General features: G+C 70.2%; 26 protein-coding genes (2 of these 26 cut by a window edge). 9 read left to right on the top strand and 17 right to left on the bottom strand.

Annotated elements, in window-relative coordinates; translation table 11 throughout:
* On the bottom strand, positions 1–58 hold the 5' end (the start) of the coding sequence (locus BM417_RS03475) for a tetratricopeptide repeat protein (protein WP_093588231.1). 1,016 nt of this gene lie to the left of the window's left edge; only the first 58 of its 1,074 coding nucleotides appear in the window; the start codon lies at positions 56–58; its stop codon lies off the left edge, out of view.
* Between the two features lie 157 nt (positions 59–215).
* Here BM417_RS03475 and BM417_RS03480 point away from each other — a divergent pair, with 157 nt between their 5' ends.
* The gene (locus BM417_RS03480; RefSeq protein ID WP_093588232.1) at positions 216–671 is read left to right on the top strand and encodes a glycine-rich domain-containing protein; all 456 of its coding nucleotides are present in this window, start codon (positions 216–218) and stop codon (positions 669–671) included.
* Positions 672–678: 7 nt separating this feature from the next.
* On the top strand, positions 679–1,500 hold the full coding sequence (locus BM417_RS03485) for a phosphotransferase family protein (protein WP_093588233.1): 822 nt from the start codon (positions 679–681) through the stop codon (positions 1,498–1,500).
* Positions 1,501–1,526: 26 nt separating this feature from the next.
* Here the strand turns inward: BM417_RS03485 and BM417_RS03490 are convergent, their stop codons facing one another.
* Complete coding sequence (locus BM417_RS03490; RefSeq protein WP_093588234.1) at positions 1,527–3,173, bottom strand: glutamate--tRNA ligase; 1,647 nt, start codon at positions 3,171–3,173, stop codon at positions 1,527–1,529.
* Between the two features lie 100 nt (positions 3,174–3,273).
* Between BM417_RS03490 and BM417_RS03495 the strand changes: the two genes are divergently transcribed.
* Complete coding sequence (locus BM417_RS03495) at positions 3,274–3,894, top strand: L-threonylcarbamoyladenylate synthase (protein ID WP_093588235.1); 621 nt, start codon at positions 3,274–3,276, stop codon at positions 3,892–3,894.
* On the opposite strand, the gene BM417_RS03500 is transcribed toward BM417_RS03495, so the two are convergent.
* Positions 3,895–5,718, bottom strand: a complete 1,824-nt coding sequence (locus BM417_RS03500; RefSeq protein ID WP_245821660.1) for a S8 family serine peptidase — start codon at positions 5,716–5,718, stop codon at positions 3,895–3,897.
* Positions 5,719–5,956: 238 nt separating this feature from the next.
* Between BM417_RS03500 and BM417_RS03505 the strand changes: the two genes are divergently transcribed.
* Together BM417_RS03505 and BM417_RS47525 are read left to right on the top strand one after the other, a co-directional pair.
* Positions 5,957–6,913 carry a hypothetical protein gene (locus BM417_RS03505; RefSeq protein WP_143138483.1) on the top strand — a complete coding sequence of 319 codons (957 nt, stop codon included), beginning with the start codon at positions 5,957–5,959 and terminating at the stop codon, positions 6,911–6,913.
* Between the two features lie 64 nt (positions 6,914–6,977).
* Positions 6,978–7,136 (top strand): hypothetical protein, encoded by a 159-nt coding sequence (locus BM417_RS47525; RefSeq protein WP_177320255.1) that lies wholly within the window; start codon positions 6,978–6,980, stop codon positions 7,134–7,136.
* A 107-nt stretch (positions 7,137–7,243) separates the two neighbouring features.
* On the opposite strand, the gene BM417_RS03510 is transcribed toward BM417_RS47525, so the two are convergent.
* Positions 7,244–7,825, bottom strand: a complete 582-nt coding sequence (locus BM417_RS03510; protein WP_245821661.1) for an NUDIX domain-containing protein — start codon at positions 7,823–7,825, stop codon at positions 7,244–7,246.
* 122 nt (positions 7,826–7,947) lie between these two features.
* Here BM417_RS03510 and BM417_RS03515 point away from each other — a divergent pair, with 122 nt between their 5' ends.
* Positions 7,948–9,054: a helix-turn-helix domain-containing protein gene (locus BM417_RS03515; protein WP_143138484.1), complete on the top strand. Its 1,107-nt coding sequence runs from the start codon at positions 7,948–7,950 to the stop codon at positions 9,052–9,054.
* On the opposite strand, the gene BM417_RS03520 is transcribed toward BM417_RS03515, so the two are convergent.
* Positions 9,051–9,929: a ParB/RepB/Spo0J family partition protein gene (locus BM417_RS03520; protein WP_093588238.1), complete on the bottom strand. Its 879-nt coding sequence runs from the start codon at positions 9,927–9,929 to the stop codon at positions 9,051–9,053. The two genes, BM417_RS03515 and BM417_RS03520, sit on opposite strands and share 4 nt — an antisense overlap.
* 77 nt (positions 9,930–10,006) lie before the next feature.
* Entirely contained in the window at positions 10,007–10,399 is a 393-nt protein-coding gene (locus tag BM417_RS03525; protein ID WP_093588239.1) for a CoA-binding protein, read from the bottom strand.
* A gap of 117 nt (positions 10,400–10,516) precedes the next feature.
* On the opposite strand from BM417_RS03525, the gene BM417_RS03530 reads away from it, so the two are divergent.
* The gene (locus tag BM417_RS03530) at positions 10,517–10,939 is read left to right on the top strand and encodes a YciI family protein (RefSeq protein ID WP_093588240.1); all 423 of its coding nucleotides are present in this window, start codon (positions 10,517–10,519) and stop codon (positions 10,937–10,939) included.
* A 10-nt stretch (positions 10,940–10,949) separates the two neighbouring features.
* Here the strand turns inward: BM417_RS03530 and BM417_RS03535 are convergent, their stop codons facing one another.
* On the bottom strand, positions 10,950–11,714 hold the full coding sequence (locus tag BM417_RS03535) for a PucR family transcriptional regulator (RefSeq protein ID WP_093588241.1): 765 nt from the start codon (positions 11,712–11,714) through the stop codon (positions 10,950–10,952).
* A gap of 112 nt (positions 11,715–11,826) precedes the next feature.
* Positions 11,827–12,747, bottom strand: coding sequence for a PucR family transcriptional regulator (locus tag BM417_RS03540; protein ID WP_093588242.1), 921 nt, complete (start codon positions 12,745–12,747; stop codon positions 11,827–11,829).
* Between the two features lie 108 nt (positions 12,748–12,855).
* On the opposite strand from BM417_RS03540, the gene BM417_RS03545 reads away from it, so the two are divergent.
* On the top strand, positions 12,856–13,566 hold the full coding sequence (locus tag BM417_RS03545) for a Crp/Fnr family transcriptional regulator (protein WP_093588243.1): 711 nt from the start codon (positions 12,856–12,858) through the stop codon (positions 13,564–13,566).
* A gap of 27 nt (positions 13,567–13,593) precedes the next feature.
* On the top strand, positions 13,594–13,998 hold the full coding sequence (locus BM417_RS03550; protein WP_093588244.1) for a DUF6069 family protein: 405 nt from the start codon (positions 13,594–13,596) through the stop codon (positions 13,996–13,998).
* A 49-nt stretch (positions 13,999–14,047) separates the two neighbouring features.
* On the opposite strand, the gene BM417_RS03555 is transcribed toward BM417_RS03550, so the two are convergent.
* From BM417_RS03555 to BM417_RS48980, 9 genes are all read right to left on the bottom strand, one after another.
* Entirely contained in the window at positions 14,048–15,049 is a 1,002-nt protein-coding gene (locus BM417_RS03555; protein WP_093588245.1) for a beta-ketoacyl-ACP synthase III, read from the bottom strand.
* Between the two features lie 13 nt (positions 15,050–15,062).
* Positions 15,063–16,418 carry an aldehyde dehydrogenase family protein gene (locus tag BM417_RS03560; protein ID WP_177320256.1) on the bottom strand — a complete coding sequence of 452 codons (1,356 nt, stop codon included), beginning with the start codon at positions 16,416–16,418 and terminating at the stop codon, positions 15,063–15,065.
* Positions 16,419–16,424: 6 nt separating this feature from the next.
* Positions 16,425–17,096 carry a PAS domain-containing protein gene (locus BM417_RS47530; RefSeq protein WP_177320257.1) on the bottom strand — a complete coding sequence of 224 codons (672 nt, stop codon included), beginning with the start codon at positions 17,094–17,096 and terminating at the stop codon, positions 16,425–16,427.
* Positions 17,097–17,448: 352 nt separating this feature from the next.
* Positions 17,449–20,121 (bottom strand): ATP-binding protein, encoded by a 2,673-nt coding sequence (locus tag BM417_RS03565; RefSeq protein ID WP_245821713.1) that lies wholly within the window; start codon positions 20,119–20,121, stop codon positions 17,449–17,451.
* On the bottom strand, positions 20,121–22,718 hold the full coding sequence (locus tag BM417_RS03570) for a LuxR C-terminal-related transcriptional regulator (protein WP_093588247.1): 2,598 nt from the start codon (positions 22,716–22,718) through the stop codon (positions 20,121–20,123). The genes BM417_RS03565 and BM417_RS03570 overlap by 1 nt, the downstream gene beginning before the upstream one ends.
* 153 nt (positions 22,719–22,871) lie before the next feature.
* Positions 22,872–23,318 (bottom strand): glycosyltransferase, encoded by a 447-nt coding sequence (locus tag BM417_RS03575; RefSeq protein WP_093588248.1) that lies wholly within the window; start codon positions 23,316–23,318, stop codon positions 22,872–22,874.
* A 73-nt stretch (positions 23,319–23,391) separates the two neighbouring features.
* Positions 23,392–25,089: a 3-hydroxyacyl-CoA dehydrogenase family protein gene (locus BM417_RS03580; protein WP_093588249.1), complete on the bottom strand. Its 1,698-nt coding sequence runs from the start codon at positions 25,087–25,089 to the stop codon at positions 23,392–23,394.
* A 14-nt stretch (positions 25,090–25,103) separates the two neighbouring features.
* The gene (locus BM417_RS03585) at positions 25,104–54,695 is read right to left on the bottom strand and encodes a type I polyketide synthase (protein ID WP_093588250.1); all 29,592 of its coding nucleotides are present in this window, start codon (positions 54,693–54,695) and stop codon (positions 25,104–25,106) included.
* Between the two features lie 24 nt (positions 54,696–54,719).
* Positions 54,720–57,671, bottom strand: the 3' portion of a protein-coding gene (locus tag BM417_RS48980; RefSeq protein ID WP_245821662.1) for a type I polyketide synthase. 24,288 nt of this gene lie beyond the right edge of the window; 2,952 of the gene's 27,240 nt are visible here — the last part of the coding sequence; the start codon falls outside the window, past its right edge; its stop codon occupies positions 54,720–54,722.

Genomic DNA, 57,671 nt, shown 5'->3' on the forward strand with positions numbered 1-57,671 from the left:
GCAGCGCGCGGCGGAGCGCACGTGCTTCACAGCCCGTCCAGTGAGCCAGCGACCCCATGTCGGCGACCTCCTCCTGACCTCATGGAACCAGGTGAGCACGAGTAGGTGCGCCGCAAGTGCCACGGAAGTGCCACACGGGTGCGTTCCCCGCGGAAAGGGGCACGAGCAGGCTGTTCAGCAGGCGGCCACACACTCTCGAAGATCAGGAGAAGCCCATGTCAGCGATCGCCTGCACTCCGTCTGCCATCCCGACCGAGGTCCGGCACCGGCTGCGACTCCAACTGACCACCGAGCACTCGATCACCGTCACGGAAGCTGATCGGATCGTCACCGACACGATCAGCTTTCTCATGGTGTGCGCGGCCAACCCGCACGAGCAGTTCAGGCCGAGCAGGCAGGTAGACCTCGGCTGGCATCAGTTCATCCTCAACACCCACGACTACGCCGACTTCTGCGATCGAACGGCAGGGAGGTTCATCCACCACGTGCCGGAGGAGTTCGCCGCGCCGGTGCGTCGCGCGACAGCGGACGCCCTCGGCCCTACCGTGGAGGCGATCAAGACCGCCGGGCTGCCCTTCCACGCCGAGTTGTGGCTGACCGGCGATGGACGTTGTTCGCAGTGCCACGCCGGCTGCACCAACTGCGGTCAGGGCGGCGGAGACCCGAGCTGAGGAACAGATGAGCGGCCGCCTCGAGTGGCAGGAGCTACCGGCTGGAGTGCGTGTGGCCGTCCAGGACCACACCGGCCTGGTCGTGAAGGCGGAAAGCGCATCCGTGGGACGCAACTCCGCGTTCGCCGCATCGCTGGCCACAGCGGATGGACTGGTGTTCTGCAAGGGAGGCAGAGCAGACAGTCCACAGGCGGTCATGCATCGCAACGAAGCGGCGGTGAACCCGTTCCTGCCGGAGGAACTGGCCCCGCGACTGCTGTGGCACGTCGAACGGGACGGCTGGTTGCTGCTCGGATTCGACCACGTCTCCGGGCAGCACGCCGATCTCTCCCCCGGTTCCCCTGATCTCCCGCTCGTGGCGGACGCCGTCAAGGAGATCGGCAAGATCGAGCCGCTGCGAGCACCGCGGCGAATGATCGCCGATCACTGGGAGGCGGCACTCGCGGACGAGCCTGCCGACGGGTGGGCGGCACACGCGCCACGACACATGCGCGGCTCGACGCTGGTCCATTCCGACCTCAACCCGTTGAACATCCTCGTCGCCGATACCGCTCGCATCGTCGACTGGGCGTGGTGGCGGACCGGCGCGGCCTGGATCGACCCGGCGTTCGCGGTTGTGCGGCTCGTGGCGGAAGGTCATCGGCCCGCGCAGGCCGAGGAATGGGCGGCACAGTTCGACGGGTTCCGGGAAGCGCCTGCCGAGGCGATCACCGCGTTCGCCGCATCGCTGGTGTGTCTGTGGGAACGGAGGTTCGCGGGCACCGCGACCACTGAAGCGGCGCGGTCGTGGGCGGAGTACCGGACAGCGAACGGCCCCCGATTCCCGTAGGAACCAGGGGCCGTCGAGCACCTGTGTCAGCCCGCGAGCGCGCGCACCCGGCGCAGCACCTCGTCCGCACCCAGCGTGCGGGCCACGGCGTGCAGGTCCGGGCTCGCCTTCGACCCCGTCAGCGCCACGCGGATCAGCTGCGCGGCCTCACGGATGGAGCCGGGGTAGGCGTCCGGGTTCTTCTTGAGCTCCTTGGGGTTCGGCGCGAACCCGTGCTTCGACGCGAGCTCGCGGATCTGCCCGAACCACTCCTGGCCGTCCTCCAGGTCCGCGTAGCCGTCGGCGAAGTCCGCGGCGAACGCGGAGATCAGCTCGGGCGACAGGCCGCCGAGGCGCTCGTCGGTCCGGTCGGACACGAGCGGGAACAGCGACGGGAAGAAGAAGCCGTAGGCCGTGCGGAAGTCCGCCCACTTGCGGAGGTCCTTGCGCGGGTTCGCGACCTCCGGGCCGCGCTCGACGCGCAGCGCCGCCAGAGCCGCGTCACGCTCCGAGGCCAGCGCCGTGACCAGCTCGGGGTCGTGGGTCGCCGCCCACTCCGACACGAGCGAGATGATCTCCTCGCCGGACAGCGTGGCCACGTAGTCGGCGCAGATGTCGTCGAGCTTCACCAGGTCGACCAGCGGGCCCGCGACGCCGCACTCGGCCAGCGAGATCGGCGTCTCCAGGGCCTCGGCCAGCGGCAGCTCGGCCAGGCGGGCGTTGACCAGGCCGCGCAGGTAGTACCGGACGGCCGGGGCCGGGAAGCCCGCCTCGATGAAGAACTCGACGGACGCCTCGGGGTCCTTGCGCTTCGAGAGCTTGCGCCGGGAGCCGCCCTGCTGCTTCATCAGCGGCGCGATGTGGGCGTACTCGACGCGCTCGAAGCCCAGGGCGTCGAACAGCTGCAGGTGCGTCGGGACCGAGGAGATCCACTCCTCGCCGCGGATCACCAGGTTCACGCGCATCAGGTGGTCGTCGACCGCGTGCGCGAAGTGGTACGTGGGCAGGCGCGGCGACTGGTCGGACGCCTTGAGGATCACCACGTCGTTGCGGTTCGCGTCGTGCTCCAGCGGACCCCGGATCGCGTCGACGAACGACGTCCGCTCCCCCGCCTTGCCCGGCGAACGGAAGCGCACGACGTACGGGCGGCCGGCCTCCAACGCCTCGGCAACGTCCTCGGCGGTCTTGTCGCGCCAGATCGCCCAGCGGCCGTAGTAGCCGGTCGGCAGCTTGGTGGCCTGCTGGCGGGCGGTGATGTCCGCGAGCTCTTCCTTCGTCGCGAAGCACAGGTACGCGTGGCCGGAACGCACCAGCTCACGCACGTACGTCAGGTAGACCTGCTCGCGCTGCGACTGGTGGTACGGGCCGTACGCGCCCACGGAGTCGGCCTCGTCGGGCTCGATGCCGAAGTAGGCGAACGCCTTGTTGAACTGCTCGACGGCGCCGGAAACCTCACGCGCCTGGTCGGTGTCCTCGACGCGCACGATGTACGAGCCACCGGAGTGGAACGCGACGTCGCGGTCGATCATGCCGACGTACAGGCCGCCGATGTGCAGGAACCCGGTCGGCGACGGGCCCAGGCGGGTGACCTTCGCGCCTTCGGCCAGCCCGCGAGGCGGGTACTGCTCCTCCCAGAAGGCCGGTTCAGGCAGGTCCGAGGGGAACAGGGCGTCGACGACGGCACGGTCGAGCATCGCTAGGGGTCTCCAAACCAGGGAAAGAAGTAGCCCCAGGTTATCAACGTGCGCGAGCCGAAATGCTGGCCCCTCGGTGATCGGCCTAAGCTGCTGCGCCATGGCCAAGTACCTCGACGTCCACCCGGTCAACCCGCAGAAGCGCGCCATCGACCAGGCCGTGAAGATCCTGCGGGAGGACGGCCTGATCGCCTACCCGACCGACTCCTGCTACGCGCTGGGCTGCCGGCTGGGCAACAAGGACGGCATCGACCGCATCCGGGAGATCCGCAAGCTCGACGACAAGCACCACTTCACGCTGATGTGCGAGAACTTCGCCCAGCTCGGCCAGTTCGTCGTCGTGGACAACGCGGTGTTCCGCGCGATCAAGTCCTCCACGCCGGGCAACTACACGTTCATCCTGCCCGCGACGAAGGAGGTGCCGCGCCGCATGATGCACGCGAAGAAGAAAACCGTCGGCGCGCGCATCCCCGACCACGTCGTGACGCAGGCGCTGCTGGAGGCGATGGGCGAGCCGCTGCTCACCAGCACCCTGCTGCTGCCGGACGAGGCCGAGCCGCTCGTGCAGGGCTGGGAGATCAAGGAACGCCTCGACCACGTGGTGGACGCGGTGATCGACTCCGGGGAGTGCGGCACCACGCCCACCACGGTGGTGGACTTCTCGAGCGGCGAGGCCGAGATCATCCGCTACGGCGCGGGCGACCCGGCCAGGTTCGAATAGCTAGGACACGACCAGCGCGTAGTCGGCGTCGGTCGCGGCCGTCTCGACGTGACCGTCGACGTTGACCGAGGTCGCGACCACCTCGACCGTCCAGTTGCCCGCGGCGGGCGTCTGGACGAGGACGTTCTCCACGGTGTCGACGGTGTTCGCGACGCCGCCGGACGTGGACCAGTTGCCGGCCAGCAGGCCGTTGTTGCCCCAGTAGACGGTGCCGTTGGGGGCGGTGACCTTCAGCGTCAGGTCGTTGACGGTCGCCTTGGCCGCGGTCGGCGAACCGGCCGGGTCGGTGTAGGCCAGCGTCGCGCGCAGCGGCGTCTGGCCGTTGGACGCCACGGTGTACTTGCGCGACTGACCGGTGGCCAGGAGGTCCGTCTCGTTCACCAGCACCGGCAGCTTCCACCCGCCCGCGCGAGCGCGGTCGTAGAGGTTGCGGACGGACGCCGTGCCCCAGCCCTGGTGCGTGCGGGTCTGGTCGTGCGTGGTGCCGGAGAACGTGAACTGGTTCGCGGTGTTGATCAGCAACGCCTTCGCGGTGGCCGCGTGCGGGCGCGAGGCGAACACGTCACGGCCCTTGCCGGGACCGCCGTCGAAGACGCCGTCCGCCCACATCTGGAACATGAGCCCCGCGTTGCCGCAGGTGATCGGCGTGGCACCGGACGTGCCGCCGAACGACGTCGTGTACGCGGTGTCGTTCGTGGACGTGGTGGTGTCGATGCGGTCGTAGTAGTTGGAGATCTCCGGCTTGATGCGGCCGTCCGCGGCGGGGCCGATCGACGCGCCGCCGTTCCACTTGTCGTCCGCGCGGTCGAGGGTGTTGTAGTGGTACTGGCCGCCGACCGAGAGCACGTTCTTCGACCACGCCTGCGGACGCGAGCTTCTGGTGCCCGCGTTGCTCTGCGACTGGCAGATCAGCAGGTCGTGGTCGAACACGATCCGGTCCATCTGCTGCGAGATCGAGTTGTACGCGGTGGTGAGCGAGTCGCCCCAGCTGTTGGACTGGAACACGGCCTTGTACTGGCCGGCCGGGTCGACGAGCTGCTTGGTGTGGGCGTAGCGGTCGCCGGTGTTGTAGACGGCCGTGATGCCCTGGCCCTCGGGCAGCAGGCCGCGGTGCGCGGACGAGACGCCGGACGCGAAGATCTGCCCGTACGTCGAGGTGCCGTGCGAGGTGTTCGTCGTGTTGGCGGTGTGCTGCAACGGCGGCCGGGCGCGGAACTCCTGGTGCGTCAGGCGGAACCCGCCGTCCATCACCTCGCCGCGCACGCCCTGGCCCTTGTAGCCGCCGACGCTCTCGATGTGGTTGGCACCGGACGACTCGCGCGAGATCGCCATGTCGGTCTCCGGCGCGGACACCGGGTCGATCGCGATCACGGCGGGCAGCTTCGCGAGCTGCGCCGCTTGCCCGGCGTCCAAGGTGGCCATGATGTGCTCGCGGCTCGCGGAGATGACGTTCACCTTGCCGCCCAAGGACTTCACCTTGGCGGCGACGGCCTTCTGGTCGCGCTCGTCCTGCTCGACCAGCGTGATCAGGTAGTCGGAAGCGCCGCCCAGCGCCATGATCTGCGGCTGGGCCTGGAACGGCCGCACCTCGCGCACGTAGCTCAGCCGCGAGACGCGCGCGGTGCTCGTCATGCGGGCGAGGTAGGTGCCGTCCTGGACGAACGCGCCGAGCCGCACGCCGAGGCCCTGGAGCTGGTGGCGCTGGCCGTCGTTCAGGGTGGTGCGGAACTGCAGCAGGTAGGCGCTCTCCGCCGGTGCGGCGACGGCAGGAACGCCGCTGACCAGCGAGAACACCGCGGCGACAGACAATATTGTGCGCAGCACGAAGAAAACCTCCATCGGCAGGGGTGGCGGCGACCGGAGGGAGTCACCGCCCGTGACCAGCACGTTACCGTCAAACACCAGGTCAGGACATCAGTCGTTCGGCGGTGATCATCTAGCGGGATGATGTAGAAGAATCCGTTCGGCCGCCGATATGCGTTCACCCGGATGGTTCATCCGGAGTAACGTCCGATCGGGTAAGCCCGACATGCCCGGCAAAGCATTTCCGCGCGGAGGACGGATGCCAGTCTCACCTGAGCAGCTGATGGAAGAACTGCGCACCTTGTGCCGTGGGCGCGGTGTGCAGACTCCCGGTATCGACTTGCACGTCGGACCGGCGTTGCGCCAGGTGTGCGGCATCGTCGAGACGGACGGCGCCGAAGCCGTGCGCACGAAACTGCGCGACTGGGTCCTGAACGCGACGCGCGGTTTCCCGGTCGAGGTCCGCAACGCCGTTCTGGCGCCGCTCGGACTGCACGACGAAGCGCAGTTCCGGTTCCTCAACGAACGCATCGAGTGGCTCGCGAAGCAGCAGGACCGCGGGGCGCGCACGGTGCGCAGGAGGATGGACGCCGGACTGCAGCGCCTGGTGGAGGTGGCGCTGCAGCCGGCTCCTTCGACGACGCACGTGGCGCCGTCGGAACTGTGGCACGTCAAGGAGTTCGACGCGCTGCTGAAGCTGGACGGTCCGACGCCCGCGTGCACGGAACGCCGGACCGTTGTGGCCGACACCGACGGTGTCAACGAGATCGCGTGGTCGATCACGATCCCCTCACCCACGCCCGACGGTGCTCCAGGCGACCTGGACGTGGAGGTGTTGCACGGGGTCGAGCTCATCGGCCACGAACGTCCGTCCCCGCGACGCTTCCTGATGAAGCTGCGGTTGCCCCGACCCCTCAACGCGGGACAAACACATCAGTTCGCGCTCGAAGTACGCGTGCCGCGGGGACAATCGATGCGTCCGACCTACGTGTTCTGGCCGGAGCGGATGTGCGAGTCGTTCCGGTTGCGGGTGCGGTTCGACCGGGACGACCTGCCGGAGTCGGTGTGGCGCGTCGAAGAGGCTCTGGCACGCGACACCGACGACCTGACGCCTTGGCCGCAGACGCTGCCGCTGGACGAGATCGGGGAGATCGACGTGCAGTTCCCCCATCCCCGCCAGGGCCGCGGCTACGGCGTGCAGTGGACGCCACGCTAGAAGCCGTGCGGGTTCAGATCATCTCGATGCAGAAGTGCGGTTCCACGGCTGACACCTCCCTTTGATGGCCAGGGAGAACCGCAGTCCGAAGCGAAGTCAGATCACCGTTGCAATGAAGACGCTGCCGGCCATGAATCCCAGAAAAAGGCAGATGGCGGCGACCTTCATAACGGTGGCGAGTGAGCAGATCATTCTCATCGAAGAATTCACCTTCTCATTCTGACTGGCTTTCGGGCTGATGTTCTCGCCGATGCACCAAGAGTGGCTTTCCGCCAGTCGAATGAGAACGGGTTTCCTGTTTCCAGCGAAATGAGGAAACCCTGGGAATCGCTATTTCTGGGTCGTGCGCCGCAGCGCCATCACGAGCAGCGCGTGCGAACTGCCGGCGTGCGGGAGCATGCCCTGCCGGACGAGGTCGAGCGCGTGGCAGAACGGCATGGTCCGCACGCGCAGGTCCGCCTCACCGGGCTCGAGCGCCGCCTCGCCCTGGGTGAGGTCGGTGGCGAGGAAGATGTGGTCGACGTGGTTGCTCAGGCTGTCCGCGCCGTGGATCTGGCCGAGCCGCTCCCACTTCGCCGCCCGCAGCCCGGTCTCCTCCGCGAGCTCACGACGTGCCGCGGCCAGCGGATCAGCGTCCCTGTCGTCGACGGCGCCGCCGGGCAGCCGCCATTCGGTGCCGCCGTGCGTGTAGATCCACTGGCGGGTCAGCACGACCTCGTCGTCGTCCTGGATCGCGAGGATCGTGACCGATCCCGGCGCCACGACGTGCGTGTAGGTGCCATGCCCGCCGTCGGGTCTGACGACGCTGTCGGAGCGCACCTCGAACCACTCCGACCGGTGGACCACGTTGGTCGCCAAGCGCTGCCAGACCATCACCACACCAGCCGCCTCGTCGAGCCGCGTCATCACCATGACTCACATGGAACCATCGCCGACCGTTCCAGATAGCCCCAGTTGATCGTCAATCAACGGCCAATAAGTGGACATTCCGCATTCGGGTGTTTGACGACCTACACACTGCCGGGGGGAGGGGGGTGAAGCCGTTGTCGCCCACGTTCGCCCAGGAGGTTCGCCGCCTGCGCAACGAGCGCGGGCTCTCGCTCAGTCAGATGACCGGCCTCGTACCGTACAGCAAGGGACACCTCAGCAAGATCGAGAACGGCCAGGTTCACCCGAACCCCGAAATGGCCAGGCTCTTCGACAACGTCCTTCAGGCTGACGGTCACCTGATCGAACTAGCCGACGCGCCGGCCCGTCCGATCCCCAGTGACCACACCACTCTTCTCACGTTCGACTCGATGTTCGACCACCACCGCGCGCTGGGCCACCGCCTGAGCCCCGAGGTGGTGCTGTCGAGCCTCCGCCCCCAGGTGGACGCGCTGAGTTCGATGGCCCGGTCGGCCGACGACCCCGGCCTGGGGCGCGGACTCTGGCTCCTGGCCGCCCGGTACGCGGAGTACGCGGGCTGGATGGAACAGGAACGAGGCGACGACGCCTCCGCGGCCGAGCTCACCAGACGCGCCGTGCAGTACGCCGCGCGAGGCGGCGACCCGGACCTGGAGGCCTACGCCTACGTCCGGGCCTCGGAGTTCGCCCTGTACCGGGGCGACGCGCACGCCACCGTCAGCTTCGCCCGCAAGGCGGCCAAGTCCCGTTCCACCGCGGTGAAAGCCGTTGCCGCCCAACGCGAAGCCCAGGGATACGCACTGGCCGGTGCCGCCGACCGCTGCCAGGCCGCCCTGGACCGCGCCGCCGAACTCCAGGGAGCCCTCGGCGAAAAGCGTTACGGCACAACGAGCCTCGTGGACCAGGTGGCCATCGCCCGCGCCTGGTCGTTCCACGACCTGGGCCGCCACGCCGAGGCCGCCGCGATCCTCGACGACCAGATGCCGCTGATCTCCCCCACCGCCCTGCGCGCCCGCACCCGCTTCGGCCTGCGCAGGGCCCTCGCCCACGCCGAGGCGGGCGACGTCGACCACGCCTGCGAACTGGTCGCCGACCTGCTGGACGACATCCGGCAGGTGCAGTCCGCGACCGTCCACATAGACCTGACGGCGTTCAGCAAGCTGTTGTCGCGTCTGCGTCCCGCGGCGGGGCGTGAGGTGGCGGGAGAGATCGGCGAGATCCTGTTCGCGCCCTAGACCCGTTCCAGCGCCTCGGCCATCTCCACCCACGCCTCCGCGACCCCGCGAGCCATGTCCGCCACCAGTTCCCGGCAGTGCGACGGCACCCCGGACACCACGGTGGCCCACTCCCCGGACGACACCGCGTGCGCCTCCAGCCACCGCAGCACCAGCCGCCCGTGCTCGTTGAACCGCAACGACGGATCGCGGCGCAGAATCGGCAGCGTGGCGTCGGGATCACGGATGTCGGTCCGCCCGGCGGGCAGCACCGCGTCGGCCCGCTCGGCGGCCCGCATCCGCTCCGGCACCGGATCCAGCCCGGCACTGAGCCTGCGCCGCACGTCCCGGACGGTCCCCGGCGACACCCCGGAGGCACGGGCGATGTCGCGCAACGAGGCGTCGGGCCGTTCCTCCACCATGCGCCCGGCGAGCCTGCGCCCGGCGGCGGAGTTGACCGGGCGGACCTTGCCGTCGCGGCCCACTCGCACCGGGGCCTGCCCGCCCACGGCGCGCCGCAGCACGCCGACGGACTTGGCCGCGAGGCCGGTGGAGGCCGCGATCGCGCGGTCCGACCACTGCGCGTGCGAGCGCAGCAGGCGCCGGGCCGCGGCCTCGCGATCCGCGGTCGACAGCGTCGACAGGTTCAGCGACACCGACAACCCGAACAGGTCCTCGACGGGTCCGTCGACGTACTCGACCTCGACGGAACGGCAGCCGCGCAGCACCGCGGCCTTCAGGCGGTGGGTGCCGTCGACGACCTTCATCGTCGGGCGGTGCACCACGATCGGTGGCAGTTGGGCGCCGGACGACGCCAGTGAACGAACGAAGTCGTCGCTGCAGCCGCGAAGCCGCGGCGACTCCGCGGACCGCAGCGCGGTGATGTTGACGAGCATGCGAAACCAAGCCCCCCAGGCTGATTGTCTCCAGAACCCCCAGGTGTCCGGACGACCGAACCAGGTTAGCTAGTTGTTCAACGGGAGCGCCACTCGATCGCGGGACACACGTCCATCACCATGTGCAGACCGGCCTCGCGAGCGCGCGCGTACGCGGCGTCGTCCACCACGCCGAGCTGGAACCACACCGCCTTGGCGCCGATCTCCACGGCCTCGTCCACGAACTGGCCGGCGTCCTCCGAGCGGCGGAACACGTCCACGACGTCGACCGCGAACGGGATGTCCGCCAGGGTCGCGTACCCCTGCTCACCGTGCACGGTCTCGGCGGACGGGTGCACCGGCACGATCTTCTTGCCGCGCTGCTGGAGGAACCGGGCGACGCCGTGGGCCGCGCGGGACGGGTTGTCCGAGAGCCCGACGATGGCCCAGACCTGGCAGTTCTCGAGGATCCAGTCGACGTCTTCGCGCATGCCCTCAACACTAACCTTGTGACCCCGGTCACAATTGCCGGAAGCCGGTCGAAACGCCGGGGTCCCCGATCGACGCCTGGGTAGAAACGCACCGGACACCAGGCAGAGGAGATCGAGATGCGGTTCATGGTCATCGTCAAGTCCACCCCGGAGACCGAGCAGGGCGTGATGCCGACGACCGAGGAGCTCACCGCCATGGGCAACTACAACGAGGAGCTCGTCAAGGCCGGCGTGATGCTCGCGGGCGACGGCCTCTACTCGAGCGACAAGGGCGCGCGCGTCCGATTCGACGGCACGGGCGCCACGACGGTCATCGACGGTCCGTTCACCGAGTCCAAGGAGCTGATCGCGGGCTTCTGGATCTGGGAGCTGCCGAGCCTTCAGGACGCCGTGGAGTGGCTGAAGAGGGCGCCGTTCCAGGAGGGCGAGGTCGAGATCCGCCAGGTCCACGGCGACGAGGCGTTCGGTGACGCGCTGACGCCCGAGCTCAAGGCGCAGGAGGACCGGCTGCGCGAGCAGATCACCTCCCAGAGTCAGTGAGTGAGCAGACTCAGTGAGTGCGCGGCAACGGCACGTCGGGCGCTGAGTGCGCGGTCAGCGCGACGCTCAGGGTCAGCAACGCACGCGGCGAGGTCGGACGGCAGCCCGTCAGCCGTTCGATCAGCCGCAGGCGGTGGTCGAGCGTGCTGCGGTGGATGTCCAGCCGCCGCGCCGCCGCCGCACGGTTGCCGTCCTCGGCGATGAACGCCCGCAGCGCGTCCAGCAACGGCTGTTGCGCCACCACGGGTTCGATCACCCGGACCAGTCGTTCGGCGACGTGCGGCCGGCGCAGCACCGCGAAGTCCGCCAGGACGTTGCGCAGCTCGTAGACGCCCGGCGCGCGGCAGGAGGCGACGCGCAGAACGTCCTCCGCCGTCGCGCGGGCGGCCGCGAGATCGCGCCGGGAAGCCCAGACGACGCCCATCCACACGTCCAGGCCGAGCCGCGCGTGCAGGTCACGGGCCAGCGCGAGCTGGCCGTCCTGGGCACAGGGCAGCAGCACGTAGCCGCCACGAACGCCGTCGAGCACCAGGGCGTCGGCGTTGTCCCGCAACGCTTCCAGCACGCGAGCCGCGTCGTCCTCAGTGGACGCGCAGAACGCGATCACCGCGTACGCGAGGGCCAGTCCGTCGAAGGAACCGTTGTCCCGGCCGGAGAGCAGGGTTCTGGCGAGCCGGCGGCGGGTCGCCACGTCCTCGACCGGGGGAAGGTCGAACGGACGGAGGATGTCACGCAGCACGTCTCCCAGCAGCCTGCTGTCCAGCACGGTGGTCACGCGTCGCCTCCTTGAGGTCCTGCGGTGTCGCACCGAACGGTAGGGAACTGTCGACAGTCGGCACAGGCCGCTTGAGGGAGCCTTAACGTTCACCGCGGACCGCTGAATCCGTTCAGCCCCAGGCGTTCGCGCGGCTCATTCCGATCGCCGTGCCCAGAACCGCGAGGTCACGCGGGTTGACGGGGCTCAGCCCGGTGAGCTCCTCGATCTGCCACAACCGGTAGTCGATGGTGCTGCGGTGGATGAACAGCTTCCTGACAGCTACCGCCCGGTTGCCGTCGGCCTCCAGCAACGCCAGCACGGTCTCCACCAGAACGGGGTTCGCCAGCAGGGGCGCGACGACCCTGTCCAGTTCGTCGCGGACCTCCGGCGTCTCCACCAGCGCGCTCTCGAACAACATGTCGTCGATCCGGTAGACACCCGGCGGCCGGCCGAGCGACGACACGAGCGCGTCGATCTCGTCCACCTCCCTGCGCGCCAGGGGAACACGGGCGGCGGGCCGTTCCGCGACGCACAGCCAGACCTCGCCGCCGATCTCGGCGCACACCTCCCGGCACAACGCGAGCGCGGCCCCTTCGGAGACCGGCAGCAGCAGATGACCGGACGACGCCCGCAGCACCGTGCCACGGCGCCGGAAAGCGTTTACCACTCGGTCCACCAACGCTCCGCGCACCGAGACGACGGTGTAGAACGCGGCGGCACCATCGGGAGCGCCACCGGCGAGCACCGCGTCCGCCAGCCCGTCGTCGGCCACGCAGAACGACGACATCAGCTCGGCGGCCAGCGCGGTTCCGGCGGATGCCAGCGCACGGGCGTCACCGCCGTCGTCCAGCATGGCCTCGGTCAGCAACCTGTCGGTGGACCGCAAGGCCACGACCACATGGGCGACCGGGACCTTCCCCGAGCGCAGACGTGACCCGACGCGGTGCGCCACAGCGACGGCGGCGTCCTCCCAGCCGTCGGCGTCAGCGGCGGCGGCACGGTAGACGGCGAGGAACTCCTCGTGCAGCAGGCGACCTACGTCGAAGAGCACGGGTCCCTCCCATCTTTCGCACCTCTGAAGGGTTTCAGCGCGGGCAGTGGGGAAAACCCCAGCGTTCTCCAGCGCTACGCCAGTGCCCGCGACCCTAACGTCGGGTGCATGGCACCTCAGCTGCTCGCCCCGGCGCGGCCGCCGATCCTCACGCCGTCGAACGAGGCCTGGCGCCAGTTCGCGCAGGCCCTCGCCCCCGTCGAGTTCGGCCGCGGCGACGTGCTGCTGCGGCTCGGTGTCCCCGCCGACGACCTGATCGTCGTGCGGGCGGGCAAGGCGAAGACCTGCCGCACCTCCCCCGACGGCCGCGAACTGGTGCTGGACTTCCACTGCGCGGGCGATCTCCTGGTGGAGCCGACGCTGTTCGACGCGGCACCGTCGGTGTCGACGACGGTCGCGATCACCGACGTGCAGGCGGGCCGGATCTCGCGGGCCGACCTGACGCAGTGGCTCGCGCTGTGCCCGGAGATCACCGAACGGCTGCTGGGCCAGATCGCCCGCCGGCAGCGCGAGTCGCACCAGATGCGCATGGACCTGGTGCAGATGGACGCCCCCGCGCGTCTCGCGAAGGCGTTGCTGCGCCTGGCCGGACGGTTCGGCACGGACCGCCGCGGCGCGTTGCTGATGATCGAGGACCTCACCCAGGAGGAGCTCGGCCAGTACGTCGGGTCGCGCCGCGACACCGTCAACAAGACGCTCTCGGACTTCGCCCAGCGCGGCTGGATCTCGATCGAGCGCAAGAGCATCTTCCTCACCGACCCGGCCCAGCTGTCGCGCCGGGTCCGCGTGGGCATGCCCGCCGTGCCCTCGCAGCGCTAGATCAACCGCAACGCAGGGAGATCCTCCGTGACAACAGAAACCCGCACCAGCACGGGCAAGGTCGTGCTGGGAGTCGTGGCCACCATCGTGGTGGCGTCGATCGGCAACGCCGTCGTGTCGTACCTGGCGCAGGCGCTGGGCGCCGACCCGAACGCCGTCGAAGGCCTGAAACCGCAGGGCTACGTCGTGCTGACCGCGCTGGGCGTGATCATCGCCGCGATCGCGTGGGCGACGATCCGCAAGCGCGCCAAGGATCCCGCGCGCACGCTCGGCAAACTCGTGCCGATCGTGGTCGTGGTGTCGTTCCTCGCCGACGTCCCGGTCTTCTTCCTGCCGGGTGCGAGCGTCGTCGGCGTGCTCGCGCTGATGGTCATGCACGTCGTCGTGGCGGCGGTGTCCGTGCCGATCTTCCGCCGCGTACTTCCTGTCTGACAGCAATGAGAACGGCCGGGAGGGCATGTCCTCCCGGCCGTTCTCGCGTTCACTCCGAGAGACTGAGCTCCGGCCACACCAGCGTCGTGGCGCCCCACGTGAGGCCGCCGCCGAACGCCGTCAGCAGCACCTTCTGCCCCACCTGCAGCTCCCCCGATCGCACGCCGTGCGCGAGCGCCAGCGGGATCGAGGCGGCGGAGGTGTTGCCGACGTCGGTGATGTTGGAGACGAACTTGTCCCGCGGCACCTCGAGCTCCGCCGACACCGCGTCCAGGATCCGGGTGTTGGCCTGGTGCGCGATCACCCTGTCCACATCGGACGCGACCCAGCCCTGCCGTTTGATCGCGTTGCGCGACGCGGCGGACATGCGGGCGACGGCGTTCGCGAAGACCTCGCGGCCCTCCATCTGGAAGAACTTGTCGCCGTGCGGCACGATGTCGCGCGACGACCGCTGCCGGGAGCCACCGGCCGGCACGGTGATCAGGTCGGACAGCTCGCCGTCCGAGCCGAGGTCGAACGGCCCGAGCGCGCCCGGCTCGTCCGGGGATCCCGCCCGCAGCACCACCGCGCCCGCGCCGTCGCCGAAGATGACGGACGTGGTGCGGTCCTGCGGGTTGAGGATCGTCGAGTAGGCGTCCCCGCCGATCATGATGAGGCTGTCCACGATGCCGGCCGTGATCAACCCGGCGCCGACGCCCAGCCCGTACACGAATCCCGTGCACACGGCCGCGATGTCGAACGCCGGGACGTCGATCAGTCCCAGCCGCGACGCGATCTCCGGAGCCGTCGCGGGACAGGGCCTGTCGGGTGTCGTCGTCGCGAGGATCACCGCTCCCGCGCCCGGCACGCCCGCCGACCGCAGTGCCCGCCGCGCCGCCTCGACCGACAGGTCCGAGGTCGCCATGCCGGGTTCGACCACGTGCCTCGTGGCGACCCCGATCCGCGACCGGATCCACTCGTCGGTCGTGTCCAGCTTGGCTGTCAGTTCGTCGTTGGTGACCACCCGCGGCGGGAGCCATGACCCGAGTCCCGCGACCACCGCTGCGCGCATTCTCCGACCTTCCTCACCGTTCGTCAGCCAGGACTTCCGGGAGGAAGTGGCTGGGAAACCCTTGGAACACCACGGGACGCTGGAACCGTTCGACGGCCCGCACGCCGACGGAGGTGTGGAACGGCGACGTGGTCGCGGGCCAGGGACCGCCGTGGTGCATGGCCGGAGTCGTCGCGATGTCGTTGGGCCACTGGTTCCACACGATCCGCCCCGCCCGCCCGGTCAGTTCGGTGACCAGTTCCGGCAGGACGTCGTCGTCCTCGCCGTGCACGGTCGCGGTCAGCTGTCCCGGCAACGCGGCGGCGAGCTCCAGCAGTTCGTGGCTGTCGCGGTAGGTCACCACGACGGACACCGGCCCGAAGCACTCGCTCAGCACGTCGTCGTGGCCGTTCAGCACGTCGGCGGCGGTGGTGCGCAACAACGTCGGCGCGTGCCCGCCCGCCCCGGACCCGCCCTCGACGAGCACGTCGAGGAACTCCGTCAACGCCTCCACGCCCGTCTCGAACCGCTTCGCCACGAGCTTGTTGAACAACGGTTCCGCCCGCAACGCGCGCACCTCGGCGGCGACGTCGTCGGCGAAAACCTCTGGTACGACCAGAAGTCCGGGCTTCGTGCAGAGCTGTCCGCTCTGCTGCGCCAGCGCCTGAGCGAACCCGCGCGCGATCTCCTGACCGCGTCTGCGAGCGGCCCGGGCGGTCACGAAGACGGGGTTCACGCTGCCGAAGCCGCCGTAGAACGGGATCGGCTCCGGCCGGGTCGCGGCGAGGTGGTGCAGTTCGCGGCCCACGCGGCTGCTCCCGATGAACGCGACGGCCCTGATCCGCGGGTCGAGCACGAGCCGACGGGCCCGGCGCTGACCGTGCACGAGCGCGAACACGCCCTTGGGCAGCACCTCCTCGACGATCTCGGCCGTGCGGTCGGCGAGATCGGGATAGCTGTGGCTCGCCTTCACCACGACCGGGCACCCGGCGGCCAGCGCCGACGCGGTGTCGCTGCCGGCCACGGAGAACGCGAACGGGTACGACGTGGAGCCGAAGACGGCGACCGGTCCGAGCGGCACCAGCATGCGGCGCAGGTCCGGCCTCGGTCCGGCCGGCCACGCCGGGTTCTCGCGGTCGACGACGACCCCGTTGACCGCGCCCGAACGCAGGTACCCGGCGAACGAGCGCAGCTGGAAGGTGGTGCGGGCCACCTCCGCGCGCAGGCTTTCGCCGGGGAGCCTGCACTCCCACTCGGCCAGCGCGACCAGGTCGCCGGTCTCCCGGTCGAGCGCCTCGGCGACGGCGTCGAGTGCCGCCGCCCGCTCGTCCGGCCGGGTCGTGCCCCACTCACGGGCGGCGTGTGCCGCCCGGTCGAGGATCTCCTCCACGACGGCCTACTTGATGTAGTCGGCGGAGACCCGGGGCGGCCAGCTGGCGACGCTGAGCACGCCGAGGCTGTAGGCACGCGAGACGAGCGCGGCGCGGTTGGGGGCCTTGAGCTTCTTGAGCATCGTGCCGACGTGGTACTCGACGCCCTGGCGCGACAGGAACAGCCGTGACGCGAGGCGCACGGTCGACTCGCCGGTGGCGATGCCCTCGAGGATGCGGGCGTCGAGCTCGGTGAGGATGCGGTTGCGGTCGACCACGACGGCGTTGGGCTGCTCGCCCTTCTCCGGGTTCACGACGACGACGAACTGCACCAGGTCGCCGTGCACGTCGTGGACGGCGATGCCGGTGATGTCGCCGGTGAAGACGGCGTGGCGCGGGCCGATGCCGGCGAGGTGCTCCACGAACCGCTGGCGGCGGCCCTCGACCAGGCGGTCGAACTGCTTGCGCATCGGGCCGTGCACGCCTGGGTGCAGCAGCTCGTAGAAGCTGCGGCCGAGCAGCGACTCGCGGGAGTGGCCGAACTGGGTCACGAAGTCGTCGTTGGCCTCGACCACGCGCAGCTGAAGGTCGAGACGAGCGAGGCAGAGACCGGAGCGTTCGAGCAGGGAGCGGAACACGTCCGCGTCCGGAACGGCGATCTGGTCGGTTGCGAGAGAACCAGCGGCAACAGTGTGCATCAGAGAGAATCCCTCTCGTGCAGAAAATGAAACTTGAGGCGTCCACAAGGCGATCTAGAACTATTTCCCGATTCTCGCCTTGACACGATGAATCGTAGGAAGATCTGCCGAACCCGGTCAACGAGGTGTGAGGGGTGGCCCCTAATGTTGTGGTAGGGGTGGGCCGGGGGTTCGGGGAGGCGTCCGCGTATTTCGGTAGGGCGTTTCGGCCGCGTCTCACCTGATCGCGCATCATGGCTCTGAACTGCACGGATGCCCGCGCTGCCGATCGAGACGGCACCGCGCGGTAACTGAGGCCCAGCTCAACTGTGCGGCACATGCGCACAAGAAATTCGTAGATGTGTCGCCGGTGTTACGCGTGCGGCGGGTAGGCCCTGGCGAGCGCGCCGGGTAGTTCCGTGCGGCGGCGGATGCCGAGCTTGCGGAACGAGTTGGTGAGGTGTTTCTCGATCGCGCGCGAGGTCACGGCGAGCTCGTCCGCTATTTCCGCGTTGGTGAGACCGCGGACCACGAGTCCGGCGACTTTGAACTCGGCGCGGGTCAATGCCACGACGATGCCGGGTGAATTACCGTCGAGTTCCTTCGCGATTCGCTGGGCCAGTCTTTCCGCGCCGCTTTCCACCGCGAGCCGGTGCGCGTCGCCGAGGCGGCGTTGCGCCTGAGGGTCGCCGTCCGCACGTTCCCGTGCGCCGAGGTGGAGCAGCGTCTTGGCCCGTTCGAACGGGTTGGCGTGCAGGACCTCGACGGCCTCGCGCAGCATGTCGAGGCCTTGGCCGCCGGGTGTGTAGCGGCCGAGCACGGTGAGCGCCCGCCCGATGCCGAGCGGCGCGCCCCAGCCGACCGCGCGGTCCCACCCGGCCGCCGCGGCGTCTCGGGCGGCCGCGAAGTCGCCAAGCTGGGCGTGCAGCCGTGCGACGTACACGCACCACGGCAGCAGCACGGGATTGCGCCACCCCACGGCGTCGAACACGCGACCGCAGTCCTGGAGGCGTTCGAGCGCTTGCGTGTGCTCCCCCGCCAGCGCCTCACCCATCGCGTGCAGCATGCGGTAGACGGCGTCCACGCCCGCGGGTTCGTCGCGATCGGGCCGGGAGACGAGGAGTTTCGCGATCAGGCCGGGATCGCGCAGGTCCACGGCGACGGCGATGAGCCCGATCGCGGCGGTCGTGGTGTCCCCGCGCCAGTCCAGCACGGCGAGGTCGACGGCGTGTTCGGCGGCCGCGCGCGCCTCCCCCGGCCTGCCGAGGTGCATCAGGACGAACGACTGCTGGGCGCGGATCAGGGCCTGCTCGACGGTGTTCGTCGCCTGCCCGAGCGCCTGGTCGAGCCACGGCACGGCCTCGTGCGCGGCGTCGGCGGCGGCGAGGACCTTGATGAGCAACGGCAACGCGGTGTGCACGTGGTTGGGGTGCGGCGGTTCCTGTCGCAGCACGGTGCGTGCGATGGCCGCGACCTCGTGCGCGGGCAGGCGGGCGGTGAGCATGGCGGCGTCGAGCAGCACGATCTGGAGTTCGCGTTCGCCGGCGGTGGTGCCGCTGATCTGCCGGAGGCGTTGCGCGGAGTCGGCGAGCAACGCGGGGTCCGAGTGCCACGCGTACCGTTGCCGCGCCTCGAGCCGGTACGCGAGCTCCTGGTTGTGCGCGAGGCCGGCGGCGACGTGGTCGATGAGGTCGCGCACGGGCCGGGGTGCCGAGCCGAGGGCGGTCGGCGCGATCCGCACGAGCGCGGCCGCCCGTTCCTCGACCTCGCGGAACAACGGCACCGCATAGGAGATGTGCCGGACGGACGCGGCGGGGTCGAAGAGGCGTTCGGCGGTGGCGAGGTCGACGAGCAGCCGGGCGCGTTGCTCGGAATCCCTGGGGACATCACGCAACGCCCGGCGCAGGTAGCGGGCGGCGACCTCGGGCGCGCCTCGGCGCAACGCGGTCGCGGCGGCCTCACCGAGCGTCTCGATCGCCCAGGCCCCCTGCGCGGAAGTGACGGTGAGCAGCCGGGCCGCGACCTGTTCGGCGGGCCTGCCGTTGTCGTGCAACAACTTCACGGCCTTCGCCTGCCAGCCGTCGCGTTCGCCGACGGGCATCGACTCCTCGATCGCGTCCCTGATCACCGGCCTGCCGATCACGAGACCGGCCTGGTCGAGGACGCGCTGGGCCTCGTGCGCCTGCCGGTCGGTGAGCCCGGCGAGCCGGCCGACCAGCTCATCCTCCCCGAGCACGGCCGCGGCCTTGGCGAAGTCCCGGGCGAACCGCGGCTGGGTGGCGAGGTCGCGCACGAGCCTTTCCCTGAGCCGCGCGGGGCGCAGCTCCTGGACGTGCGGGACCTGGTCGGCCGTAGGACTCGTGACGTGGTGCAGCACCGCGCACAGGAACATCGGGTTGCCGCCGGTCACCTCGTGGCACGCGGCGACGAACTCGTCGTCGGGGCGCCGGCCGGTGCGGCGTTCGACGAGTTCCGCGATCGCCTGGGGCGACAGCGGTTCCGGCCGGATCTCGGTGCTCTCGAGCAGTCCGCGCGTGCTGTCCCTGGTGGCCGCGACGAGCAGGATCGGCCGGCTCTTCAGCGTCGCGGAGAGCGTCACCAGCCAGTGCGACGACGGGTCGTCGGCCCACTGGAGGTCGTCGATCAGCAGCAACACCGGCTGTTCGGCGCCGATCGCCCGCAGCAGCGCGGTCAGTCCGCTGATCGCCGCCTCCTGCACGGCGAACACCGAGTCGACCGGCGTGTCCTCGTCGAACACGGGTCTCGCCAGCCCCGCCGGGCCGCTGAGCAGGCCGGCGCGGTCCTGTGCCAGCACGGGATCCAGCAGCTGGCGGGCGACACCGAACGCGAAGTCCTGCTCCAGCGCGGAACAGGTGGCGGTGAGCACGCGGAAGCCGGTGGCCCGCGTCCGGATCGCGTCGAGCAGCGCGGACTTGCCGCAGCCGAGCGGTCCGGTGATGACGACCTGGCCGCCGTCACCCTGGCGTGCGCGGTGCAGCGCCTCGGTGAGCCGGCGCAGTTCGCCGGTGCGTTCGAGCAGGATCATCACGAGGCCAGGTAGTCCGCCAGCTCCGCACGGCTGGAGATCCCGAGTTTGCGGTAGGCGCGGGTCAGGTGCACCTCGACGGTCCGCAGCGTCACGAACAGGTGGTCGGCGATCGCCCGGTTCGTCACGCCGGCCGCCGCCAGGTCCACGACCTTGCGCTCGCTGGCCGTCAGCACCGCCAGGCCGTCCACAGTGGACGGCACGCGCATCCGCCCGCCGACGCCGAGCAGCAACGTCCTGGCCGAGTCCGCGAGCGTCCGGCTGCCGGCCCGCAACGCCAGTCCGACGGCGGCCCGCAGGTGCGCCCGCGCCTGCCGGGAATCGCCCACGCCGGTCCACCGCTGCCCCAGCAGCAGTTCGGTCCGTGCCTGCTGGATGAGCGACGGCACCGCCGCGAACCCGTCCGCGGCGGCCCTGGCCATGTCCATCGCGCCGAGCCCGGTCGTGGCGTAGGCCTGTGCCAGCAGGGAGAACGCGGCCGACTCCCTGGTCGGCCAGGCCTTGGCCAGCCGGTCCGCCTCGCGCGTGGCGACGGTGGCGTCCCGTCCGGCCAGCGTCATCACCTGCACGACGTCGATCCACGTCGGCAGCGCGCCGGGATCGCTGAGCCCGACCGCGGACATCACCGTCTGGCAGGCCGCCATCCGTTCGGCCGCCAGCGGGAGGTCGTCCTGCACGAAGGCGAGCCAGCCGGACGCGCGGAGGTACTCGCGGTGGACCGGGGTGAGGTGCCGGACCTCGTCCTCGTCGATCTCGTCGAGCAGCTTCTCCGCGAACGGGGTGTTGCCGGTCTGCAACGACAGCCAGGCCAGCAGAACGACCGCGCGCGGCAGCTGCCAGCCGCCGTCGCGCATCGCCTGGACCGCCGTCGCGGCGTCCAGGGTGGCACGCTGGAGATCGCCCAGCGACATGTGGACGAGTGCGCGCTGCACGAGCGATCGGCAGCGGGCGAGCGAGTCCCCGTTGCCGGAGAAGGCGTCCACGGCCCGGTCGAGCACGGAGAGCGCTTCCCCGGCATGGCCCGCCACGCGCAGAACCGTTGCGGCGGAGAGCATCGACCAGTCGGTGAGCGCCTCCGAGTCGGCGAGGGCGGCCCGCGCGTACCCGACGGCGGCGTCCATCGATCCCCCGCCGCGCATGGTGGCCTCGGCGACGACGCCGAGCAGGCATCGTCGTGCCGTCGTGTCTCCCGCCGGCGGTGGTGTGGCAGTGGCGACGGCCGCCGCGGCCACGCGGGCGTCGTCGAGGTCGATCGACAGCTGCACGGCGTCGAGCAGCGTGACGAGGTCCGCGGACAGCGCGGGATCCCGGGCCAGCCGCAGGAACGCGCGGGTGCGCCCGGTCAGCGCGTGCTTCACGGCGAGCGCGGCCCGCAGATCCGGGTCGGTGGTGCGGTGGAACGCGGCGGCGAGGTGTTCGCACGCCTGCGCGGGATCGTGCCGGGACAGCTCAGTCGCCAGGTTGACCCGCAGCTCGACGTCGTCGGGACTGAGCTCGACGAGACGACGCAGGTAACGGGACGCGTCCTGGGGCTGCCCGCCCGCGGCCGCCTCGTGCAGCACCTGCGACATCCAGGGCGCGTCGACGGCGGGCAGGTGGACGAGCTGGTCGGCGACCGCGCCCGCGTCGTGCCCGAACTCGTCCAGCACGACCGCCGCGCGGTGCCGCAGCTCGGCGGCCTCGGCCGGGTCGAGCACGTCCAGCACTCCCGCCCGGTACCAGGCGCGGACGTGGTCGGGCAGGCCCTCGCCGAGCAGGTGGTGCCTGCGCAGCGTGGAGATCCCGGTCTCGGCCACCCGCGCGGACACCCCGGCGAGCGGCCCGACGAGTTCCTCGCGGTCGACGACCACGAGCGCGGTGGCGATGGCGCGCAGGTGTTCCGGCTGGTCGCGCAGCCGCCGGGCGGCGACGAGCTCGACGGACTCCTGGCGGAGCGCCTGCGCGGCGCGGATGTCCGCGAGCACGGTGGTGAGGTGGCTCGGGATGCCGCCGGACAGGCGCAGGCACAGGTTCGTGAACACCGCGTCCGGCGGGAAGTGCAGGGTCGTGGAGATCATGTCGGCGACCTGCGGCGTGGTGAGGGGGTGCAGGTCGACCACGTGCGCGCGGGCCAGGTCCACGTGCAGCGGCGAGTTCTGCGACAGGACCAGGCTGACCGGTTCGTCGCCGAGTCTGCGCAGCACGAAGTCCACCCAGCGGACGGTGGCGTCGTCGCACGCGTCGAGGTCGTCGAGGACCAGGCAGACGGGCGAGCGTTGCGCGAGCGTCACGACGTCACGCCACATGGCGCGATAGACGCGGTAGAAGGCGGCCGCGGACGTGTCCGTCAGTTCCGGAACTCCCGTGCCGGTCTGGGCGAGCAGCCGGCGGGCGACGGTGAGCGGCAGGCGTTCGCCGCGGCCGCCCGCGCTCAGCACCGTTGTCCCGGCACGAGTCTCGGTCGCGGCGGCCAGGCGCAGGACGGCGGACTTGCCGGTGCCCCGGCCCCCGCGCACGAGCACGGCCTGCGCGCCCGTGCCACGGCGGGCCGCGGTCGTGTGGTGCGCCACCGCGGTGAGCACGCTCTCACGACCGAAGAGCTCCGACTGGTCGTCCACCGCCTACCGCCTCAGGCTCGAAGAGTGACCCTGCGCTGAGGATAAATGCCCCAGGTGACCGGACCGCAAACTCCGCGAGGCAAGTGTCAAAGTCTGGCACGGTGATTCCGCATTGTGCGGGTGGCGAATCCACCGCCGGTTCCAGTCAGTGAACTAATACGCCACAACGCGGCCCGGCACAACCCGGTAGAGGCTCGGTTTCTCCGGGAGGAACGCGAGCCCGAAGCGCGTGAGGAACTCGCCGAAGGCCGCGTCCACGAAGTCGTCGTCGGGCAGGCCGTCCCACGTCTCGGCGGCGGCCCGCGCGACGTCGACGGCGGTGCTGTCGTAGACGACGAGGTCCGGCAGGTCGCCCGCGAAGTAGCCGCGTGCCAGCGAGATCGGCGACGCGCTGTCGTCGAGGAACCCCACCACGTCCCACCTGCCCTCGGTCGCCTCGCTCAGCGCGAGACGGGCGGCGACCTCGGACGAGGTGGCGTAGGTGACGCGGTAGCCGCGCCGCACCAGTTCCTCGATCACCGCGAGCGCCGGTAGTGCCTGACCCTGCGCGGGATTGGCGAAGATCGCCACGTGCCGCCTGGCGCCGACCTCCTCGGCCATCCTTGATGACCACCTCTCTGCGAACGACGTGCTGCCTGATGCCGTTGTACGGCATTCAATGCTCGGGAATCTCTCACTTTCCTTTGTTCACGAGCCGGAATCCGCTGCCTGTTTTCTGCCCGAGGTGACCGGAGGCGACGAGCCGGCGCAGTTCCTCGGCGGGCGCGGGTTCTCCGTTGGGAGAGGCCGCACTGAGCGTCTCCAGAATGGCGAGCGAGATGTCGAGACCAATGGTGTCGAGGAGGGTGAAGGGCCCCATCGGGTGGTGGAACGCCGTCACGATCGCCGTGTCGATCTCCTCGACCGTGACGTCGGTGCGGTCGAGCATGCGAATGGCGTCGTTCAAATACGGGAACAGCACGTGGTTCACGATGAACCCGACGCGGTCCGCGCAGTCCACCCCGGTCTTGCGCAGCCACTTCACCAGCGCGTGAGCGGTGGCGTGCACGTCGTCGGCGGTGTGTTCGGTGCGGACGATCTCGACGAGCTTCATGACCGGTGCGGGGTTGAAGAAATGCAGCCCGATCACGTCCCGCGGGCGGCTCGTGACGTTCGCGCAGTCGGTGACGGAAAGGCTCGACGTGGTGGTGGCGATGATGGCGCCGGGTTTGACGGCGGCGTCGATGCCTTGCAGCACAGCGGTTTTCACGGCCATGTCCTCGGCGACGGCCTCGATGACGATGTCCGCTCCGGCGAGCGCCTCGTAGCCCGTGGCGGCGGTGAGCCGCGCGAGAACGTCCTGGCGGTCCTGTTCGGACATCCTGCCTTTCTGCACGAGTCTGGTCAGAGACGAACAGATCTGATCCCGCGCGGCCTCGGCCTTTTCCTGGGTGCGGGCGACGAGCGTGGTGGGAATGCCCGCCACGATCAGGACCTCCGCGATACCCCGGCCCATCAGCCCGGCGCCCACGACACCCGCGCGGCGGATCTCGCGTGGTTCGCCCTCGCTCACGCGGTTGCGGGGCGGGGGCAGCATCTCGCCGCGGTCGTCGTAGCGATGGAAGCCCCGGCCCGTCTTCCGTCCGAGGTGGCCTTCCTCGACCTTGCGGTCCAGCAACGGTGACGGGACGTAGGAGGCGGAACCGGTGAGGTCGTGGAGGTTCCGGAGAGCGGAGCGGACGGTGTCGAGCCCGATCAGGTCGAGCAGGTGCAGCGGGCCGAACTTGAGGCCACAGCCCAGTTTCAGGGCGGCGTCGAGGTCTTCGACGGTCGCGTAGCCCTCGTCGGCGAGGTTCATCGTGCGGTTCATGCACGCGTACAGCAGCGCGGACGCGGCCTCGACCGGCCGGCCGCCGAGACTCACGAGCTCGGTGCCTGCCAGCCGGACCGCCTTGCGTGCCAGGTGAAACGCCTCCGGGGAGGCCATGGACGTGCCGATCAGGCTCGCGTGACACCCGTACGGCGGTGGGATGGAGTAGCGCAGCCCGACGACGCGGTCCGGTGCGCCGGACGCGATGGCGAGTTTCGCCACGGACAGCGTCGGTGTGGTGGTGAGGAAGACCGTGCCCGGCGCGCACTGGTCGACGAGCTGCCGCAGCACGGTCTCCTTGACGCCGAAGTCCTCCGGCAGCGCCTCGATGACGAGGTCGGCCCGCTTGAGGTCGACCAGTTCGGTCGCGAGGCTCAGCCGGGAACAGCTCAGCCTGTCGTGGACGCGCGACAGCACCTCGAGCTCGCTGTCCACGCCGATCACCTCGGCCCCGTTCGCGAGCAGGACCTTCGTGAGGCCCTCCCCGAGGCTGCCGAGCCCCACCACACCGATCACGAGCATGTCCGGCTCCTTGCCTAGAGACCGAGTTCTTCGTCGAGCATCGCGAACATCTCGTCGTCCGAAGCCGACTCGAAGTCCTTCTCGGTGCTGGTGTTCTTGGCCCACTTGGTGCGCAGGACGTCGAGCCGTCCGGCGATCTGCTGGTGCAGCGCGGGATCCACGCTGGCCGCGGCGAGCGCCTTCTCGAACGCGTCGAGGTCGGCGAGCACGCTCGGCAGCCCGGCCTCCGGCGCGTCGGCCAGCAGCTCGGTCTTGAGGTGCGCCACCAGGTCGTTCGGCGTCGGGTAGTCGAACACCAGCGTGGCGGGCAGCCTCAGGCCCGTCGCACCGCCGAGGCGGTTGCGCAGTTCGACCGCGGTGAGCGAGTCGAAGCCGAGTTCCTGGAACTGCCGGTCGCCCTCGATCTGCTCGTTCTCTCCGTGGCCGAGCACCTCGGCGACCTGGCCTCGCACGAGGTCCAGCAACGCGTCGGTGCGTCCCTGGTCGGTGAGCGCGGTCAGGCGGGTGATCAGCGAGTCCGCCGTCTCCTGTCCTGCCACGGCCTTCTTCGACCTGGTGCGCACGAGGCCGCGCAGCAGCGGTGCGACCTCGTGGTTGCGCAGGACCGCGAAGTCCAGCTTCACCGGAAGCGTTGCCGCGGCGCCGGTCTGGAGCGCCTCGTCGAAGAGGGTGGTGCCGAGTTCCCCGGTGATCGCCGGCATGCCGGAGCGGGCCATGCGTTCGGCGTCCTGGGCACTGAGCATGCCGGTGTCCCAGGCGCCCCACGCCATGCTGGTCGCCTTCTGGTCGTGCGCCTTGCGAAGTGCTGCGAGGGCGTCGAGGAACGCGTTGGCCGCCGCGTAGTTGGCCTGACCCGCGTTGCCGAACGTGCCGGCGACGCTGCTGAACAGGATCAGGTTCGCTGCCGGTGCCAGTTCGTGCAGGTACCAGGCGGCGTCGACCTTCGGCTGGAGCACCGGGTCGATGCGGTCCAGCGTCAGGGACTCGATGGTGGAGTCGTCCAGCACGCCGGCCGCGTGGATGATCGTCGCCGGGTTGTGGGCGTTGAGCAATGCGGCGAGTTCGGTGCGGTCACTGACATCGCAGGCCGCCACGGTGACGTCGGCGTCGAGATCGCTGACGTCCGCCTGGCCGGTGCGGCTCGCGAGAACGAGTTCCCCGACACCGTGGTTCTCGACGAGGTGCTTCGCGATGATCCGGCCGAGACCGCCCGTGCCACCGGTGATGAGCACCTTGCCGTACTCGACCGTTTCCTCGCCACGTTCCGCCCTGGTGAGGCGGCCGCCGAGGATCTCGCCGTCGCGGACGACGATCTGCGGTTCCTCGGCCCCGATCGCCTGGCGCAGCACGGCGAGGCTGGAGCGCTGGTCGTCGAGGTCGAGCAACCCGAACGTGCCGGGGTGCTCGGACTGCGCGACCCTGACGAGGCCCCAGACCGCCGCCGCGACGGGATCCGGTGCTTCTGCGTCGCTCGCCGCGATGGCGTTCTTCGTGACGAACCAGAGCCTTCCCGGCCTGTTCGCCGTGATCCACTCCTGGACGTTGACCAGGGCGTCGCTCACGGCGGCGTGCGCGGAGTCCACGACGTCGTCGGAACAGGCCTTGACCTCGGTGAGGACGACCTCGGCGTCGGCGGTCTCGATGGTCTCGTAGACGCGTCCGGCGACGAAGTGGTCGACCAGTCCGAAGTGGTCCTCGCCCGCGATCGCCACGGTGGCGTTGACGGGTTCGGTGGCGTTGATCGGCGTCCAGCCGAGCGTGAAGAGGGCGTCGCGGGTGGTGTTCTCGTTGAGCTGCCCCGTGTTGACCGCGCGGACCACGAGCGACCGGACCTCGGCGACCGGGTTCCCCTGCGGGTCGGCGACGACGATGTGCATCGCGCCGCTGTCGTCCCTGGTCATCCTGACCCTGACCGCTGCCGCGCCGGTGGCGTGGATCTTCACGCCCTCCCAGCTGAACGGCAGCCCCGCTCCCCCGTCACCCTCCTGCAGCAGCGCGGTGTGCAGCGTCGCGTCGAGCAGCGCCGGGTGGAGTCCGAACGCGCCGGGTTCGACGCCGTCGGGCAGCGCGACCTCCGCGAAGACGGCACCTTCGTGGCGCCACGCGTTCTTGAGGCCCTGGAACGTGTCCCCGTACGCGAACCCGATCTCGGCGAACCTGTCGTAGACGCCGTCGAGGTCGATCGGCTCGCCCTGCGGCCACTCGGTCAGCGCGGTGCCGCGGCTGTCGCTGGTGCTCAGCGTGCCGCCGGCGTTCTCGGTCCACGGCAGGTCGGTGTCCTCCGGCCTGCTGTAGATCGTCACCGTGCGCCTGTCGTTCTCCTCGGCGCCGATCGCGACCTGGATCTGCACACCACCCTGGTCGGGCAGCATCAGCGGCGCCGCGATCGTGAGCTCGTCCAGCGTGTCGAGCCCGAGCTCCTCACCGGCCTTGAGCGCGACCTCGACCAGTGCCGCACCGGGCACGAGCGCCCGTCCCATGATCACGTGGTCCGCGAGCCAGGCGTGCGTCCTGAGGGAGATCCGGCTGGTGAACAGGTGCCCGTCCTGCCCGGCGAGCTGGACGGCCGCGCCGAGCAGCGGGTGCCCGACACTGCCCAGACCGGCGGCCTTGACGTCGCTCGCGCCCTCCACGACCTTCGGCCAGTACGACTGCCGGCGGAACGCGTAGGTGGGCAGGTCGATCTTCCTGGCTTGGCCGAGCAGCGGCGTCCAGTCGACCTTGACGCCCTCGACGTGAGCCCGGCCGAGCGCGGTGAGGAACCGCGTGACCTCGTTCTCGTTCCGCTTGATCATCGGAATCGCTCCGTCGACCAGCGGGGTGAGCGCCGCGTCGGGCCCGATCTCCAGGAACGTCCTGTCGCCCAGCGCGGTCACGTTGTCGTGGAACCGCACGGCATCCCGGACGTGGCCGACCCAGTAGTCGATCGTGGCCGGGTCCCCGCCGGTCTGGAACGGAATCGCAGGTTCGCTGAAGGTGATCTCGCTGATCGCCTCCCGGAAGTCCGGCATCATCGGTTCCATCAACGGCGAGTGGAACGCGTGCGACACCTTGAGCTGCTTGTACTTCCACTGCTTGGCGATCTTGAGGACCTCGTCCTCCTCGCCCGCCAGCACCACGGTCCGCGGCCCGTTGATGGCCGCGATCGACACGTTGCCCGTCAGATACGGCGTCACCTCCTCCTCCGAGGCGATGACGGACACCATCGCGCCACCCTGCGGCAACGCCTGCATGAGCGCGGCCCGCGCCGTGATCAGCTGACACGCGTCCTCAAGGCTCAGCACACCAGCGACGTGCGCCGCGGCAACCTCACCGATCGAGTGCCCGGCAACGTGATCCGGCGTGACGCCGAACGACTCGACCAGCCGGTACAGCGCGATCTCGACGGCGAACAACGCCGGCTGCGCGAACCCGGTCTGGTTCAGCGCCTCCTGGTCGTCACCCCACATGACCTCTTTCAGCGCAGGGTCGAGGTGCTGCAACGCGTTGTCGAGCGCCTCGGCGAACACGGGGTACGCCTCGTACAGCTCACGCCCCATGCCGATCCGCTGCGACCCCTGCCCGCTGAACAGGAACGCCACCGGCTTCCGGCTCACCGCCCCACGAGCCACGACCTCGCCACCGAGCACGACCGCCCGGTGATCGAACAACGTCCTGGCCGTCAGCAACGAGTACGCGACGTCCTCGGCCGCCCCGCGGGCCTGCCTGATCCGCTCGACCTGCCCGTCCAGCGCCGCCTCACTCCGAGCCGACACCACCCACGGCACCAGGCTGTCTCCAAGGGCCGAGTCGCGCCCGACCTCCAGCGCTCCCGGCGCTTCCAAGATCACGTGCGCGTTCGTGCCGCTGATGCCGAACGACGACACCGCCGCCCGCCGCGCCCGCTCTACCGAGGGCCACGCGGTGTTCTCCTGCAGCAGCTCGACCGCGCCCTCGCTCCAGTCGACGTGCGACGAAGGCGTCGAAGCGTGCAACGTCCGCGGCAACACCCCGTGCCGCATCGCCTGCACCATCTTGATGATGCCCGCGACACCGGCAGCGGCCTGCGTGTGCCCGATGTTCGACTTGATGCCACCCAGCAGCAGCGGCACGTCCCGATCCTGCCCGTACGTCGCCATCAGCGCCTGCGCCTCGATGGGGTCGCCCAAAGAAGTACCGGTGCCATGCGCCTCGACGGCATCGACATCAGCAGCAGACAACCCGGCAGACGCCAACGCCTGTCGAATCACCCTCTGCTGCGACGGCCCGTTGGGCGCCGTCAGTCCGTTGGACGCACCGTCCTGGTTGATCGCCGAACCCCGCACGACCGCAAGGACCTGGTGACCATTCCGCACCGCATCCGACTGACGCTCCAACACGAGCAGACCGACACCCTCGGACCAACCGACACCATCGGCCGTGTCCGAGAACGCCTTGCACCGCCCGTCCTCCGACAGCCCGCGCTGACGGGAGAACCCGACGAACGACCCCGGCGTCGACATCACGGTCACACCACCGGCCAGCGCCAATGAGCATTCACCGGCCCGAAGAGCCTGCATCGCCCAGTGCAAAGCCACCAACGACGACGAGCACGCGGTGTCGATCGACACCGACGGCCCCTCAAGCCCGAGCGCGTAGGACACGCGACCCGAGATCACCGAAGGCGATGCACCGGTCGAGCCGAAACCCTCGGTGTCCGCACCGCCGATGAGCTGCGTGTAGTCGTTGTACATGACACCGGCGAACACACCGGTGGAGCTGCCACGCAACGATGCCGGCGCGATCCCGGAACGCTCCAACGCCTCCCACGCCGTCTCCAGCATGAGCCGCTGCTGCGAGTCCGTCGCGACGGCCTCACGCGGTGACATCCCGAAGAACTCCGGGTCGAACTGGTCCGCGTCGTGCAGGAAGCCGCCCGCCCGGACGTACGACGTGCCGGGGTGGTCGGGGTCCGGGTGGAAGAGCGTGTCCAGGTCCCAGCCGCGGTTCGCCGGGAACGGCGTGATCGCGTCCACACCCGAAGCCACCAGATCCCACAGGTCCTCTGGCGAGGAGACACCGCCGGGGTAACGGCAGGCCATGCCGACGATCACGATCGGATCGTCCGAAGTGGACACCAGCGCGGGCAGGTCCGAGACGTCCGTGACCGCTCCGAGCAGTTCGTCCTTCAGATATCCGGCCAGCTGCGCCGACGACGGGTAGTCGAACACCACGGTCGCCGGCAGCTTGAGCCCGGTGACCGCCGTGAGCCGGTTGCGCAGCTCGACCGCGGTCAGCGAGTCGAACCCGAGCTCCTGGAACGCCCGCGCCGGGTCGACCGCCGCGATCGTGTCGTAGCCGAGCACGGCCGCGACCTCGCCGCGAACCAGATCCACCAGCGCGTCGATCCGTCCGGCTTCGTCCAGCACGGACAGTCGCCGCACCAGCCCGGAAGCCGTCTCCGACCCCGCGACCTTGCGCCGCGCCTTGACCCGGATCAGCCCGCGCAGCAACGGCTTCACGTCACCGTTCTGCTTCAGCGCCGCCAGGTCGAGCCGCACCGGAATCACCGCGGGTTCCGCCCCGGCGACCGCCGCGTCGAACAGCCGCAGCCCCAGCTCGGAGGAGATGGCGGGCATGCCCGAGCGCTGCATCCGTTCGGCGTCCTCGGCCGACAACATGCCGGTGTCCCAGGCGCCCCACGCCAGCGACACGCCGGGCAGCCCGTTGAGCCGCCGGTGCGCGGCCAGCGCGTCGAGGAACGCGTTGCCGGCGGCGTAGTTGCCCTGCCCGGCGTTGCCGAACACCCCGGCCGCCGACGAGAACACCACGAACCTCGACACCTCGGTCGCGAGATCGTGCAGGTTCAGCGCGGCATCGACCTTGGCGCGCAGCACGGAGTCGACCCGCTCGGGCGTGAGCGACTCGATCACACCGTCGTCCAGCACTCCGGCCGCGTGCACGACACCGCGAACCTTGTGCTGCTTCAGCAACTCCCACAACGCAGTCCGGTCGGCAGCGTCGCAGGCGACGACAGAGACCTTCGCGCCCAACGCTTCCAGCTCACTCACGTCACCGGAACCACTGCGACTCACCAGCACCAGCTCGGTGACCCCGTGCGTCTCCACCAGGTGCCGGGCCACGATCCGCCCGAGCCCGCCGGTACCACCCGTGATCAGCACCGGGCTCTCCCAGCCACCGTCTTCGGTTCCGCCCGCGACCCGTCCGAGACGCGCCGCCCGAGCCTCGCCGTCCCGCACGACCAGCTGCGGCTCGTCCAGGTCCAGCACCCCGAGCAGCGTCGCGAGCGACGACTCCTCGGCGTCCACATCGATCAACCCGAACCGGTCCGGGTGCTCGGTCTGCGCGGTCCGCAGCAGCCCCCACACCGCCGCACCGGCCAGGTCATCGCCCTCGACCGCGCCGCGCGTGACGAACACGAGCCGCCCGTCGCGGTCCTCGCGAATCCATTCTTGGACCAGCTCCAACGCCCGGTGCGTCACGGCCCGCACCGACTCGGCGTTCTGCTCCCCCGCGACCGGCACGAGCACGACGTCCGTGTCCGCCAGGGAAAGCAGGCCCTCGACCCGTCCGACGGACAGCCCGAGCACGTCCGGCCCGAGCACGCTGACCGTCTTGCCCGCCTCGGCCGGCGGCACCGCGATCGGCGTCCACCGCACCGAGAACATCGAATCCAGCTCGACCGGCTGCTCGGCCGCGACAGCCCGCATCACCAGTGACTCGACCGATGCCACCGGGTTGCCGGCGGGGTCGGCGAGCGCGATCCGCAGCCCGTTGCCGTCGCGCGTCATCTTGACCCGCAACGCCGTCGCGGCGGTCGCGTGCAGCGACACGTTCTCCCACGCGAACGGCAGCCCGGCCGACCCGCTCTCGTCGAGCAGCGAGGCGTGCAGCGCGGCGTCGAGCAACGCCGGGTGCAGCCCGAACGGCTTGACGTTGACGTCGTCCGGCAGCGCCACCTCGGCGTACGTGGTGTCGCCGTCCCGCCAGGCCGCCCGCAGCCCCTGGAACAGCCCGCCGTAAGCGAACCCGGCTTCGGCGAACCTCTCGTAACACCCATCGACGTCAAGGACTTCGGCCTTCGGCGGCCACACCGAGGCGTCGAACTCGACCCGCTGCTCACCCTTGGCCAGCACACCGCCGACCACCTGGGTCCACGGCGCGTCGGTCACCTCGTCAGGCCGCGCGTGGATGGTGAACGTCCGGCGGTCGTCCCCGGCGGACACCTTCATCTGCAGCGCGAGTCCGCCGTGCTCCGGCAGGATCACCGGCGCGGACAACGTCAGCTCCTCCAGCCGGTCCAGCCCGACCTCGTCCCCGGCCCGCATCGCGAGCTCGACGAGCGCCGCCCCCGGCACCATCACGCGTCCCATGATCGTGTGGTGGCGAATCCACGGATGCGTGCGCGCCGCCAGCCTGCTCGTGAACAGGAACCCTTCCCCGTCAGCGAGTTCCGCCGACGCGATGAGCAACGGGTGCCCGACCGCGACCATGCCGATGCCGGACGCGTCGTCCCCGCCGATCCGCACCGCGGGCCAGTACCGCTGGTGGTCGAACGCGTAGGTGGGCAGGTCGATCTTCCTGCCACCGGCGCAGAACCCGCTCCAGTCGACCTTCACACCCTCGACGTGCAGGCGAGCCAACGCGGTCAGTGCCGCGACGCGCTCACCTTTGTCCTTGCGCAGCAAGGGAATCGCGTCCTCGACCAGGGCGCTGAGCACCCCGTCCGGCCCGACCTCGACGAACGTGGTCGCGCCACCGTCCCTGAGCCGCCGCACGTTGTCCGTGAACCGCACCGCGTCCCGGACGTGGTTCACCCAGTAGTCGACGGTCGTGACGTCCCCACTGGTCACCACCGGAATGCTCGGCTCCCGCAGGGTGATCTCCGCGAGCGACTCACGGAAGTCGTCCAGCATCGGTTCCATCAACGGCGAGTGGAACGCGTGCGACACCTTGAGCCGCTTGCTCTTCCAGCGCTCGGCGATCACCAGCACGTCGGCTTCCACACCCGCGATGACCACCGACTTGGGCCCATTGATCGCCGCGATCGACACGCCGGCCGTGAGATGCGGCAGAACCTCGTCCTCGGAAGCCTGAACCGAGACCATCGCGCCACCCTCAGGCAACGCCTGCATGAGCGCCGACCTCGCGGTGACGAGCAGACAAGCGTCCTCGACGCTCAACACGCCCGCGACGTGCGCCGCCGCGATCTCCCCGATGGAATGCCCGGCAACCTGATCGGCCTTGACACCCCACGACTCCAGCAACCGGTACAGCGCCACCTCGACCGCGAACAACGCCGGCTGCGCCACCCCGGTCTGGTTCAACGCCTCCTGGTCGTCACCCCACATGACGTCCCGAACGGCCGGATCGAGGTACATCAGCACGGCGTCGAGCGCCTCGGCGAACACCGGGAACGCCGAGTACAACTCGCGCCCCATGCCAACCCGCTGCGACCCCTGCCCGCTGAACAGCACCGCGACCGACCGCTGCGACAACGCGACCCCGGACGCCAGCACCTCGTCCCCGAGCACCACGGCCCGGTGATCGAACCGCGCACGGGTGTTCAACAACGAGAACGCCACGTCCTCCGGCACCCCCACAGACGACCGGGCCCGCTCGATCTGCCCAGGCAACGCCTCCGCGGTCCTGGCCGACACCACGAACGGCACCAAGCCGCCCCCGAGCGCCGAGTTGTCCACAGCCGCCGAGTTGTCCACAGATCGCCCAGCGGCCCCTTGACCAGCACTTTCATCGCGTACGCTGGAAATTGGGGGGATCCCCAGCGCTCCGGGCGCTTCCAAGATCACGTGCGCGTTCGTGCCCGAGAGGCCGAACGACGAGACGCCGGCCCGGCGCGGCCGCGACACCGCAGGCCACGGCGTCGCCTCGGTGACGAGCTCGACCGCCCCCTCGCTCCAGTCGACGTGCGACGACGGCGAAGTCACGTGCAGCGTCGGCGGCACAACACCGTTCCGCATGGCCTGCACCATCTTGATCACGCCCGCGACACCGGCGGCTGCCTGCGTGTGCCCGATGTTCGACTTGATGCCACCCAGCAACAGCGGCACGTCCCGATCCTGCCCGTACGTCGCGAGCAGCGCCTGCGCCTCAATCGGGTCGCCCAAAGTCGTGCCCGTGCCGTGCGCCTCAACCGCGTCGACATCAGCAGTGGTCAACCCAGCAGACGCCAACGCCTGTCGAATCACCCTCTGCTGCGACGGCCCGTTGGGCGCCGTCAGACCGTTGGACGCACCGTCCTGGTTGATCGCCGACCCACGCACGACCGCCAAAATCGTGTGCCCAAGACGCACCGCATCAGACTGACGTTCCAACACGAGCAGACCGACACCCTCAGACCAACCAACGCCATCAGCGGAGTCCGAGAACGCCTTGCACCGCCCGTCCTCCGACAGACCACGCTGCCGCGAGAACCCGACGAACGCACCCGGAGTCGACATCACCGTCACACCACCGGCCAGCGCGAGCGAGCACTCACCGGCCCGCAGTGCCTGCGCCGCAAGGTGCATCGCTACCAGCGACGACGAGCACGCCGTGTCGATCGACACCGACGGCCCCTCGAAGCCGAACGTGTAGGACACCCGGCCCGACACCACCGAAGGCGAGGTCCCGGCCCCCTGGTGCCCTTCGGAGTCGGACTCCAGGATCTGCGCGTAGTCCGAGTACATGACACCGGCGAACACACCGGTCCGGCTACCGCGCAACGACTGCGGGTCGATCCCGGCCCGCTCCAGCGCCTCCCAGGTCGTCTCCAGCAGGATGCGCTGCTGGCCGTCCGTGCCGAGCGCCTCCCGCGGCGACATCCCGAAGAACGCCGGGTCGAACTGGTCCGCGTCGTGCAGGAAGCCACCGGCGCGCGCGTAGGACGTGCCGAGGTGGTCGGGGTCCGGGTGGAACAGCGAGTCCAGGTCCCAGCCGCGGTTCGCCGGGAACGGCGTGATCGCGTCCGTGCCGGACGCCACCAGGTCCCACAACGTCTCCGGCGACGTCACGCCACCGGGGAAGCGGCAGGCCATGCCGACGATCACGATCGGATCGTCCGAAGTGGACACCAGCGCGGGCAGATCCGCCACCGCGTCAGCGGAACCGAACAGCTCGGCGTGCAGGTGGTCGGCCAGCGCGATCGCGGTCGGGTAGTCGAACACCAGCGTCGCCGGCAGCCGCAGCCCGGTCGCCTCCGTCAGCTGGTTGCGCAGCTCGACGGCGGTCAGCGAGTCGAACCCGAGGTCCTGGAACGCCCGCGTCGCGTCCACCGCGTCGATCGAGGCGTGGCCCAGCACCGAGGACACCTGCGCGCGCACCAGGTCGACGAGACCGGAGTGCCGGTCGGCGACGTCCATCGCGCCGAGCTTCTGCACCAGCCCGGAAGCGGTGGCGGAACCCGCCGCCGCACGCCGCGCCCTGACCCGGATCAGCCCCTGCAACAACGGCGCCACCGCACCACGTGCCCGCAAAGTCGCGAGGTCGAGGCGCACCGGAACGGTCAGCGCCGCCCCGCTCGTCACGGCCGCGTCGAACAGCTCCAGCCCCTGCTCGACCGTGATCGGCGGCATGCCGGCGGCGGTCATCCGCGCGGCCTCGGCCTCGGTCAGCTCGCCGGTCATCCCGCTGACCCCGGCCCACACGCCCCACGCCATCGACGTCGCGGGCAGCCCGGATGCCTTGCGGTGGGCGGAAAGCGCGTCGAGGAACGCGTTGCCCGCCGCGTAGTTCGCCTGCCCGGCGTTGCCGAACACACCGGCCGCCGACGAGAACACCACGAACGCCGTGAGACCGGACGTCAGCTCGTGCAGATGCCAGGCGGCATCGGCCTTGGGCTTGAGCACGTTCAGGACGCGTTCCGGCGTCATCGACTCGATCACTCCGTCGTCCAGCACACCGGCCGCGTGCACGACGCCCCGGATCTCGTGCTGGGCAAGAAGTTCGGCGACAGCATCCCGGTCGGTCACGTCACACGCGGCGACGGTGACCCGCGCTCCCAACGCTTCCAGCTCCGCCGTATCGGCCTGGCCGCGACGGCTCACGAGCAGCAGCTCCCGAACACCGTGCGTCTCAACGAGATGCTTCGCGACGACCGCGCCCAGTCCGCCGGTACCGCCGGTGACCAGGACCTTGCCTTCCCAGCGAACCTCGGACTCGCCGGCGACCCGCGCCAGCCGCGCGGCCAGCACCTCGCCGTCACGCACCACCAACTGCGGCTCGTCGACCCCGAACGCCACCGAAACCATTGCGGTGGAGAGGTTGTTGCCGCACAGGTCGATCAACCCGAACCGCTCCGGGTGCTCGGACTGCGCCGACCGCACCAGGCCCCAGACCGCCGCGGCCCCCAAGTCCTCACCGGTGGTCGCACCCCGCGTGACGAACGTGAGCCTGCCGTCCTTGCCACTGCTGATCCACTCCTGCACCAACCCCAGCACACGCGCCGTGTTGCGGTGCGTGCTGCCGAGCACGTCTTCCGATCCCGTGACCGGCACCAGCACCAGCCCCGCATCGGTCTCGGTGATCGTGTCGACGACCGGGAACCCGAGGTCGAGCACGTCCGGCCCGAGCACCGCGACCGACGCGGGCGCGGCGACGTCCTCCTGCGTGACCGGCACCCACTCGAGCCCGAACAGCTCGCTCTGCCTGGCCTCGCCGAGCTGCTCGACGTTCACCGCCCGCACGATCACGGCCTCGACCGTGGCGACCGGCGCACCCGTGACGTCAGCGAGCGCGATCGTCCTGCGCATGCCGCCCTCGTCGCGGGTCAGCTTGACGCGCAGCTCGCTCGCCCCGGTGGCGTGCAGCGACACGCCCTCCCACGAGAACGGCAGACCCGCGTCGAGCGTCTCGTCCAGCAACGCCGCGTGCAGCGCCGAGTCGAGCAGCGCCGGGTGCAGGCCGTACGCGGCCCCGTCGACGTCCTCCGGCAACGCGAGCTCGGCGTAGATCTCCCCGCCGACCCGCCAGGCCGCCTTGAGGTTCTGGAACGCGTGCCCGTAGGCGAACCCGACGCTCGCGAACCGCTCGTAGCACTCCTCGTAGTCCATCGCCACGGCCCCGGCGGGCGGCCAGACAGTGGCATCGAAGCCGCCTGTGGTCGTGCCGCTCGCCAGGAAGCCGGTCGCGTGCTGCGTCCACGGCATGTCCGGCGCGTCCTCAGGCCGTGAGTGGATCGCGTACTGACGGCGGCCGTTGCTCTCCGCGCCGACCTTCAACTGCACCTGCACGGCACCGCGCTCGGGCAGAACGAGCGGCGCGGCCAGCGTGAGGTCGTCGACCCGGTCGAGCCCGACCTCGTCCGCGGCCCTGATGGCCAGCTCGATCAGCACGGCGGCCGGCACCAGGTTGCGCCCCATGATCACGTGGTCGGCGAGCCACGGGTGCGTGCTCAGCGACACCCGGCTGGTGAACACGACGCCTTCGCCCTCGGCCAGCTCCACCGAAGCGCCGAGCAACGGGTGCCCGACACTGACCAGCCCGAGCCCGGACGCGTCCGACGCCTTCCCGGCACTCGCGGGCCAGTAGCGCTGCCGGTTGAACGGGTAGGTGGGCAGCTCGACACGCTTGCCGCCGCCGTAGAACCGAGTCCAATCAACGTTGATTCCGTCGACATGTACTTGACTGAGTGCAGTCAACATTGACTCAACATCAGACTTGACTCGCGTCAACGTCGGAATCAACCCGTCAACCATCGCCGTCAACTGCGCGTCCGGCCCGATCTCGACCAGCGTCACGTCACCCAACCGCGTGACGTTGTCGTGGAAACGGACCGTGTCCCGAACGTGGTCGACCCAGTAGTCAACGGTCGTGACATCGCCAGATGTCGACATTCCTACGACAGGTTCGTGGAACTGGATGCCGCTGATCGACTCACGGAAGTCATCCAGCATCGGCTCCATCAACGGCGAGTGGAACGCGTGCGACACCTTCAGCCGCTTGCTCTTCCAGCGCTCCGCAACAGCCAGCACCTCTGCCTCAACACCGGCGATCACCACCGACCGAGGCCCGTTGACCGCCGCGATCGACACTCCGCCCGTCAGGTGCTCACGCACTTCTTCCTCGGACGCGATCACCGACACCATCGCGCCACCGGCCGGCAACGCCTGCATGAGCGCCGACCGCGCCGTCACCAGCAAGCACGCGTCGTCCAGGCTCAGCACGCCCGCGACGTGCGCCGCCGCGATCTCGCCGATCGAATGCCCGGCAAGCTGTGAGGGCCGCACCCCGAACGACTCCAGCAGCCGGAACAACGCCACCTCGACCGCGAAGATCGCAGGCTGCGCGTAGCCGGTCTGGTTCAGAGCCTCGGCGTCGTCGCCCCACATGACCTCGCGCAGCGCGGGGTCGAGGTTGACCAGCGCGGCGTCCAAGGCCTCCGCGAACACCGGGAACGCCTCGTACAACTCGCGCCCCATGCCAAGCCTCTGGGACCCCTGCCCGGAGAACACGAACGCGAGCGACCGATTCCGCATCACACCACTGGCAAGCTCAACGCCGTTCCACACGACCGCCCGGTGGTCGAACAACGCCCTCGTGGTCGCCAGCGAGAACCCGACGTCCACAGCGGACACACCACTCGCCACGAGCGCGCCGACCTGCTCGACCTGCGCCCGCAACGACGCCGCCGACTTGGCCGACACCACCAGCGGCGCACCCACGACCTGAATCGATCCCGGCTGGCTGGCCCCCAGGGGGCTTTCGACCCCCATCTCAATCATCTCAGGCAGGTCTGACAATTCCTGAGCGTCCGGGGCCTCCAAGATCACGTGTGCGTTCGTGCCCGAGACACCGAACGACGAGACGGCGGCACGGCGGGCCCGAGCGACCTCAGGCCACGAAGCGTTGCCGGTCAGCAGCTGGACCGAACCCGCCTCCCAGTCCACGTGGGACGACGGCGAGTCGATGTGCAGCGTCTGCGGCACGACGCCGTGCCGCAGCGCCTGCACCATCTTGATCACACCCGCCACACCGGCCGCGGCCTGGGTGTGGCCGATGTTGGACTTGATCGAACCGAGCAGCAGCGGCGACGGCCGGTCCTGACCGTAGGTCGCGAGCAGCGCCTGCGCCTCGATCGGGTCGCCCAAGGACGTACCCGTGCCGTGTGCTTCGACGACGTCGACGTCCGCAGTGGACAGACCGGCGGACGCCAGCGCCTGACGGATCACCCGCTGCTGCGAGGGACCGTTGGGCGCGGTCAGGCCGTTGGAAGCACCGTCCTGGTTGACCGCCGAGCCACGGACGACGGCCAGCACGTTGTGGCCGTTGCGAACGGCGTCGGACAGCCGCTCCAGCACGACCACACCGACACCCTCGGACCAGCCGACGCCATCGGCGGAGTCGGAGAACGCCTTGCAGCGGCCGTCCGGCGACAGCCCGCGCTGCCGCGAGAACCCGATGAACGCGCCGGGAGAAGCCAGCACGGTCACACCTCCGGCCAGCGCCAGCGAGCACTCACCGGCGCGGAGAGCCTGCATCGCCCAGTGCATCGCGACCAACGACGACGAGCACGCCGTGTCGAGCGTGACCGCGGGCCCCTCGAAGCCGAACGTGTAGGAGACACGGCCCGACACCACCGAAGGCGAACCGCCGGTCGTCTGATAACCCTCGGAATCGCCTTCGAGCAGCAGCGAGTAGTCGTTGTACATGACGCCGGCGAACACACCGGTCTGGCTGCCCTTCAGCGCGACGGGGTCGATTCCCGACCGCTCCAGCGCCTCCCACGACGCCTCCAGCAGCAGACGCTGCTGCGCGTCGGTCGACACCGCCTCGCGCGGCGACATGCCGAAGAACTCCGGATCGAACTGGTCCGCGTCGTGCAGGAAGCCACCGGACTTCGTGTACGAGGTGCCGACGTGGTCGGGGTCCGGGTGGTAGAGCGAGTCGAGGTCCCAGCCGCGGTTGGACGGGAACTCCGTGATGGCGTCGCGGCCGTCGACCACGAGGTCCCACAGCTGTTCCGGCGTGGCGACACCACCCGGATAGCGGCAGGCCATGCCGACGATCACGATCGGATCGTCCGAAGTGGACGTCAGCGCGGGCAGCGACTCCACCACGTCCGAGGCGCCGAACAGCTCGTCGCGCAGGAAACCGGCGAGCACCGCGGACGTCGGGTAGTCGAAGATCAGCGTGCTCGGCAGCCGCAGCCCGGTGACACCGGTCAGCCGGTTGCGCAGGTCGACCGCGGTGAGCGAGTCGAAACCGAGGTCCTGGAACGCCTTCGCCGGGTCCACCGCGGCAATGCCGTCGTGGCCGAGCACTGCGGCGACCTCGGTGCGCACCAGGTCGAGCAGTGCGGTGAGCCGTGCTTCGGGGGCCATCGCGGTGAGCCGCTGAACCAGTCCGGAGTCGGCGTGGGCAGCCGCGCGACGGGCCTTCGCGCGGATCAGTCCGCGCAGCAGCGGGCGGATCTCGTGGTGGCCGCGCAACGTCGCGAGGTCCAGGCGCAGCGGCAGCAGCACCGCGTCCTCACCGGCGATCGCCGCGTCGAACAGCGCGAGCCCCTGCTCCACCGACAGCGGCGGCGTTCCGCCTCGTGCCATGCGTTCGGCGTCGGCCTCGGACAGCATGCCGGTCTGGTTCCACGCGCCCCACGCCAGCGACACCGCCGGCAGCCCGGCCGAACGCCGATGCCGCGCCAGCGCGTCGAGGAACGCGTTGCCCGCCGCGTAGTTCGCCTGCCCAGCGGCGCCGAACGTACCGGCGGCGCTGGAGAAGATGATGAAGTTGTCGAGGTTCTTGGTGAGCTCGTGCAGGTTCCAGGCGGCGTCGACCTTGGGCTTGAGCACGGCCGACAGCCGCTCCGGCGTGAGCGACTCGATCACGCCGTCGTCGAGCACGCCGGCAGTGTGCACGACGCTGCGGACCTTGTGCTTCTTCAGCACCTTCTGCAACGCCTTGCGGTCACTGACATCGCACGCGACCACGACGACCTTGGCGTCCAAATCGGACACCTCTGCCTTGCCGGTGCGGCTGACCAGCACCAGTTCCTTGACGCCGTGGCGTTCGACGAGGTGCTTCGCGATCACCCGGCCCAGCCCGCCGGTCCCGCCGGTGATCAGCACCGGCCCGGTGAACTCGCCCGGTTCCGCCGCCTCGGCCCGTGCGAGCCGTGCCGCGAACACCTGACCGTCGCGCACCCGCAGTTGCGGCTCGTCGATCGCGAGAACCTGCTCGGACACCTCGGCATCGGTGTCGATGAGCGTGAACCGGCCGGGATGCTCGTTCTGCGCGGACCGGACCAGACCGTGCACCGCGCTCGCAGCCAGGTCGTCCTGCCGTGTCACGAACACGAGCCGTTCGGCACGTTCCTCAGCGATCCAGCGCTGCACCAACTCCAGCGCACGGGCCGCGAGAGCGTGCGTCTGCGTGACGACGTCCCCGTCGCCGACGAACTCCTCCACACACACGGCGGCCGCACCGGCGTTGAGCAGCGACACCGGCACCCAGTCGAGCCGGAACAACGAGTCACGGTCCGCCGCACTCACCTGCTGTCCGGACACCGCCCGCGTCACCAGCGACCCGATCGTCGCGACCGGGGCGCCCGTCGTGTCGGCGACCGCGATCACCCACGCGTCCCCGGCACGCCGCAGCCTCACCCGGACCGATGCCGCGCCGGTGGCGTGCAGCGACACGCCTTCCCACGAGAACGGCAGCCCCGCCTCGGCCCCGTCGAAGAACCCGCCGGCGTGCAGCGTGGCGTCGAGCAGCGCCGGGTGCAGCCCGAACGCCGCCCCGTCCACGTCCTCGGGCAGCGCGACCTCGGCGAACACCTCGCCGTCCCCGCGCCACACCGCCCGCAGCCCCTGGAACACCGGCCCGTACTCGAAGCCGTTCTCCGCGAACCGCTCGTAAGCCCCTTCGACGTCAACGCTTTCCGCGTTCGGCGGCCAGTCGGTCGCGTCGAAGTCGCCGACAGTCGTGCCGCTGGCCAGGAAGCCGGTGGCGTGCTGCGTCCACGGCGCGTTCTCGCCATCCGGCCGTGAGAAGACTCCGACCGTACGACGCCCGTTCTCTTCCTCGCCCACGGCGACCTGAACGCGCACAGCACCCTGTTCGGGCAGCACGAGCGGCGCGGCCAGCGTCAGCTCGTCGACGCGGTCGAGCCCGACCTCGTCACCCGCCCGGACCGCGAGCTCCAGGAACGCCGTGCCCGGCAGCAACACCTGCCCGAACACCCGGTGATCCGCGAGCCACGGGTGCGAGCCCAGCGACAACCGGCTCGTGAACAGCACCCCGTCCGCACCGGCGACGTCGACCGCCGCACCGAGCAACGGGTGCTCCACCCGCGTGAGCCCGAGCGCACCGACGTCACCGGCCTTGCGCACCGCCTTCGGCCAGAACATCTGGTGCTCGAACGCGTAGGTGGGCAGATCGACCTTGCGTCCACCTGTGTACAGCGGCGTCCAGTCAACATTGATTCCGTCAACATGTACTTGACCGAGTGCGGTCAACATTGACGCGACTTCATCGCGGTCGCGCCTCAACACCGCCGTAGAGCCGTCCACCATCGCGCTCAGCTGCGCGTCCGGCCCGACCTCCAGCAACGTGACATCGCCTAGGCGGGTGACGTTCTCGTGGAACCGCACCGCGTCCCGGACGTGGTTCACCCAGTAGTCGACGGTGGTGACATCGCCGGAGGTCGACATTCCCACAACCGGCTCGTGGAAGGTAAGCCCGCTGATCGCCTCGCGGAAGTCGTCCAGCATCGGCTCCATCAGCGGCGAGTGGAACGCGTGCGACACCTTCAGCCGCTTGCTCTTCCACTTGGCTGCGACAGCCAGCACCTCGTCTTCAACACCGGCGATCACGACCGTGCGCGGCCCGTTGACCGCCGCGATCGACACGCCCGCGGTGAGGTGCGGCACCACCTCCTCTTCGGAAGCGATGACGGACACCATCGCGCCACCGGCCGGCAACGCCTGCATGAGCGCCGAACGCGCCGTCACCAGCAAGCACGCGTCCTCCAGGCTCAGCACACCGGCGACGTGCGCGGCCGCGATCTCCCCGACCGAGTGCCCGACCAGGTGGTCCGGCCGCACCCCGAACGACTCGATCAACCGGTACAGCGCCACCTCGACGGCGAACAACGCCGGCTGCGCCACTCCGGTCTGGTTCAACGCCTCCTGGTCGTCGCCCCACATGACCTCGCGCAACGCGGGGTCGAGGTTGACCAGGGCGGCGTCGAACGCCTCCGCGAACACCGGGAACGCCTCGTACAGCTCACGCCCGGCCCCGATCCGCTGCGCCCCCTGCCCGGAGAACAGGAGCGCCAACGGCCTGCCCGCCGCGACACCTTCCGCGACAACCTCGCCATCGAGCACCACCGCCCGGTGGTCGAACAACGCCCGCGTGGTCGCCAGCGAGAACCCGACGTCCACAGCGGACACACCGCTGCCCACCAACGCCGTGATCCGTTCGACCTGCGCCCGCACCGACGCCGCCGACTTCGCCGACACCGCCAACGGCACCACGCCGACCTGCGGAATCGATTCGGATTGCCCTGCCCCCAGGGGGCTGCGAGCCCCCATCTCAATCATCTCAGGCAGGTCTGACAATTCCTGAGCGTCCGGAGCCTCGATGATCACGTGAGCGTTCGTGCCCGAGACACCGAACGACGAGATGCCGGCGCGACGTGCGCGCGACACCGTCGGCCACGCGCGGGACGAGGTCAGCACCTCGACGGCGCCGGACTCCCAGTCGACCTGCGTGGTCGGCGTGCCGACGTGCAGCGTCTCGGGCAGCACGCCGTGGTGCAGCGCCTGCACCATCTTGATCACGCCCGCGACACCCGCGGCGGCCTGCGTGTGGCCGATGTTCGACTTGATCGAGCCCAGGTAGAGCGGCTCGGAGCGGTCCTGCCCGTACACGGCCAGCAGCGCCTGCGCCTCGATCGGATCGCCGAGCTTCGTGGCGGTGCCGTGCGCCTCGACGGCGTCGACGTCCGCGGGCGACAGGCCGGCCGAAGCCAGGGCCGAGCGGATCACTCGCTGCTGCGACGGGCCGTTCGGCGCGGTCAGGCCGTTCGAGGCACCGTCCTGGTTGACGGCCGAGCCGCGCACGACTGCCAGCACCGTGTGGCCGTTACGAACGGCATCGGACTGACGTTCCAGCACCAGCAGACCGACGCCCTCACCCCAACCGGTGCCGTCCGCGTCGTCGGAGAACGCCTTGCACCGTCCGTCAACGGAAAGTCCGCGCTGACGGGAGAACTCGACGTAGGTGGTGGGCGTCGACATCACCGTCACGCCACCGGCGACGGCCAGCGAGCACTCCCCCGACCGCAGCGCCTGCGAAGCGAGATGCAGTGCCACCAAAGAAGAAGAGCACGCGGTGTCGACCGTGACGGCCGGGCCCTCGAAGCCGAACGTGTAGGAGACACGGCCCGAAGCGATCGAGCCCGCGCTGCCCTGGCCCTGGTGTCCCTCGAACTCGCCACCGTCCAGAATGGACGCGTAGTCGTTGTACATGACGCCGGTGAACACGCCGGTCGCACTGCCCCGCAACGAAGCCGGGTCGATCCCGGAGCGCTCCAGCGCCTCCCAGGTGGTCTCGAGCAGCAGGCGCTGCTGCGAGTCCGTGGCCATGGCCTCACGCGGGGACATCCCGAAGAAAGCGGGGTCGAACGCGCCCGCCTCGTGCAGGAAGCCACCGGCGATCGAGTAGGTCGTGCCCGCGTGGTCGGGGTCCGGGTGGTAGATGCCGTCGACGTCCCAGCCGCGGTCGACCGGGAACTCCGTGATGGCGTCAACGCCGTCGGACACGAGCCGCCACAGGTCCTCGGGCGACGACACTCCTCCGGGATAGCGGCAGGCCATGCCGACGATCACGATCGGATCGTCCGAAGTGGACACCAGGGCAGGCAGCTGCGACACCGCGTCCGAGGCGCCGAACAGCTCGTCCTTCAGGAAACCGGCGAGCACGGCGGCGGTCGGGTAGTCGAACGTCAGCGTCGCGGGCAGGCGCAGCCCGGTGACCTCACCGAGGCGGTTGCGCAGCTCGACCGCGGTCAGCGAGTCGAAGCCCAGCGACTGGAAGGCGCGCGACGGGTCGATCGTCTCGCCGCCGCTGTGTCCGAGCACCGCGCCGACCTCGGCCCGGACCAGGTCCAGCAACGCCTCCAGGCGGCCGGTGTCGTCGAGACCGGTCAGCTTCCGCACGAGCGACGACGAGGTGCCGGACGTGGCCGTGCGGCGAGCGCGGACCTTCACCAGTCCCTGCAGCACGGCCGGAACCTCGCCGCGCGCCCGGAACACCGGCAGGTCGAGCCGCAGCGGCAACACCAGCGCGGCACCCGAGGACAGTGCGGCGTCGAAGAGTTCGACGCCTTCCGCGGGCGTGATCGGCGGCATGCCCGACTTGGCGAGCCGCTCGGCGTCGGCGCCGGACAGCATGCCCGTCTCCGCCCACGCGCCCCACGCCAGCGACACGCCCGGCAGGCCCTGCGAACGCCGGTGCTCGACCAACGCGTCGAGGAACGTGTTGCCCGCCGCGTAGTTGCCCTGGCCCGACGAACCGAAGATGCCCGCACCGGACGAGTAGACGACGAACGCCGAGACGTCGCCTGCGAGCTCGTGCAGGTTCCACGCGGCGTCGACCTTGGGGCGCAACACGTTCGACAGACGCTCTGGCGTGAGCGACTCGACGACGCCGTCGTCCAGGACACCCGCGGTGTGCACGATGGAACGGATCTGTTGCCCTGCGAGGAGATTCGCGACGGCATGCCGGTCGGCGACGTCGCAGGCCGCGACCGTGACCGACGCGTCCAGCTCCGCCGCCCAGTCCGGCGTCTCACCGCGCCTGCTGACCAGCACCAGGTCGCGAACACCGTGCGCGGCGACGAGATGCCGCGCGATGACCTGGCCGAGCCCACCGGTACCGCCGGTGATCAGCACAGGTCCTTCCAGCACAACGCTCTCGGCGGCGGCGACACGGGCGACGCGCGGCACGAACACCTCGCCGTCCCGCACCCGCAGCTGCGGTTCGGCACTCGCGAGCGCCGCGTCCGGCAGGTCTCCGTCGGTCTCGATCAACGCGAACCGGCCGGGATGCTCCGACTGCGCGGCCCGCACGAGCCCCCAGACCGCTGACGCGCCCAGATCACCCTGTCGCGTCACGAAAACGAGCTTCTCGGCACGTTCGGCCGCGATCCACTCCTGGATCTTCGCGAGCACCTGGGCCGTCACCGCGTGCGCGGCCTCGACCGGAGCCCCTTCCGTCTCGACGCGCTCGACGACGTGGGCCGCCGGAACCGCCTCGGTGAGCGTGATCGGCACCCAGTCCAGCCCGAACAACGCGTCCTGCGCGGCGCTGAGCTGCTGTGCCGACACGGCCCGCGTGACGAGCGAGCCGACCGTCGCGACCGGCGCGCCGGCGGCGTCGGCGATGGCGATCTCCATGGAGCTGTCACTCGTGGTCCGCAGCCGCACCCGCAACGACGTGGCGCCGACCGCGTGCAGCGCGACGCCTTCCCACGAGAACGGCACCGCGCCCTCGGTCCGCTGGTCCGCGAACGCGACCGCGTGCAGTGCCGCGTCCAGCAGCGCGGGGTGGATGCCGAAACCGGTGGCCGTCACGTCGTCGGGCAGCGCGACCTCGGCGAACACCTGGTCGCCCAGCTTCCACGCGGCCCGCAGGCCCTGGAACGCGTGCCCGTAGTCGAACCCGAGCTCCGCGAACCGCTCGTAGACGCCGTCGACCTGCACGGCCTCGGCGCCCGCGGGCGGCCACGCCGAGGTGTCGAAGTCGGCGATCGTGGCGCCGGACGCCAGGAAGCCGGACGCGTGCTCGGTCCACGGCAGGTCGCTGTCCTCGGGACGGCTGTGGATCGCCACCGCCCGCCGGTCACCGTCCCCGCCGACCCGGATCTGCACCTGCACGGCGCCGGACTCGGGCAGCACGAGCGGCGCCGCGATCGTCAGCTCGTCCACGCGGTCGAGGCTCACCTCGTCCGCGGCCCGCAGCGCGAGCTCGACGAGTGCCGCGCCGGGCACGAGGACCTTGCCGTGCAGCGAGTGGTCCCGCAGCCACGGGTGGGTGCGCAGCGACAGCCTGCTCGTGAACAGCAGGCCCTCTCCGCCGGCGAGCTCGACGGCGGCGCCGAGCAGCGGGTGCTCGACCGCGCCGAGACCGGCCGACCGGACATCCGAGCGCGTGGACACCTCTGGCCAGAACGTTCGCTGCTCGAACGCGTAGGTCGGCAGGTCGATCTTCCGGCCATGTTGACAGAACCTGTTCCAATCAACATTGACGCCGTCAACATTGATTCGGCTCAATGCCGTCAACATTGACTTGACCTCGTCACCATTGCGCCGCACCGCGGGCACGCAGCCGTCCACCATCGCGGACAGCACGCCGTCCGGCCCGATCTCCACGAACTTCACGTCACCCAACGAGGTCACGTTGTCGTGGAAGCGGACCGTGTCGCGGACGTGGTTCACCCAGTAGTCGACGGTGGTGACATCGCCGGAGGTCGACATTCCTACAACCGGCTCGTGGAACGTCAATCCACTGATCGCCTCACGGAAGTCGTCCAGCATCGGCTCCATCAACGGCGAGTGGAACGCGTGCGACACCTTGAGCCGCTTGTTCTTCCACTTCTGTGCGATGGCGAGCACTTCTTCTTCGACGCCGGCGATCACCACGGACCGAGGTCCGTTGACCACCGCGATGGACACGCCATCGGTCAGGTGCTCGCGCACCTTCTTCTCGGAAGCGACCACGGACACCATGGCGCCACCGGCGGGCAACGCCTGCATGAGCGACGCACGCGCCGTCACGAGCTGGCACGCGTCTTCGAGGCTGAAGACACCGGCGACGTGCGCGGCGGCGATCTCACCGATCGAGTGGCCCGCGACGCGGCTGGGCTTCACGCCGTAGAACTCGAACAACCGGTACAGCGCGACCTGGAACGCGAACAGCGCGGGCTGCGCGACCCCGGTCAGGTTGAGCGCTTCCTGGTCGTCGCCCCACATGACCTCGCGGACGGCCGGGTCGAGGTTGGCCAGCACCGCGTCGAGCGCCTCGGCGAACGCGGGGAACGCCTCGTACAGCTCACGGCCCATGCCGACCCGCTGCGACCCCTGCCCGCTGAACAGGAACGCCGGCTCGCTGGCCTTCGCGACACCGCTCGCCAGCACCTCGCCGTCGAGCACCACGGCTCGATGGTCGAACGACGCGCGCGTGGTGAGCAACGAGAGCGCGATGTCCGCCGCGTGCCCCGGCCACGCATTGATCCGCTCGACCTGCCCGGCCAACGCCTCCGCCGAGCGCGCCGACACCACGTAGGGCACGGGCACCGCATGGGGCACGGACACCGGAACCGCCTCGACCTGTTCCGGCGCGCTCGGCGCCTCCAGAATCACGTGCGCGTTAGTGCCCGAGACACCGAACGACGAGACGCCGGCGCGACGCGGGCGGGAGACGGAAGGCCACGTCGTCGCGGCCGTGACCAGGGAGACCTCGCCCGCGGTCCAGTCGATGTGGGTCGACGGCTGGTCGACGTGCAGCGTCGCGGGCACGACGCCGTGGCGCATCGCGTGGACCATCTTGATGATGCCCGCGACACCGGCGGCGGCCTGGGTGTGGCCGATGTTCGACTTGATGGAGCCGAGCAGCAGCGGCGACGGGCGGTCCTGGCCGTACACCGCGAGCAGCGCCTGAGCTTCGATCGGGTCGCCCAGAGTCGTGCCGGTGCCGTGCGCCTCGACCACGTCGACGTCGGTCACGGCAAGTCCGGCCGAAGCCAGTGCGGAGCGGATCACACGCTGCTGTGACGGCCCGTTCGGCGCGGTCAGGCCGTTCGAGGCGCCGTCCTGGTTGACCGCAGAACCGCGCACGACCGCCAACACGGTGTGGCCGTTGCGCAGCGCGTCGGACTGGCGTTCCAGCACGAGAAGGCCGACGCCCTCGCCCCAGCCGGTGCCGTCGGCGGCGTCGGCGAAGGACTTGCAGCGGCCGTCCATCGCGAGGCCGCGCTGCTTGGAGAAGGCGACGAACGAGCCCGGCGTCGACATGACGGTCACACCGCCGGCCAGTGCCAGCGAGCATTCGCCGTTGCGCAGGGCCGAGGACGCGAGGTGCAGTGCCACCAAAGAAGAAGAGCAAGCCGTGTCGACGGTGACGGCGGGACCTTCGAGGCCGAAGGTGTAGGCGACACGGCCGGACAGCACGCTCTGCGCGGTGCCGGTGCCCTGGTAGCCCTCGAAGATGTCGTCGGACACCAAAGTCGAGTAGTCGTTGGACATCACGCCCGCGAACACGCCGGTTTTGGAGCCGCGAACGGAAGCCGGGTCGATGCCCGCACGCTCGAAGGCCTCCCACGCGGTCCGCAGCAGCAGCCGGTGCTGCACGTCCGTGGCGAGGGCCTCGCGCGGGGACATGCCGAAGAAGTCCGGGTCGAACGCCGGGGCGTCGTGCAGGAACCCGCCCTGCATCACGTGGGTCTTGCCGGCGGCGTCCGGGTCCGGGTCGAAGAGCCCGTCGAGGTCCCAGCCGCGGTTCGACGGGAAGCCGGTGACGCCGTCGCGCTCCTCGAACACCAGGCGCCACAGCTCTTCCGGCGACGCCACGCCACCTGGGTAGTGGCAGGCCATGCCGACGATCACGATCGGGTCGTCGGAAACGGCTCCAGCGGCCACTTCCGGCACGTAGACGTCCGCGCCGAACAGCTCGTCCATCAGGTAGGAGGCCAGGGCGCCGGCCGTCGGGTAGTCGAAGATCAGGGTCGCGGGCAGGCGGATGCCGGTCGACGCCGTCAGACGGTTGCGCAGCTCGACCGCGGTCAGCGAGTCGAACCCGAGCCCCTGGAACGTGCGGGTTCGGTCCACTTCGGACGCGCTGCCGTGGCCGAGCACAGCGGCGACCTCGGTGGCGACCAGGCCCAGCAACGCTTCCAGCCGGGCGTCGGAGCCGAGCCGCGACAGTTCGGCGACAAGGCCGTCCGCCGCAACGGACTGAGCGGCGGCGCGGCGCTTCGGAGTCTTGATCAGGCCGCGCAGCAACGGCGGCGGCGTGCCCTGAGCGCGCAGCGCCGGAAGATCCAGGCGAAGCGGCAGCAGGAAGGCGTCCGATCCGGCGGCACCGGCGTCGAACAGGGCCAGGCCCTCGGCGACCTTCAGCGGAGGCATGCCGGACCGGGCGATGCGCTGCATGTCGGCGTCGGACATGGCGGCGGTCATGCCGGAGGTCTGCTCCCAGGCGCCCCACGCCAGCGCGACCGCGTGTTGACCTGATGCGCGTCGGACACGAGCAAGAGCGTCGATGAAAGCGTTGGCGGCGGCGTAGTTCGCCTGTCCGGCGCCACCGAACGTGCCCGCGGCCGACGAGAACAGCACGAAGGGCACGTCAGGCAGAAGCTCGTGCAGGTGCAGCGCGGCGTCTGCCTTCGGACCCAGGACGACGGCGATGCGCTCCGGCGTCAAGGATTCAACGACACCGTCGTCCAGCACTGCGGCCGTGTGCACGACGCCGCCGACGGAGTGCCGCGACAGCAACGATTCCAGCGCCGAACGGTCGGAGACGTCACACGCCTCCACGATCACGTCCGCGCCCAGCTCCCGCAACGCCGAGACGTCAGCGGTTCCGCTGCGCGAGACGAGCAGCAGTTCACGAACGCCGTGCTCCGCAACGAGATGCCGGGCCACCAGTTGGCCGAGTCCGCCGGTACCACCGGTGATGAGGACGCGACCGGACCAGGACAACTGCGAGACAGGCAGCGCGGCCCGCGCGAGGCGAGCGGCCAGAACGACACCGTCGCGGATCGCCAGCACCGGCTCGTCGGTCGTCAACGCGTGCAGCACCGCGCCCAGGGACGCGTCGGAGAAGTCCAGGTCCACCAGCACGAAACGGCCGGGGTGCTCGGACTGCGCCGACCGCACCAGGCCACGCGCGGCGGCCGCGGCGAGATCGTCGCCGTCCACCGCTCCGCGCGTCACGAACGCGAGCCGGCCCGCGGGCCGCGTCACGAACTCCTGGATCAGCGCCAGCACTCGCGCGCACGTCTCGCGAACATCCGTGCCGACCACAGGAACCAGCGTCAGGTCGGCGTCCGTCAGCTCGGAGACGACGGGACCGGCGGCCAGCGACAGCACGTCCGGACCGAGCACCGCGACGGTCTGCTCCGCGAACCCGGCCGGCAGCTCGACGGGCGCCCACTCGACGCGGAACAACGAGTCGCGCTCGACCCCGGACCCCAGCTCGTCAACGGGAACCGGCCGCGTCTGCAGAGCCTCGACGGATGCGACAGGAGCGCCGGTCGCGTCGGCGACGGCGATCTCCATCGAGCCGTCCTCACCGCGCGACAGCCGCACCCGCACCGCGGAAGCGCCCGACGCGTGCAGCGTCACGCCCTGCCAGGAGAACGGCAGCCCACCGCGGCTGATCGAGCCGAGGTCACCGAACCCGGCGGCGTGCATACCGGCGTCCAGCAACGCGGGGTGCAGCCCGAACGCGCCGCCGTCGACGCCCTCGGGCAGCGACACCTCGGCGTAGACGACACCGTCGCCGCCACGCCACACCGCTTGCAAGCCTTGGAAGACCGGGCCGTAGTCGAAGCCCATGTCGGTGAAGCGCTCGTACGACCCGGCGACGTCGACGGACTCGGCACCGGCGGGCGGCCACACCGAGGCGTCGAACGACACGGCGCTGGTGCCCGAGCCGAGCACGCCGGAAGCGTGCTGAAGCCAAGGCACGTCAACGGAACCCTCGGCCCGCGAGAAGATCGCGACGCTGCGCCTGCCCTCGGAGTCGGCCGCACCGACGGAGACCTGCACCTGGGCAGCGGTGTCCGGCGTCAGAACGAGCGGCGCGGCGAGCGTGAGCTCCTCGACGCGGTCACAGCCGACCTCGTCCGCCGCGCGAACAGCGAGCTCCAGGAAAGCCGTGCCGGCGAACAGAACCCGGCCCATCACGACGTGATCCGCGAGCCACGGGTGCGTCGCGAGCGACAACCGGGACGTGAACAGATGGCCCGACGAACCCGCCAGCTCCACGGCCGCGCCGAGCAACGGGTGACCGACCGAGCCCAGTCCGGCGCCGCGCACGTCGCCGGACTGCGTCTTCGGGCGCGGCCAGAACCGCTGCCGCTGGAACGCGTACGTCGGCAGGTCCGCCTTCTGCGCGCCGGAACCCTCGAACAGCCGGGTCCAGTCCACGGGAACGCCCGCGACGTGCAGCCGCGACAGCGCCGTCACGAACGCCAGTTCCTCGCCGCGGTCCTTGCGCGCGGTCGGGATCGCGTCGTCGACCATCGCGGCGAGCACGCCGTCCGGGCCGACCTCGACGAACGTCTTGTCGCCCAACGCGGTCACGGTGTCGTGGAACCGCACGGCGTCGCGGACGTGCCGAACCCAGTACTCGGATTGTTCAACAATCCCACGACTCACCAAGGGGATGGAGGGATTGTTGAACGAAATGCCGGAGATCGCCGCGCGGAAGTCCTCCAGCATTGGCTCCATCAGCGGCGAGTGGAACGCGTGGCTGACCTGAAGCTGCTTCGACTTGCGCGGAGCACGATCGTTGAGTTGTTCAACAATCCTACGCGCTTCGCTCTCCACACCGGCGATGACCAGCGACTCAGGGCCGTTGATCGCGGCGATCGAGACATCGGCGGTGAGCAGCGGGAGGACCTCGTCCTCCGTGGCCTGCACCGCGATCATCACGCCACCGGCCGGGAGCGCCTGCATGAGCGAGGCGCGGGCGGTCACCAGCGTGCAGGCATCCTCAAGGGAGAACACCCCGGCGACGTGCGCGGCCGCGATCTCACCGATCGAGTGGCCCGCCACCTGCTCCGGCACGAGTCCGAACGACTCCAGCAACCGGAACATGGCGACTTCGAAGGCGAACAACGCGGGCTGGGTGTAGCGGGTCTGCTCGAGCGCGGCAGCGTCGTCGCCCCACATCACCGAACGCAGAGCGGGGTCGAGGTGCTCAAGCGCGGCGTCGAACGCGGCCGCGAACACCGGGAACCGCGCGTGCAGCTCACGGCCCATGCCGAGGCGCTGGGATCCCTGTCCGGAGAACAGGAACGCGAGCGTGGTCTCGTCGGCGGCCACCCCGCGGGCGAGCTCGGTGCCGTCCGGCAGCACCACGGCCCGCTGTTCGAACGACGCCCGCGCCGTCGCCAGGGTGAACGCGATGTCCAGCGGGGACAGGGAGTCCACGACCGCCCGCAGCCGATCCCGTTGCGCGTCCAGGGCGGCCGCGGTGCGACCGGACAGAACCCACGGCAGCACAGCGGGAGCGGACACGACCGGAGCAGCCTCGACGACCAGCGGCGGAGCCTGCTCGAGGATCACGTGCGCGTTCGTGCCCGAGACACCGAACGCGGACACGCCGGCACGCAGCGGGCGGTCGACCGAGGGCCACGGCCGCGCGTCGTGCAGCAGCGACACGTTGCCCTTGGTCCAGTCGACCTGGGTGGAGGGCGTGCCGAGGTGCAGGGACCGGGGAAGCAGTCCGTTCTGCAGCGCCATGACGACCTTGATCACGCCGGCGACTCCCGCGGCGCCCTGGGGGTGACCGATGTTGGACTTGATCGACCCGAGGTAGAGCGGCTCGGCGCGGTCCTGGCCGTACACCGAGAGGATCGCCTGCGCCTCGATCGGGTCGCCCAGGGTGGTTCCGGTGCCGTGCGCCTCGACGGCGTCCACATCGGACGGTGTGAGGCCGCCGTTCTGCAGTGCCTGACGGATGACGCGCTGCTGCGAGGGCCCGTTCGGCGCGGTCAGGCCGTTGGAGGCACCGTCCTGGTTGACGGCGGACCCGCGGACCACGGCGAGGATCTTGTCGCCGGCGCGCTGCGCGTCGGACAGGCGCTTCAGCACCAGCACGCCGACGCCCTCGGACCAGCCGGTGCCGTCCGCGTCGTCGGAGAACGCCTTGCAGCGCCCGTTTCCGGCGAGCCCGCCCTGCGAGGTGAAGGCGGCGAACCCGGCGGGCGTCGTCATGACCGCGACACCACCGGCGAGCGCCAGGTCGCACTCACCGGCGCGCAACGCGGAGGAGGCGAGGTGTAGTGCCACCAACGAAGAAGAGCAGGCGGTGTCGACGGTGACTGCGGGACCTTCCAGTCCCAGCAGGTAGGAGATGCGGCCGGAGAGAACGGAGGCGGCGAACGCGGTCGTGGCGTAGAGGCCGACGTCCTCGCCCGAGCGCGAGAGCAGGTCGGCGTAGTCCTGCGAGGTGGTGCCCATGAACACGCCGGTCTTGGTGCCGCGCAACGACTGCGCGTTCACCCCCGCGCGTTCCAGGGCCTCCCAGGCGGTCTCGAGCAGGAGGCGCTGCTGCGGGTCCATGACGACGGCTTCGCGGGGCGAGATGCCGAAGAACCCGGCGTCGAACGACGCCGGGTCTTCGAGGAAACCACCTTCGATGGTGGCGGAGTTGAGATCGGAGACGTCCCAGCCGCGATCGGCGGGGAAGCCGCCGATCGCGTCCCTGCCCTGTGCGACGACCTGCCAGAGCTCCTCGGGCGAGGCCACCCCGCCGGGGTACCGGCAGCCGATGCCCACGATCGCGATCGGTTCCACCGCTGCCGCGATCAGCTGCTGGTTCTGCTTGCGCAGCCGGTCGATCTCCTTCAGTGACGACCGCAGAGCCTCGACGTACTGGTTAGCAGAGGTGGTCATCGCGCTTCCTTCTCGGATCGCCCGCTAGTCCATGGCGTCCCCGATCGCCAGACGCAGGAGGGCTTCGCCGTCCATGTCGTCGATCGATTCCGCCTCGGCTGCTAGCACAACATCTCCGGCGCTGTTGTTTTCCCCACTGTCCTGAGCAAGTTGGAGCACCAGGTCCAGCAGCCCGGCCTGCCGCAGACGGCTGATCGGGATCGCCGCGAGCACGTCGCGGATCGGCGCGTCGGGGTCGTGGGCGATGCTCGCGGCCTCCCCGAGCAGCTCCGTGCGGATGAACTGGGCCAGCGCGGCGGGGGTCGGGTAGTCGAACACCAGCGTCGCGGGCAGCGCCACGCCGGTGACCGCCTTGAGCCGGTTGCGCAGATCGACCGCGGTCACCGAGTCGAAGCCGACGTCGCGGAACGCCCTGGTCGGCCCGAACGCCTCCGCGCCGTCGAAGCCCAGTGTTGCCGCGGCTTCCGTGCGGACGAGGTCGAGCAGTGTGCGTGCGCGTTCCGCCTCGGGCAACGCCAGGAGCCGTTCCTTGAGCCCTGAGTCCGTCGTTTCGGGCTCTTCCAGGGCTTCCCGGACTGTCGGGATGCCCATCAGCAACGGGCTCGGCCTCGAGGCCGTGAAGCTCGGCGCGAACTTCTCCCAGTCCATGTTGGTGATCGTCAGCGAGGTGTGGCCGTCCTCGACCGCCTGCTGCAGCGCGGTGATCGCGAGGTCGGGTTTCATCGTGTGCACGCCGCGTCGGCGCAGCTGTTCGGCGCCTTCCTCGTTCTCCGACGCCATTCCGGAGTCCGCCCAGGCACCCCACGCGATCGACGTGGCCTTGAGGCCCTGGGAGGCCCGGAAGTGCGCGAGGCCGTCGAGGTAGGCGTTCGAGGCGGCGTACGCGGGTTGCGCGCCACTGCCCCAGCTCGCCGCACCGGACGAGAACAGGATGAACGCGTCCAGATCACCTGTCAGCTCGTGCAGCAGCCAGGCCGACGTCATCTTGGCCTTGAGCAAGCGATCCAGCTGGTCGATGCCCAGCGCGCCGGTGGTGGCGTTGCCTTCGACGATGCCGGCCGCGTGCACCACGGCTCGCAGGTCGGGCACCGTGTCGATCACCGACTTCAGGCTCTGCCGATCCGACGCGTCGCAGGCCGCGATGGTGACGCGCGCTCCCAACGCTTCCAGCTCTTCACGCAGCTCTGCCGCTCCTGGCGCCTGATCACCGCGCCGACTGGTGAGCAGCACGTGCTCGGCGCCGCGTCCGGCGACCCAGCGGGCGACGTGACCGCCCAGCGCGCCGGTGCCGCCGGTGATCAGCACCGTGCCGCGCGGGGTCCATTCCGTGGACTTGGGCGCGCGCTGGGCCGGGACGAGCCTGCGGCCGTGCACACCGGTGTCGCGGACCGCGAGCTGGTCCTCGCCCCCGCCGTTGGTGATGGCGGCGACCAGGCCCTGTTCGATCTGGCCGTCGATGGTCCCCGGCAGGTCGACCAGGCCACCCCAGTGGCGCGGCAGGTCGAGCGCCGCGACCCTGCCGAGGCCCCACAACGCCACCTGCTCGGGGTGGTGCACGGGATCGTTCGCGCCGGTCGAGATCGCCTGCTTCGTGACCGCCCAGAACGGCGCGGTGCTGCCGGCATCGCCGAGTGCCTGCAGGAGCAGGACGTTCAGCGCGAGACCGAGCGGCGTCGCGGTGAACTCCTGATGCGGCGTGTTCTCCGTGCCGAGCAACGAGATCACGCCGACGGGTTCGATGCCGATCAGTTCGGTGGCGAGCAGCGCGCGTTCGGCGTTGGCGCGGACCGTGATCCGCACGAGGTCGTTGCCGAACGTCCGCAGCACCGCCTCGGTCCACTCGTCGACGTGCTCGGGAACGGCCGCGAGCCAGGTGCCGTTGATGCCGGTGGCCTGGACGCCGCGCAGGAGCTGCCACGAGTCGCGATAACGCCAACCGTCCACAGTGGACTGAATCTGCTGCTTCGCGCGCCATTCCCTGAGCGCGGGCAGGACGTTCTCCGCGTCGACGCCGAGAGCGCCGGTGAGCTCACCGTTCTCGACGAGCTGCCAGAACGCGCTGTCCTCGGCGTTGACGACCTTGGCGCCGGCCTTGGGCCAGAACCTGCTGCGGCTGAACGGATACGTCGGCAGGTCGATCCTGCGGCCCTCGCACTTCCACCGCACGTCGAGGCCCGCGACCCACGCCTCCGCGAGCGAGGTGGTGAACCGGTGGCCGCCTCCCTGGTCGCGGCGCAGCGAACCGACCGTCACGAGTTCCGTGCCGTCCGCCTCGGCCGTGGCCTGCGCGGACATCGTCAGCACCGGATGCGGGCTCGCCTCGACGAACACGCGGTAGCCGTCCTCGATCAGCTTCCTGGTGACCGCGACGAACTCGATGGGGCGCCGCGCGTTCTCGTACCAGTAGCCGGCGTCCAAAGTCGCGGTGTCGACGCGGTCGGCCTTGACCGTCGAGTAGAACGCGATGCCGGTCGAGCGCGGCGTGATCGTGCCGAGAAGGTTCATCAGCTTCTCGCGCAACGGTTCGACCTGCGGGCCGTGCGACGCGACCGTGGACGCGACCACCCGTGCGCGAATCTCCCTGGCCTGGCACAGTTCCACGAACTCGGTGAGCTCCCGCAGGGCTCCGGCGACCGTGCAGGCGTTGGGGCTGTTGATGCCCGCGATGGACAGCACCGGCCACTGCTCGATGAGCTTGCGCGCTTCCTCGACCGGCAACGCGACACTCGCCACCGCGCCGTTTCCGACGAGCTCGTCCGCGAACAGCTGCGACCGCAGGACGACGATCTTGGCCGCTTCGTCGAGGCTGAGCGCCCCGGCGACGTAGGCGGCGGCGATCTCACCCTGCGAGTGGCCGACGACCGCGGCGGGTTCGACACCGTTCGCCCGCCACGTCTGGGCCAGCGACACCATGATCGCGAACAACGTCGGTTGCAGCACCTCGATGCGTTCGAGGAGTGCGGCCTCGCCGCGCAG

This window comes from Lentzea waywayandensis (assembly GCF_900115955.1).
GTDB classification, from domain to species: Bacteria; Actinomycetota; Actinomycetes; order Mycobacteriales; family Pseudonocardiaceae; genus Lentzea; species Lentzea waywayandensis.

Coding starts and splice junctions, on each gene's coding strand:
- BM417_RS03480 (WP_093588232.1), top strand. CDS start 216: ATGTCAGCGATCGCCTGCACTCCGTCTGCCATCCCGACCGAGGTCCGG.
- BM417_RS03485 (WP_093588233.1), top strand. CDS start 679: ATGAGCGGCCGCCTCGAGTGGCAGGAGCTACCGGCTGGAGTGCGTGTG.
- BM417_RS03490 (WP_093588234.1), bottom strand. CDS start 3,173: ATGCTCGACCGTGCCGTCGTCGACGCCCTGTTCCCCTCGGACCTGCCT.
- BM417_RS03495 (WP_093588235.1), top strand. CDS start 3,274: ATGGCCAAGTACCTCGACGTCCACCCGGTCAACCCGCAGAAGCGCGCC.
- BM417_RS03505 (WP_143138483.1), top strand. CDS start 5,957: ATGCCAGTCTCACCTGAGCAGCTGATGGAAGAACTGCGCACCTTGTGC.
- BM417_RS47525 (WP_177320255.1), top strand. CDS start 6,978: ATGGCCAGGGAGAACCGCAGTCCGAAGCGAAGTCAGATCACCGTTGCA.
- BM417_RS03510 (WP_245821661.1), bottom strand. CDS start 7,825: ATGGTGATGACGCGGCTCGACGAGGCGGCTGGTGTGGTGATGGTCTGG.
- BM417_RS03520 (WP_093588238.1), bottom strand. CDS start 9,929: ATGCTCGTCAACATCACCGCGCTGCGGTCCGCGGAGTCGCCGCGGCTT.
- BM417_RS03525 (WP_093588239.1), bottom strand. CDS start 10,399: ATGCGCGAAGACGTCGACTGGATCCTCGAGAACTGCCAGGTCTGGGCC.
- BM417_RS03530 (WP_093588240.1), top strand. CDS start 10,517: ATGCGGTTCATGGTCATCGTCAAGTCCACCCCGGAGACCGAGCAGGGC.
- BM417_RS03545 (WP_093588243.1), top strand. CDS start 12,856: ATGGCACCTCAGCTGCTCGCCCCGGCGCGGCCGCCGATCCTCACGCCG.
- BM417_RS03555 (WP_093588245.1), bottom strand. CDS start 15,049: ATGCGCGCAGCGGTGGTCGCGGGACTCGGGTCATGGCTCCCGCCGCGG.
- BM417_RS47530 (WP_177320257.1), bottom strand. CDS start 17,096: ATGCACACTGTTGCCGCTGGTTCTCTCGCAACCGACCAGATCGCCGTT.
- BM417_RS03565 (WP_245821713.1), bottom strand. CDS start 20,121: ATGATCCTGCTCGAACGCACCGGCGAACTGCGCCGGCTCACCGAGGCG.
- BM417_RS03575 (WP_093588248.1), bottom strand. CDS start 23,318: ATGGCCGAGGAGGTCGGCGCCAGGCGGCACGTGGCGATCTTCGCCAAT.
- BM417_RS03580 (WP_093588249.1), bottom strand. CDS start 25,089: ATGCTCGTGATCGGTGTGGTGGGGCTCGGCAGCCTCGGGGAGGGCCTC.
- BM417_RS03585 (WP_093588250.1), bottom strand. CDS start 54,695: ATGACCACCTCTGCTAACCAGTACGTCGAGGCTCTGCGGTCGTCACTG.